Annotated in this window: 55 protein-coding genes, 1 tRNA gene and 1 riboswitch (1 of these 57 only partly in view); of the genes, 31 read left to right on the top strand and 25 right to left on the bottom strand. The window is 62.1% G+C overall.

The window, feature by feature from the left end:
- Nucleotides 1-11: 11 nt before the first annotated feature.
- From K3752_RS10845 to K3752_RS10825, 5 genes are all read right to left on the bottom strand, one after another.
- Complete coding sequence (locus K3752_RS10845) at nt 12-680, bottom strand: Crp/Fnr family transcriptional regulator (RefSeq protein ID WP_093962520.1); 669 nt, start codon at nt 678-680, stop codon at nt 12-14.
- Nucleotides 681-811: 131 nt separating this feature from the next.
- Nucleotides 812-1,417 (bottom strand): inner membrane-spanning protein YciB, encoded by a 606-nt coding sequence (locus K3752_RS10840; RefSeq protein WP_170358553.1) that lies wholly within the window; start codon nt 1,415-1,417, stop codon nt 812-814.
- Nucleotides 1,418-1,434: 17 nt separating this feature from the next.
- Nucleotides 1,435-2,337, bottom strand: a complete 903-nt coding sequence (locus tag K3752_RS10835) for an EamA family transporter (RefSeq protein ID WP_093963009.1) — start codon at nt 2,335-2,337, stop codon at nt 1,435-1,437.
- 79 nt (nt 2,338-2,416) lie between these two features.
- Nucleotides 2,417-3,568 (bottom strand): signal recognition particle-docking protein FtsY, encoded by a 1,152-nt coding sequence (gene ftsY / locus K3752_RS10830; protein WP_260063230.1) that lies wholly within the window; start codon nt 3,566-3,568, stop codon nt 2,417-2,419.
- 57 nt (nt 3,569-3,625) lie between these two features.
- On the bottom strand, nt 3,626-4,261 hold the full coding sequence (locus tag K3752_RS10825; RefSeq protein ID WP_260063229.1) for a lysoplasmalogenase: 636 nt from the start codon (nt 4,259-4,261) through the stop codon (nt 3,626-3,628).
- 127 nt (nt 4,262-4,388) lie between these two features.
- Here K3752_RS10825 and K3752_RS10820 point away from each other — a divergent pair, with 127 nt between their 5' ends.
- The gene (locus tag K3752_RS10820) at nt 4,389-4,781 is read left to right on the top strand and encodes a hypothetical protein (protein WP_170370735.1); all 393 of its coding nucleotides are present in this window, start codon (nt 4,389-4,391) and stop codon (nt 4,779-4,781) included.
- A gap of 13 nt (nt 4,782-4,794) precedes the next feature.
- On the opposite strand, the gene xseA is transcribed toward K3752_RS10820, so the two are convergent.
- Entirely contained in the window at nt 4,795-6,288 is a 1,494-nt protein-coding gene (gene xseA / locus K3752_RS10815; protein WP_260063228.1) for an exodeoxyribonuclease VII large subunit, read from the bottom strand.
- Between the two features lie 74 nt (nt 6,289-6,362).
- On the opposite strand from xseA, the gene purD reads away from it, so the two are divergent.
- Nucleotides 6,363-7,625 carry a phosphoribosylamine--glycine ligase gene (gene purD, locus K3752_RS10810; RefSeq protein WP_260063227.1) on the top strand — a complete coding sequence of 421 codons (1,263 nt, stop codon included), beginning with the start codon at nt 6,363-6,365 and terminating at the stop codon, nt 7,623-7,625.
- A 78-nt stretch (nt 7,626-7,703) separates the two neighbouring features.
- On the opposite strand, the gene K3752_RS10805 is transcribed toward purD, so the two are convergent.
- Together K3752_RS10805 and K3752_RS10800 are read right to left on the bottom strand one after the other, a co-directional pair.
- A complete protein-coding gene (locus K3752_RS10805; protein ID WP_409233618.1) occupies nt 7,704-8,450 on the bottom strand; it encodes an FG-GAP repeat domain-containing protein in 747 nt (248 codons plus the stop codon).
- Nucleotides 8,451-8,482: 32 nt separating this feature from the next.
- Nucleotides 8,483-8,806: a 2Fe-2S iron-sulfur cluster-binding protein gene (locus K3752_RS10800; RefSeq protein ID WP_093962514.1), complete on the bottom strand. Its 324-nt coding sequence runs from the start codon at nt 8,804-8,806 to the stop codon at nt 8,483-8,485.
- Between the two features lie 262 nt (nt 8,807-9,068).
- Here K3752_RS10800 and K3752_RS10795 point away from each other — a divergent pair, with 262 nt between their 5' ends.
- From K3752_RS10795 to K3752_RS10785, 3 genes are all read left to right on the top strand, one after another.
- Nucleotides 9,069-9,383, top strand: a complete 315-nt coding sequence (locus tag K3752_RS10795; RefSeq protein WP_093962513.1) for a hypothetical protein — start codon at nt 9,069-9,071, stop codon at nt 9,381-9,383.
- Nucleotides 9,384-9,485: 102 nt separating this feature from the next.
- Nucleotides 9,486-9,923 (top strand): OB-fold nucleic acid binding domain-containing protein, encoded by a 438-nt coding sequence (locus K3752_RS10790; RefSeq protein WP_170338358.1) that lies wholly within the window; start codon nt 9,486-9,488, stop codon nt 9,921-9,923.
- Between the two features lie 35 nt (nt 9,924-9,958).
- The gene (locus tag K3752_RS10785; protein WP_260063226.1) at nt 9,959-10,771 is read left to right on the top strand and encodes a class I SAM-dependent methyltransferase; all 813 of its coding nucleotides are present in this window, start codon (nt 9,959-9,961) and stop codon (nt 10,769-10,771) included.
- Nucleotides 10,772-10,981: 210 nt separating this feature from the next.
- On the opposite strand, the gene K3752_RS10780 is transcribed toward K3752_RS10785, so the two are convergent.
- A complete protein-coding gene (locus tag K3752_RS10780) occupies nt 10,982-11,887 on the bottom strand; it encodes a Hint domain-containing protein (RefSeq protein WP_260063225.1) in 906 nt (301 codons plus the stop codon).
- A 129-nt stretch (nt 11,888-12,016) separates the two neighbouring features.
- On the bottom strand, nt 12,017-12,715 hold the full coding sequence (locus K3752_RS10775) for a glutathione S-transferase N-terminal domain-containing protein (protein WP_170390486.1): 699 nt from the start codon (nt 12,713-12,715) through the stop codon (nt 12,017-12,019).
- A 105-nt stretch (nt 12,716-12,820) separates the two neighbouring features.
- Nucleotides 12,821-12,898, top strand: a riboswitch (SAM riboswitch).
- A gap of 67 nt (nt 12,899-12,965) precedes the next feature.
- Here K3752_RS10775 and metZ point away from each other — a divergent pair.
- From metZ to K3752_RS10750, 5 genes are all read left to right on the top strand, one after another.
- Nucleotides 12,966-14,156 (top strand): O-succinylhomoserine sulfhydrylase, encoded by a 1,191-nt coding sequence (metZ, locus tag K3752_RS10770; RefSeq protein WP_260063224.1) that lies wholly within the window; start codon nt 12,966-12,968, stop codon nt 14,154-14,156.
- Nucleotides 14,157-14,348: 192 nt separating this feature from the next.
- Nucleotides 14,349-15,452 carry a GTP cyclohydrolase FolE2 gene (gene folE2 / locus K3752_RS10765; protein ID WP_170358571.1) on the top strand — a complete coding sequence of 368 codons (1,104 nt, stop codon included), beginning with the start codon at nt 14,349-14,351 and terminating at the stop codon, nt 15,450-15,452.
- A gap of 277 nt (nt 15,453-15,729) precedes the next feature.
- Nucleotides 15,730-16,338, top strand: a complete 609-nt coding sequence (locus tag K3752_RS10760; RefSeq protein WP_170366456.1) for a hypothetical protein — start codon at nt 15,730-15,732, stop codon at nt 16,336-16,338.
- A gap of 52 nt (nt 16,339-16,390) precedes the next feature.
- Nucleotides 16,391-17,839, top strand: a complete 1,449-nt coding sequence (locus tag K3752_RS10755; protein ID WP_170443191.1) for a TrkH family potassium uptake protein — start codon at nt 16,391-16,393, stop codon at nt 17,837-17,839.
- Nucleotides 17,839-19,419 carry a thiamine pyrophosphate-binding protein gene (locus tag K3752_RS10750; RefSeq protein ID WP_260063223.1) on the top strand — a complete coding sequence of 527 codons (1,581 nt, stop codon included), beginning with the start codon at nt 17,839-17,841 and terminating at the stop codon, nt 19,417-19,419. The genes K3752_RS10755 and K3752_RS10750 overlap by 1 nt, the downstream gene beginning before the upstream one ends.
- Before the next feature lie 54 nt (nt 19,420-19,473).
- Here K3752_RS10750 and K3752_RS10745 read toward each other — a convergent pair whose 3' ends face one another.
- Entirely contained in the window at nt 19,474-21,219 is a 1,746-nt protein-coding gene (locus K3752_RS10745) for a serine protease (protein ID WP_311201676.1), read from the bottom strand.
- 206 nt (nt 21,220-21,425) lie between these two features.
- On the opposite strand from K3752_RS10745, the gene K3752_RS10740 reads away from it, so the two are divergent.
- The 10 genes from K3752_RS10740 (at nt 21,426) to glmM (ending at nt 34,688) form a co-directional block, all read left to right on the top strand.
- Nucleotides 21,426-22,355 (top strand): glycine--tRNA ligase subunit alpha, encoded by a 930-nt coding sequence (locus K3752_RS10740; RefSeq protein ID WP_093962505.1) that lies wholly within the window; start codon nt 21,426-21,428, stop codon nt 22,353-22,355.
- A 31-nt stretch (nt 22,356-22,386) separates the two neighbouring features.
- Nucleotides 22,387-22,911, top strand: coding sequence for a DUF6446 family protein (locus K3752_RS10735; RefSeq protein ID WP_170446621.1), 525 nt, complete (start codon nt 22,387-22,389; stop codon nt 22,909-22,911).
- A gap of 9 nt (nt 22,912-22,920) precedes the next feature.
- Complete coding sequence (gene gltS, locus K3752_RS10730; protein WP_170370724.1) at nt 22,921-24,132, top strand: sodium/glutamate symporter; 1,212 nt, start codon at nt 22,921-22,923, stop codon at nt 24,130-24,132.
- Nucleotides 24,133-24,141: 9 nt separating this feature from the next.
- A complete protein-coding gene (gene glyS / locus K3752_RS10725) occupies nt 24,142-26,376 on the top strand; it encodes a glycine--tRNA ligase subunit beta (RefSeq protein WP_260063221.1) in 2,235 nt (744 codons plus the stop codon).
- 66 nt (nt 26,377-26,442) lie between these two features.
- A complete protein-coding gene (locus K3752_RS10720; RefSeq protein ID WP_260063220.1) occupies nt 26,443-29,004 on the top strand; it encodes a pyruvate, phosphate dikinase in 2,562 nt (853 codons plus the stop codon).
- 186 nt (nt 29,005-29,190) lie between these two features.
- A complete protein-coding gene (locus tag K3752_RS10715) occupies nt 29,191-29,832 on the top strand; it encodes a cell wall hydrolase (protein WP_260063219.1) in 642 nt (213 codons plus the stop codon).
- A 79-nt stretch (nt 29,833-29,911) separates the two neighbouring features.
- Nucleotides 29,912-31,288: a multicopper oxidase family protein gene (locus tag K3752_RS10710; protein WP_260063218.1), complete on the top strand. Its 1,377-nt coding sequence runs from the start codon at nt 29,912-29,914 to the stop codon at nt 31,286-31,288.
- Nucleotides 31,289-31,390: 102 nt separating this feature from the next.
- Complete coding sequence (locus tag K3752_RS10705) at nt 31,391-32,311, top strand: dihydroneopterin aldolase (protein ID WP_170402279.1); 921 nt, start codon at nt 31,391-31,393, stop codon at nt 32,309-32,311.
- Nucleotides 32,308-33,306 (top strand): dihydropteroate synthase, encoded by a 999-nt coding sequence (gene folP, locus K3752_RS10700; RefSeq protein WP_260063217.1) that lies wholly within the window; start codon nt 32,308-32,310, stop codon nt 33,304-33,306. Before K3752_RS10705 ends, folP begins: the two co-directional genes overlap by 4 nt.
- Nucleotides 33,307-33,341: 35 nt before the next feature.
- Nucleotides 33,342-34,688 (top strand): phosphoglucosamine mutase, encoded by a 1,347-nt coding sequence (gene glmM / locus K3752_RS10695; protein ID WP_170538780.1) that lies wholly within the window; start codon nt 33,342-33,344, stop codon nt 34,686-34,688.
- On the opposite strand, the gene K3752_RS10690 is transcribed toward glmM, so the two are convergent.
- Together K3752_RS10690 and ilvC are read right to left on the bottom strand one after the other, a co-directional pair.
- Entirely contained in the window at nt 34,682-35,584 is a 903-nt protein-coding gene (locus K3752_RS10690) for a DMT family transporter (RefSeq protein WP_260063216.1), read from the bottom strand. The genes glmM and K3752_RS10690 overlap by 7 nt on opposite strands.
- 72 nt (nt 35,585-35,656) lie before the next feature.
- Entirely contained in the window at nt 35,657-36,679 is a 1,023-nt protein-coding gene (gene ilvC, locus K3752_RS10685) for a ketol-acid reductoisomerase (protein WP_170390472.1), read from the bottom strand.
- Between the two features lie 131 nt (nt 36,680-36,810).
- On the opposite strand from ilvC, the gene K3752_RS10680 reads away from it, so the two are divergent.
- Both K3752_RS10680 and K3752_RS10675 read left to right on the top strand, forming a co-directional pair.
- Complete coding sequence (locus K3752_RS10680; protein ID WP_170366436.1) at nt 36,811-37,266, top strand: Lrp/AsnC family transcriptional regulator; 456 nt, start codon at nt 36,811-36,813, stop codon at nt 37,264-37,266.
- Nucleotides 37,263-37,721 carry an Lrp/AsnC family transcriptional regulator gene (locus K3752_RS10675; RefSeq protein ID WP_170363151.1) on the top strand — a complete coding sequence of 153 codons (459 nt, stop codon included), beginning with the start codon at nt 37,263-37,265 and terminating at the stop codon, nt 37,719-37,721. The genes K3752_RS10680 and K3752_RS10675 overlap by 4 nt, the downstream gene beginning before the upstream one ends.
- A gap of 3 nt (nt 37,722-37,724) precedes the next feature.
- Here the strand turns inward: K3752_RS10675 and K3752_RS10670 are convergent, their stop codons facing one another.
- Nucleotides 37,725-38,426 (bottom strand): GntR family transcriptional regulator, encoded by a 702-nt coding sequence (locus K3752_RS10670; RefSeq protein WP_170363152.1) that lies wholly within the window; start codon nt 38,424-38,426, stop codon nt 37,725-37,727.
- 231 nt (nt 38,427-38,657) lie between these two features.
- On the opposite strand from K3752_RS10670, the gene K3752_RS10665 reads away from it, so the two are divergent.
- Nucleotides 38,658-39,785, top strand: coding sequence for an aminotransferase class V-fold PLP-dependent enzyme (locus K3752_RS10665; protein WP_260063215.1), 1,128 nt, complete (start codon nt 38,658-38,660; stop codon nt 39,783-39,785).
- 13 nt (nt 39,786-39,798) lie between these two features.
- Here the strand turns inward: K3752_RS10665 and K3752_RS10660 are convergent, their stop codons facing one another.
- From K3752_RS10660 to K3752_RS10650, 3 genes are all read right to left on the bottom strand, one after another.
- Nucleotides 39,799-40,995 carry a UbiH/UbiF family hydroxylase gene (locus K3752_RS10660; RefSeq protein ID WP_260063214.1) on the bottom strand — a complete coding sequence of 399 codons (1,197 nt, stop codon included), beginning with the start codon at nt 40,993-40,995 and terminating at the stop codon, nt 39,799-39,801.
- A gap of 74 nt (nt 40,996-41,069) precedes the next feature.
- Nucleotides 41,070-41,318, bottom strand: a complete 249-nt coding sequence (locus tag K3752_RS10655) for a hypothetical protein (protein WP_093962490.1) — start codon at nt 41,316-41,318, stop codon at nt 41,070-41,072.
- 122 nt (nt 41,319-41,440) lie between these two features.
- Nucleotides 41,441-42,085, bottom strand: a complete 645-nt coding sequence (locus K3752_RS10650) for a pyrimidine 5'-nucleotidase (RefSeq protein ID WP_260063213.1) — start codon at nt 42,083-42,085, stop codon at nt 41,441-41,443.
- A 101-nt stretch (nt 42,086-42,186) separates the two neighbouring features.
- Here K3752_RS10650 and K3752_RS10645 point away from each other — a divergent pair, with 101 nt between their 5' ends.
- Nucleotides 42,187-42,834, top strand: coding sequence for a GntR family transcriptional regulator (locus tag K3752_RS10645; protein ID WP_093962488.1), 648 nt, complete (start codon nt 42,187-42,189; stop codon nt 42,832-42,834).
- On the opposite strand, the gene K3752_RS10640 is transcribed toward K3752_RS10645, so the two are convergent.
- Together K3752_RS10640 and carA are read right to left on the bottom strand one after the other, a co-directional pair.
- On the bottom strand, nt 42,791-44,710 hold the full coding sequence (locus K3752_RS10640) for a glycosyltransferase family 2 protein (RefSeq protein ID WP_260063212.1): 1,920 nt from the start codon (nt 44,708-44,710) through the stop codon (nt 42,791-42,793). The genes K3752_RS10645 and K3752_RS10640 overlap by 44 nt on opposite strands.
- A gap of 89 nt (nt 44,711-44,799) precedes the next feature.
- Complete coding sequence (gene carA / locus K3752_RS10635; RefSeq protein WP_260063211.1) at nt 44,800-45,966, bottom strand: glutamine-hydrolyzing carbamoyl-phosphate synthase small subunit; 1,167 nt, start codon at nt 45,964-45,966, stop codon at nt 44,800-44,802.
- A gap of 183 nt (nt 45,967-46,149) precedes the next feature.
- Here carA and K3752_RS10630 point away from each other — a divergent pair, with 183 nt between their 5' ends.
- Nucleotides 46,150-46,635 carry a GatB/YqeY domain-containing protein gene (locus tag K3752_RS10630; RefSeq protein ID WP_170338416.1) on the top strand — a complete coding sequence of 162 codons (486 nt, stop codon included), beginning with the start codon at nt 46,150-46,152 and terminating at the stop codon, nt 46,633-46,635.
- Between the two features lie 6 nt (nt 46,636-46,641).
- Here the strand turns inward: K3752_RS10630 and K3752_RS10625 are convergent, their stop codons facing one another.
- The 3 genes from K3752_RS10625 to ctaD form a co-directional block, all read right to left on the bottom strand.
- A complete protein-coding gene (locus K3752_RS10625; protein WP_222456880.1) occupies nt 46,642-47,133 on the bottom strand; it encodes a DUF2244 domain-containing protein in 492 nt (163 codons plus the stop codon).
- Nucleotides 47,134-47,176: 43 nt separating this feature from the next.
- Nucleotides 47,177-47,776 (bottom strand): 2-hydroxychromene-2-carboxylate isomerase, encoded by a 600-nt coding sequence (locus K3752_RS10620; RefSeq protein ID WP_170438771.1) that lies wholly within the window; start codon nt 47,774-47,776, stop codon nt 47,177-47,179.
- Nucleotides 47,777-47,931: 155 nt separating this feature from the next.
- Nucleotides 47,932-49,590 (bottom strand): cytochrome c oxidase subunit I, encoded by a 1,659-nt coding sequence (ctaD, locus tag K3752_RS10615; protein ID WP_170337942.1) that lies wholly within the window; start codon nt 49,588-49,590, stop codon nt 47,932-47,934.
- A 292-nt stretch (nt 49,591-49,882) separates the two neighbouring features.
- Between ctaD and K3752_RS10610 the strand changes: the two genes are divergently transcribed.
- Nucleotides 49,883-50,302, top strand: coding sequence for an HIT family protein (locus K3752_RS10610; RefSeq protein ID WP_260063210.1), 420 nt, complete (start codon nt 49,883-49,885; stop codon nt 50,300-50,302).
- On the opposite strand, the gene K3752_RS10605 is transcribed toward K3752_RS10610, so the two are convergent.
- Nucleotides 50,283-50,729 (bottom strand): helix-turn-helix domain-containing protein, encoded by a 447-nt coding sequence (locus K3752_RS10605; RefSeq protein WP_170358616.1) that lies wholly within the window; start codon nt 50,727-50,729, stop codon nt 50,283-50,285. The genes K3752_RS10610 and K3752_RS10605 overlap by 20 nt on opposite strands.
- 77 nt (nt 50,730-50,806) lie before the next feature.
- Here K3752_RS10605 and K3752_RS10600 point away from each other — a divergent pair, with 77 nt between their 5' ends.
- Nucleotides 50,807-51,760, top strand: coding sequence for a cation diffusion facilitator family transporter (locus K3752_RS10600; protein WP_260063209.1), 954 nt, complete (start codon nt 50,807-50,809; stop codon nt 51,758-51,760).
- Nucleotides 51,761-52,074: 314 nt separating this feature from the next.
- Here the strand turns inward: K3752_RS10600 and lipB are convergent, their stop codons facing one another.
- Both lipB and K3752_RS10590 read right to left on the bottom strand, forming a co-directional pair.
- Nucleotides 52,075-52,731 (bottom strand): lipoyl(octanoyl) transferase LipB, encoded by a 657-nt coding sequence (gene lipB / locus K3752_RS10595; RefSeq protein ID WP_093962478.1) that lies wholly within the window; start codon nt 52,729-52,731, stop codon nt 52,075-52,077.
- Between the two features lie 39 nt (nt 52,732-52,770).
- Nucleotides 52,771-53,430 (bottom strand): DsbA family oxidoreductase, encoded by a 660-nt coding sequence (locus K3752_RS10590; RefSeq protein ID WP_222457192.1) that lies wholly within the window; start codon nt 53,428-53,430, stop codon nt 52,771-52,773.
- Between the two features lie 142 nt (nt 53,431-53,572).
- On the opposite strand from K3752_RS10590, the gene K3752_RS10585 reads away from it, so the two are divergent.
- From K3752_RS10585 to arsJ, 4 genes are all read left to right on the top strand, one after another.
- Nucleotides 53,573-53,659 (top strand) — tRNA-Leu (locus K3752_RS10585).
- A 139-nt stretch (nt 53,660-53,798) separates the two neighbouring features.
- A complete protein-coding gene (locus K3752_RS10580) occupies nt 53,799-54,644 on the top strand; it encodes a helix-turn-helix domain-containing protein (RefSeq protein ID WP_260063208.1) in 846 nt (281 codons plus the stop codon).
- Nucleotides 54,641-55,639: an ArsJ-associated glyceraldehyde-3-phosphate dehydrogenase gene (locus K3752_RS10575; RefSeq protein WP_260063207.1), complete on the top strand. Its 999-nt coding sequence runs from the start codon at nt 54,641-54,643 to the stop codon at nt 55,637-55,639. The genes K3752_RS10580 and K3752_RS10575 overlap by 4 nt, the downstream gene beginning before the upstream one ends.
- Nucleotides 55,640-55,677: 38 nt before the next feature.
- On the top strand, nt 55,678-55,843 hold the 5' portion of the coding sequence (gene arsJ / locus K3752_RS10570; RefSeq protein ID WP_409233617.1) for an organoarsenical effux MFS transporter ArsJ. 1,070 nt of this gene lie beyond the right edge of the window; only the first 166 of its 1,236 coding nucleotides appear in the window; its start codon is at nt 55,678-55,680; the stop codon falls past the right edge of the window.

Raw genomic sequence — 55,843 nt, 5'->3', positions numbered from 1 at the left:
CGGGCAGCAGGTCAGATCAGATCGGATTCGGCGAGTTGGCGCAGGGCGTCAAAGTCGTGGATCTGCAGCCCACCGCGTGAAGCCTCGACCACGTTCGAGCGTTTCCACGTCGAGATCGTCTTGGATACCGCCTCGCGCGTCGCGCCGACGAATTCCGCTAGCTCGCTCTGCGACAGGGCGATGCGTTCGGACGGCGCGTCCTGCTGGTTGGCCAGAAGCAGAAGCTTTCGCGCAAGTCGCACAGGCATCGGCAGGAATACCTGCTCGTTCAACTGCGCCCCCATCCAGCGCATGCGCAGTCCGGCCAGCCGGATCATGTCCTCGGCCAGTTCGGGGTGCTTGCGGATTTGTTCCATCAGATCCTTGCGACGCACGCGCAGTACACGCGACGGCTCGGCTGCGGTGATCGTGGCGGTGCGCGGGCCGCTGTCGAAGAGGGCGATTTCGCCGAAAACCTCGCCCGGGCGCATCAGGCTGAGCGCCAACTTGCGCCCGCTCATGGCCAGGAAGGACACCTCCAAAGCGCCTTCCAGCAAGGCATAGAGGGCGTCACCCTCGTCGCCTTGTTCGAACAAGACCTCGCCGCGGTCCAGCGAGACAGAAGTGGCTAGCGCAGTGAGCATATCACGAAGCCGGTCTGAAGCTTCGGACAGGAACCCGCTGTTCGGAAAGGCGGTCATGGAAGACACGGTTCTCCGGATGAGTGGTGTGGGTGGTTTCCCAGCTTTCCACAGCTTTGGAGCTAAGCCAAGGATTTTATCCGGTTTTCCGAAGGTTTCCCCAAGGTTCGCCGGCCCGTGTCAGGGACGCATTACTGTTTGTCCGGATCGTCCATATAGCTTTGCAGGATGCTGAATTGCAGCATCAGGAACCCCATCAAAGCGATCGGAAAGCCAAAGGTTTCGATCTTGACCCACAGATCAGTGGACAGGGTGCGCCAGACCAGTTCATTGGCCACGGCCAGCACGGCGAAACAGGCGCACAGGCGGCGGGTCAGGATCATCCAGCCCTCGTGGCGCATGGGCAGCATCTCGTCCAGCACATAGGCGAGGTAGGATTTGCCTTGCAGCAGGCCGATGCCCAGCATCATCGAGAAGAACCCGTAGACCAGCGTGGTTTTCATCTTGAAGAACCGCTCGTCGTTGAACCAGGCGGTCAGGCCGCCGAAGAAGATGACCATGATGGCGGTGAAGATCTGCATCCGGCTGAGTTTGCCGGTCAGATACCACAGGACGCCCATCGCCCCCAGCATCAGCGGAACGAAAATGATGGTGGCCACGATGAAGCCGGAATATTCGGTGCCGCCGATCAGAAAGCTGTCGTCGCGCAGGCGCAGGTAGATGAAGAAGAAGGCCAGCGGTGGTCCCAGTTCCAGCACCTGTTTCAGAAACGGATTGATCTCTTTCTTGTCTGCCATGCCTGTCGTCCTGCTGTTCACCCGCCCATTTCAACTATTACCGCGCCCAATGCAATCAATGCCATCAGGATTATGCGCCGAGGCCCCACGGTCTCTTTCAGGGCCAGCCAGCCGATCAGGGCGGCAAAGACGGTCGAGGTTTCGCGCAGCACCGCGGCTTCGCCGACCTTGTCCAGCCGGGTGGCCAGCATGATCGCTCCGAAAGACATGGGGGCGATCAGCCCGCCTGCAAGCCCCCTCAGCATCAGCGGCCCGATTGCCGGGCGGTGAACCATCGCCCGCCAGCGTAGGAAGGCGTAGATCGGCATGGTCGCCCCGTCGATCATGAAGAACCAGGCCAGAAAGGTGAACGGATCGGCCGTGGCGCGGATGCCGTAGGCGTCATAGGTTGTGTAGAGCGCCACGAAGAGGCCGGTTGCGACCGCAAGGGCCAATGCGATGCCCAAAGTCTCGCGGTTGGTTTCCAGGAAACGGAAATTGTAGGCGGCCAACCCGAAGATACCCGTCAGCAGAACGGCGACGCCCAGCCATTGGGTCGGTGAGAAGGTTTCATTGAACAGAAGATAGGCGCCGATGACGGTGAACAGCGGGCCGGTGCCGCGCACCACCGGGTAGACCACGGTGTAGGACCCTTTGGTATAGGCCATCGCCTGCAGCGTCTTGTAGGCGACATGGATCAGCCAGACCACGGCGAATATCGGCCACATGAAAGGTTCGGGCCAGGGCACGACGAAGAACGCAAAGGGTGCGGCCATCAGGCAATAGCAGGCGTCGATCGCGCCGCGCGACAGCCAGGGGTCGTGCCGACCCTTCTGCAGCGCGCCGAACACCGCATGCAGAAAGGCCGCCATCAGGGCGAGGCCAAGGGCCAGCCTGTGCCCGGCCTCGGTGCCTTCGAGGGAGATCAGCCAGTCGCTCACGCTGCGGGTCTTTCGCTGGTGGAGAAGCTGGGGGTTTTCCACCCCCAGACCCCTGAGGATATTTGGGGCCCGATGAAGGTCAGTTGCTGTCGAGCCCGGTCAGGGCGGCGGCGAATTCCTCGGGGTCGAAGGGGGCCAGATCGTCGATCTGTTCGCCGACGCCGATGGCGTGGATCGGCAGGCCGAACTTGTCGGCCAGCGCCACAAGCACGCCGCCCTTGGCCGTGCCGTCGAGCTTGGTCATCACCAGGCCCGAGACATCGGCCAGCTTGCGGAAGGTTTCCACCTGGCTGAGCGCGTTCTGGCCGGTGGTGGCGTCGAGCACCAGCAGGGTGTTGTGCGGGGCGGTTTCGTCGATCTTGCGGATGACGCGGACGATCTTGGCCAGTTCCTCCATCAGATCGGCGCGGTTCTGCAGGCGGCCGGCTGTGTCGATCATCAGCAGGTCGGCGCCTTCAGCTTGCGCCTTGGTCAGGGCGTCGAAAGCCAGCGAGGCGGGGTCGGAGCCTTCGGGCGCGGTCAGGACCGGCACACCGGCGCGGTCGCCCCAGACCTGCAGCTGTTCCACGGCGGCGGCGCGGAAAGTGTCGCCCGCGGCGATGACCACCTTTTTGCCGGCGGCCTTGAACTGGCTGGCCAGCTTTCCGATCGTCGTGGTCTTGCCGGACCCGTTGACGCCCACCACCAGCACCACCTGCGGGCGCTTGGGGTAGATCGGCATCGGTTTGGCGACCGGCTCCATCACGCGGGCGATTTCCTGCGCCAGCAGCTGCTTGATTTCCTGCGTCGAGAGTTTCTTGCCATAGCGCCCCTCGGCCATGTTGGCGGTGACGCGCAGGGCGGTGTCGACACCCATGTCCGAGGCGATCAGCAGTTCCTCGAGCTGTTCGAGCATGTCGTCGTCCAGCGTGCGACGCACCACCGGCCCGGCATCGCCGCGACCGAACAGACGCCCGATCAGGCCTTTGGATTGCGCCTGTTCCGGCAGTTCCGGCGGAGGCGGTGCGGGCGTTGGATCGGCCGGCTCGGGCGACGGTGTCTCGACCGGTTGCGGTGTGGGCGCGGGTTCGGGGATTTCCGGGACAGGTTGCGGCTCGGGCTCGGGCTGGGGGGCCACCGGGTCAGGGGCGGTGGTTTCTTCGCCGCCGTCCTCGACGATTGCCTCAAGCCCCTTTTCGAGGCGGGACGAGGATTTGAACAGCCGGTCCTTGAGCTTGGTAAAAAACGCCATCTTGGTCTCCGCAGGTGTTTCCTTCACCTAATGCGGAATGGCGGCAGTTGCAAAGGGTCAGGTGAAGGCGAGGAAAAAGCCGAACTGCGCACCCCAGTAGAGCGGCCAGACCAGATAGGGCGTCAGTCGCAGGGCCGGGTGTCCGGGCGGCAGCAGGAACCTTTCGGTTGCCAGGATCAGGTCCGAGGCGATGAAGGCCATCGCGGCCGGTAAAGCCCATCGCAGCGCTCCGGCCTCGGGCAGGGCCAAAACGGTGATGCCCATACCCAAAATGATCGGGATATAGGCCAGGACCGGTCCGCGCAGATCACCGGCCCGAGGGGCCAGGAGCGTGGCCATCACGATGCCCAGAATGACCAGCGTCCAGGCGTATCCGGGTTTGCCCAGGATCAGGGCGGTGTCGCTTGACGGATGGGTCAGGAACAGTGCGATGTAAACCAGATGTCCGGCGGCGAACGCCCCGATGCCGGCCATGAAGGTGCCTTCGGTCTCACGCGACAGAAGGGCGTCGCCCAAGGCGCAGAGAGACAACGCGAGGATCAGAAGCAATGGGCCGGACTGCACCGCCGCCTCGACCGCCAGCAGGGCGACGCTTGCGGTTTTCAGCGCCGTGCGTAGCAGGCTGGCCGGACGGGCCGTCAGGGCCAGGTAGGCCAGGGCACAGGCCAGCGCTGCGAGTACGAGTATCGTCATGTCCTGCCTTCCGATGGCTCCGATGCGATTCAGTGTCGCCGCGAACTGAGTTTACGCTCAACCCATAACGTTGGGGCAGGGCGTTCCAAGATTGGCGCGCGGCCGTGGCATCTGCCAGAATGAAACGATGTGGATACGTTCGTTGATTCTCGGATCTTTGCTGGCCCAGCCGGTCGTCGCGCAGACTTTGTCAGGGGCAGAATTCGATGCCTATACACGCGGCAAAACCCTGTTCTACGGCTTCGGTGGAACGACCTATGGCGTCGAACGGTATTTGCCCAACCGGCGCGTAGTCTGGTCGTTTTTGGATGGCGACTGCAAGGAGGGCATCTGGTACGAACAGAACGGCCAGATTTGCTTTGTTTACGAAGACCGCCCTGACCCGCAATGCTGGGTCTTTACCCGCTCGTCCCAGGGACTAATCGCGCAGTTCGAGGGCAACCCCGAAGCCACCGAACTGTACGAAGCAGCCGACGTCGACGAAGATATGATCTGTTACGGGCCCGAGGTCGGCGTCTGAACATTGGCCTTCGTCAGAACAGCGACCCTTGATCCGGGGCTGGTGGCTTGGACGGTTTCTTGGCGGTCGGGGTCGTCCCGGACAGCGGTGCGGTCTTCAATTCTCCATCGGCAAACTCGATGGTCAGTGCAGCGTGCTTGCTGGCTTGCGCCTTTGTGGTGACCACGCCGCTTTCGGAATGCACCACGGCGTAGCCGCGTTGAAGCGTGGCTTTGTAGCTGAGCGTCTCGCGCAACCGGTCAGTCGCATCCAATTGCTGGCGGAGCCGGTCCACCCGCAGGGTCTGCGCGGCTGTCATGCGCTGGGCCAACTGGTTGACCCGTTCGCGCTGCTGCTGGATGTCGCGTTGGATCGGGCGGATCGACAGGCGCGAGGACAGGTTGCGCAGCGTGTCGCGCCGCGCGGCCACGAGGTTGCGCAACGTTGACGGGCGCAGGTGCCCGCACAGTTCCACCACCTGCAGGCGGCGGTTCTGCACACCGCGTTGCAACGCAGGAGCCAGACGATCGGCAATCAGGTCCAGTCGCTGGCGCGGACCGTCCAGCAGAGTCTCGGGCCGCGGCAGGGCGCGCGACAGATCGCGCAGGCGTTGCGCCCGGCGTTGTACTGCGTCGGTGGCCGCGCGGGACAGACGCGCGCCCTGTTCGCCGGTCCAGGCCAGCAGCTCCATCCGTACCGGCACCGCCAGTTCGGCGGCGGCTGTGGGGGTCGGCGCGCGGCGGTCCGAGACATAGTCGATCAACGTGGTATCGGTTTCGTGCCCCACGGCCGAGATCAACGGAATCTCGGACTCGGCGGTGGCGCGGGCGACGATTTCCTCGTTGAAACCCCACAGATCCTCGATCGAGCCGCCACCGCGGGCGACGATGATCAGATCGGGGCGGGGCAGCGCGCCGCCGGGTGTCAGGCGGTTGAAGCCCTGAATGGCGTTGGCGACCTCGGACGCGCAATTGGCGCCCTGCACGGCCACGGGCCAGATCAGCACCTTGCGCGGGAAACGGTCGCGCAGGCGGTGCAGGATGTCGCGGATCACCGCGCCCGAGGGCGAGGTGACGACGCCGATGAACTGCGGCAGGAAGGGCAGGGGCTGCTTGCGCTCGGGCGCGAAGAGCCCTTCGGATTCGAGCTGTTTCTTGCGTTTTTCCAGCAGCGCCATCAGCGCGCCTTGCCCGGCTACGGCCACCTCGTCGACGTTCAGGTTGTATTTCGACTGCGCGCCAAAAGCTGTGAGGCGGCCCGTGACGACGACTTCGAGCCCCTCTTCCGGCACCACCGACAGGCCCGCTATCTGGCCCTTCCAGGTGGTGCAGGCCAGCACGTTCCGGTCGTCCTTGATGTCATAGTACAAATGCCCCGAGCGCGCCTTGAACACACGCCCGACCTCGCCCCGTACGCGGATTCGGCCAAATGTGCCTTCCAGCGTACGTTTCACCTCGCCCGAGATCTCGGACACGGTGTATTCGGGTGTATTCTGGCCGGGAATCGGATCGTCAATCAGGTCGGACATTTCAGCGCCTTGTTTCGATAGCTCGCGCAGCTTAGAACGCCGCGCAGGCAAGGCCAAGCAGATCGGAGACTTTCATGAACATCCTCATTCTCGGCAGCGGCGGGCGCGAACACAGCCTGGCCTGGGCGGTGATGCAGAACCCCAAATGCGACCGCCTGATCGTGGCGCCGGGCAATGCCGGGATCGCGCAGATCGCCGATTGCGCGGCGCTGGATATAGAGAATGGCGGCGCGGTGGTCAGCTTTGCCGAGGAAAACGCGATTGATTTCGTGATCATCGGCCCCGAGGCGCCCTTGGCCGCCGGGGTTGCCGACCGGCTACGCGAGGCGGGCATTCTGGTGTTCGGCCCCTCGGCCGAGGCGGCGCGGCTGGAGGCCTCTAAAAGCTTTACCAAGGAAATCTGCGATGCGGCCGGTGCGCCCACCGCTGCCTACGCCCGGTTCACCGAGGCCGAGCCGGCCAAGGCCTATATCCGCCAGCAGGGTGCGCCGATCGTGGTCAAGGCCGACGGTCTGGCCGCGGGCAAGGGCGTGATCGTGGCGATGGACGAGGCGACCGCGCTGGAGGCCGTGGACGACATGTTCGGCGGCGCCTTCGGCGGGGCCGGGGCCGAGGTGGTGATCGAGGAGTTCATGGACGGCGAAGAAGCCTCGCTATTCGTGCTGTGTGACGGCGAGAACATCCTGTCGGTCGGCACCGCGCAGGACCACAAGCGCGTGGGCGAGGGCGATACCGGCCTGAACACCGGCGGCATGGGGGCCTATTCTCCGGCACCGGTTCTGAGCCCCGAGGTCGAAGAACGTGCGATGGAACAGATCGTGCGCCCGACGATGGCCGAGATGGCCCGGCGCGGCACGCCGTTTCAGGGGGTGCTGTATGCCGGGCTGATGATCAAGGACGGGCAGCCGAGGCTGGTGGAATACAACGTGCGCTTTGGCGACCCGGAATGTCAGGTGCTGATGATGCGTCTGGGGGCGCAGGCGCTGGACCTGATGCATGCGGCAGCCGAGGGACGGCTGGACGAGGCGCGGGTCAACTGGGCCGACGATCACGCCTTGACCGTGGTGATGGCCGCGCAGGGCTACCCTGGGGCATATGAAAAAGGCAGCGTGATCAACGGGCTGGATGACTTGCCCGAGGACAGCAGCCATATGGTCTTTCATGCCGGCACCAAGGCGCAGGACGGGCAGATAGTGGCCTCAGGGGGCCGGGTTCTGAACGTGACGGCGCGCGGAGCAACACTGCAAGAGGCGCGTGACAACGCTTATGCGATGGTCGAGGCCATCGATTGGCCGGGCGGCTTCTATCGTCGCGATATCGGGTGGCGGGCGCTTTGACGGTTTGAGGGTCCGCAGGTAAAGGGGGCTCGGCCGACGGCCTCACCTCGGGATTTCTTGACCAGATGAATCCCCGGATCAGCAGTTCAGCGCGCTCATAAGGGCTTGTCGGTTTTTCAACGGGCCAAGATCCTGGGTTTGCCAGCCGCCATCGTAGCGGACGGCAATGATCCGGCGCCAATCGGCGCTGGCGACGATCAACTCAGGCTGGCCGTCGCAGGAGCGAAGCCCGCCTGAAATGAAATCCTCTCCGATCCGGTGATTGGTCAGGCCGGGGAGCGCGGCGATTTCCGTCAGTCGGCCGTCTGAGAAGCGCCAGATGCGCAGGGTCTTGGCCAGGTGAGGGCGGTCGACATAGGCAATTTCAATATGCCCGTCGCCATTCAGGTCTGCCGCTCCGACCGGAGCCAGCCAGCGGAAACGGGTGCCGATATGCGGTGTCGCCGCCATGCGGCCGTGCGGGTCGTAGATGGCAAGACGCGCGCCGTGCTGCGCGTCACTCTCCACCGCGATGACTTCTGGAAGCCCGTCGCCCGTGACGTCGATCACGCGGGGCGCTAGGTCTTCGAAGACCAGATGATCGGGCAGCGTGAAGCTGCGGTGTTTACCATCTGAAAGCGTGAGTTCAATCGAACCCCATTCGATCTGGTCACCCAGAACGCCGTGGGGATAGCGGGTGGTCGGATCCGTGTAGCGGGCGGTCACTATGGTTTCGGCGGCCAAGGCTGGACCCGCCAGCCACAGGCACACAGCCATCAGCGCGCCGCGTACGTGGCACGGCCAAAAGCGCACCGCCGGACGCGGCGCTTTGAAGCCGCAGCGCATGCCGCCGGACGAGCGGGACATGCGCCGTCGCATCAGATCTGCTTTTCCGGCATCTGGACGACCAGCCCGTCCAGTTCGTCAGTCACCTTGATCTGGCAGGTCAGACGCGAACGGGCCGGGTCGGGCTCGTAGGCGAAGTCCAGCATGTCTTCTTCCATGTCGTCCTTGGCAGGCAGTTTCTCGACCCAATCGGGATGGATGTAGACGTGACAGGTCGAGCAAGCGCAGGCGCCGCCGCAATCGGCCTCGATGCCGGGAATGTTGTTGTCACGGGCGCCTTCCATGACGGTCAGGCCGTTGGCGACCTCGACTGTGTGTTCGGTGCCGCCATGCTCGACATAGGTGATCTTTGCCATTGCTCGCGTCTTCCTTCTGCGGTGTTCAGGTTCCTCATTAGTCAAGGGATTTAGGTCTTTCCAGTGCCATTTGCGACCAATCGGGGCGTGATCGGGCAAACGGTCCGTCATTGTCGCCCAAATTCCACGCGTTCGCGCCGCAACCGAGTGGTTTGACCGGTTTATTCCATCAAAGGTTGAGGCTCGGATAGCGGTTTCGATTGTTGCGTGCATGGATTTGTGTTCTGGTCGTGTGACCGTGATTTGATAAGGGAGTGAGCAGATGCCGTTGACGGTTCAGGACGCAAAGATTGTGGTTGGGATGAACGAGCGGGGCGATGCCGAGCATGACATTGCCGCGTGGTTTGGCGAAAGCCAGGCGAAAATCGTGGAGGTGATCGACGGGATCAGCCATGGTGCATTGGCAGCAGCGAATGACGATGAGCTTCATCCGGTCGGAGCACCGGGCCCCAAGGCTCTGCGGTTGCGCAGTGACGTTTTGCGGGCGCTGGATGCGTTGGACGGGGATGACCTGGCCAAGGCCAAGGCGGTTCTGCGGGAAGGTTTGGCCACGTTCAACGCGCATGACGCCAAGTGACCCTTGTCTGCGCTGCGGTCGCGCGTAGCGCATGACCTTTCTGGCTATGGTTTCGGTCCCCTGCATCTGGACATTCAGGGCATTTGTTCTATTTTTGTTCTTATGCGTATCGCATCGACACCACAGCCCAGTTCGGGCCGCCCATGGCCGAGACCACCGGCTTGCCTTCCAGCCGACCGACTGGACGACCCGCCCGAGGGTGCGCGGGTTGCTGTGGCGGGATTGGTGATCCTGCGGCAGCGGCCTGGTACGGCCAAAGGGGTGATCTTCATCACGCTCGAAGACGAGACCGGCATCGTGAACGTGATTGTCTGGCGCAAGATCTATGAGCGGTTCCGCCGAGCGGTGATCTCGGGGCGGTTGCTGCGGGTGACCGGGCGGATGCAGCGGGCCCATGCGGTGACCCATGTGATCGCGGAAGAGATCGAGGACATATCGGGCATGCTGGACCTGCTGGTGCGGGGTGACGGGGCGGATGCCTACCGGCCCCAGCCGACTGCAGAGCAGAATGAGTTCGCCAAAACGCGCAATTTCGGCTAGTCTTTTGCATCATGCGGTTGCCGGGGGGCGCGCAGATGTCGACGAATTCGGCTGGTTTCGTGGGCAATATTCCAAGTCATTACGACGCGGGGTTGGGCCCGAATATCTTCACTGACTACGCGGACAGACTTGCCGCCCGTTGCGCCGAAGAGCCGGTGGCCAAGGCCATTGAACTGGCCGCGGGTACGGGGATCCTGAGCCGCAAGCTGTGCGATGTGCTGCCGAGCGAGGCCCAAGTTCTGATCTCGGACCTGAACGCGCCCATGCTGGAGGTTGCAAAGGCCAAATTCTCGGCGGCGGACAACGTCGAGTTCGCGGTCGTCAACGCGATGAATCTACCGTTCGAAGACGGCGCGTTCGACCTGATTACCTGCCAGTTCGGGGTCATGTTCTTTCCCGACAAACCCGCTTCGTTCCATGAGGCGGCGCGGGTGCTCAGACCGCGTGGGCGCTATGTTTTCAACGTGTGGAGCCCGATGTCCGAAAACCCGTTCTCGCAGGTCGCGCACGATGTGGGGGCGCATTTCTTTCCGCAGGATCCGCCGGGATTCTACAAGGTACCGTTTCACTATGGTGACCCCGAGGCTGTCCGGGCTGATCTGAGGGCCGCAGGCTGGACGGATATCGAACACGAAACGATCCGGTTGACGAAGACCATCGTCAACCCGGAAGCCTTTGCCCACGCTCTGGTTTTTGGAAACCCGTTGGTCGATGAAATACGAGAGCGCGGCGGCGTGGATCCCACGGACGTGGCGGCGCGGATGTTCTCTGAATTGAAGCGCGTCTTTGGTCCGCAGGGCATGACGATGCCACTGTCAGCGACCACGTTCGTCTGCCGAAAGACCTGACGGTAGCTCGCGCACAATCCGACCCGGGTCAGAAAAAACCCAATGACGATCAGGCCAACAGCGCCTGACCGTTCTTGAGGTGACGCGAAATCAGACCGCGCTGCTTGTGACCTTTTGGAATCAGGGCAGCTGGCCGCGGTTCAAAGCCGGGGTCCTCAAGCTCGGGGAACAGGGCCAATATCTCGGCGCGAGCCGCCTCGGGGATGGATTTCAGCGCTTGGGGACCGGCGAAGAGGCTTTCGCTTGGGTGTCGTTGGCAAAGATGACCTGATGCGTGTCGAAAAGAAGGTGGAAATAGCAAACGGACTCCGTGGCACAGACCCGGTCAATGCCGTCCAGCGGCAGCAGCGACTTGGCCGAAACCAGCACCTCGTTGGTGTTGAACATGCGCTGCGCGATCTTTGACCGCACCAGAATGCGGTGCTGGGGTGAAACGGTCAGGTCCTGTGTTGGCAGCCCTGCGCAGAGCGCGCCGGCGGAAATCCGGATGGGAACCAGTTTCGGATTGGCGGAGAAGTCGACGCTGTCCAGCTCACGGCGCCCGATCCAGCGGATCGGTTCATAGCTGCCGGCGTAGGTCAGAACCAGATCTCCGACCGACAGGTCTTCGATCTTTTTTGTCCCGTTCTTGGTTGTGATCAGTGTGCCGGCGGTAAAGCATGGGACATTCGAAATCGGCGATGCCTGACCATCACTGCTGCCGGCAACCTCATAGGTCGTACCGGGCGTTGGCAGGACGGGGCCGCTGATGCCGACATTCACGCCATCGATGCGAATGACCCAGAACGTGTCGCCGGAGGTTGTCGTAAAACCGAACTCAAGCTCGACCTGATCGCCGGGCTGAAAGGTCTGTCCGTTGATCGTCACCGCCTGGCTCAATACCTGGTCGTTGTTGGCCGTACTGGGCGACAACCCGTCTCCGGGCGTGTCGATGTAACCGTCCGAAAACAGCTGGCTGGCCGTGCCGTCGTCATCCTCGACGTTGATCACGGTCAGTGCGGCACCGGCATTCAAGGAAAAGGTCGTTCCGACAGGATAGCCGACAGTGTTGTTCGTCGATGCGCCGGTCCATTGGTCGAACCCGTAAATCGGAACCGTGAAATTGAATGTCGCCAAACCTTAACTCCTTGTTACCGCTTGTAGTTACAGAACGGCCAACGCGCAATTCAACTGTCGTCAGGGTCTTGATGCAGAAAGAGGTGCGATTCGCTCCTAGTTGCCTGAAATTTCAGCATTTGGTGAACACTACCGTTTGAACAGAACGTTCTGCGCGTCTTTGCTGCGATGGTCTCCGCGCAGCTCGGAATGCAGGGCACGTCCCGCCTGAACTCCGGGGCGGGCTCCCACGGTCTCCAGCCACCGGGCAAAGTGGGGTTTGTCCTCCAACGTCTGCTGCTGACCCTCCCACAGGCTGGCCCAACCCCAAATTGACATGTCGGCAATCGAATAGAAGTCGCCGGCAACATACTCGTTGTCGGCAAGGCGCCGGTCCAGAACGCCGTACAGGCGCGCAACCTCGGTGCGATAGCGGTCCTTGGCATAGGGCAGGTCCTGCGGCGGGTCCAACTGGGGCGCATATTTCAGAAAGTGGTGTGCCTGACCGGCCATCGGTCCGACGCCACCCATCTGCCACATCAGCCATTCCTCGACCGCGATCCGGTCACGCTCGGTCGACCCGTAGAACTGGCCGGTCTTGCGGGCAAGGTACATCAGGATCGCGCCGCTTTCGAAAACCGAGATCGGTGCGCCATCCGGGCCGTCTGGGTCGACGATCGCAGGCATCCGGTTGTTGGGTGAGATTTTCAGAAACTCGGGCGCGAACTGATCGCCTTTGCCGATGTTTATGAGGTGGGTCTGGTAGGGCAGCCCCATCTCTTCAAGGGCAATGGATACTTTCCAGCCATTTGGCGTGGGCCAGAAATACAGGTCGATCGGGTGTGTCATGAGGCCTCCGTGTTGCGGGACGATCATGAGCCATTCGCCGCAAAGGGCAAGTGCGCGGTGGATGTCGCGGCTTGACGCCCGCGCGCCCGAGGCGTATGCGCAATCCAGAAACCACGTGGCGATTTGTTACCGGATTGCGGGCCACGCTAAACAACACCGCTAAAAGGTCAGGATGAAAGACCCCTTTCGCTTGACCGCGTCTGGGGTTTTTTTGATTTGCCCTCGGGTTTCGGGGCCGAAAGGTAAAGACATGAGCGAAAGCTGGAACAAACGCACCCAAGCCGTCCATGGCGGTATCCGTCGCAGCCAGTACAACGAAGTCAGCGAGGCGATTTTCCTGACCCAGGGGTTCGTCTACGACACCGCCGAGCAGGCGGAAGCTCGGTTCATCGAGACCGGCCCGGACGAGTTCATCTATGCCCGTTATGGCAACCCGACGGTTGCGATGTTCGAACAGCGCATCGCTGCGCTTGAGGGGGCCGAGGATGGTTTTGCGACGGCGTCCGGAATGGCGGCCGTGAACGGGGCGCTGACCTCGATGTTGAAGGCGGGCGATCACGTGGTTTCGGCCAAGGCCCTGTTCGGGTCGTGCCTGTACATTCTGGAGAATATTCTGACCCGCTATGGTGTCGAGGTGACCTTTGTCGACGGTACCGACCTGGATCAATGGAAGGCCGCGATCCGGCCCGACACCAAGGCCGTGTTCTTCGAATCCATGTCGAACCCCACGCTCGAAGTGATCGACATTCGCGCCGTGGCCGAACTGGCCCATGCGGTGGGGGCCACAGTGATCGTCGACAACGTGTTCTCGACCCCGGTGTTTTCGCAAGCGATCGCGCAGGGCGCGGATCTGGTGGTTTACTCGGCCACCAAGCATATCGACGGGCAGGGCCGCGCGCTGGGTGGCGTGATCCTGGGCACCAAGGAGTTCATTCGCGGAACGGTCGAGCCGTACCTCAAACACACGGGCGGCGCACTCAGCCCGTTCAACGCCTGGATCATGCTCAAGGGGCTGGAAACGTTGGCCCTGCGAGTCAATGCCCAGGCCGAGACGGCGCAGAAACTGGCCGACGCGCTGGAAGGCCATGAGACGCTGGAGCGGATCATGTATCCGGGCCTGAAATCTCATGCTCAGAACGCTCTGGTGCAGAGCCAACTGGGGGGCAAGGGCGGTACGGTCCTGTCGCTGGACATCAAGGGGGGCAAGGACGCGGCCTTCCGGTTCCTTAACGCGCTGACGATCCCGGTGATTTCGAACAATCTGGGCGATGCCAAGTCCATCGCAACCCATCCGGCAACGACCACGCACCAGCGGTTGAGCGATGCGCAGAAAGACGAATTGGGGATCACGCCCGGTTTGATCCGCTTTTCTGTCGGGCTCGAGGATGCTGACGATCTGCTGGAGGATATCCGGCAAGCATTGTCGGCTGCTGCGGTGTGACGGCGGACACGCGCCGTTGAACACATCGGCAACCGCGCAATGTCGCCCGGGTAAAAGGGCGCAATCCGTTCGGAAATGGCGGTTTTGCGATGGTTTTTTCGATCCGGGCTGCTATCTCAAACGTATTGGGTTACACTGCGGTTTCCGCCGCAGTCAGAGATGGCCTGACGACACACCGAGGATACGCAGCCAATGAACATTCATTCGCGCGACATTGACGAAAAACCTGATCGGGACGAGGCCGCTGCGGCTCTCAAGGTCCTGCGGAAATGGGCAAAGGGCGCCAGCGAGGCCGAGATCAGCCAGCTTGATCCAGCCGTGGCGCGCTTGGTGCCCGGGTTGATGCCGGACAACTACCCTTCGATGTCACGTGAATACCCCGAAGACTTCAAAGTCGACGAAGCCTACAAATCTGCTTTGCCCGATCTCCAGAACGGCCCGTCCAGCCTGATCCGCGGTGCGAAACAGCAGATCCAGCATGTGGGCATCTCGAATTTCCGTCTGCCGATCCGGTTTCACAGCAAGAACGGTCCGGACCTGACGCTGGAAACCTCGGTTACGGGCACCGTCAGCCTCGAAGCCGAGAAAAAGGGCATCAACATGTCCCGGATCATGCGGTCCTTCTACAAGCATGCCGAGCGTACGTTCAGTTTCGAGGTGATGGAATCTGCGCTGAGCGATTATCTGACCGACCTCGACAGTTTCGATGCAAGGCTTCAGATGCGCTTCTCCTATCCCGATCGGGTCAAAAGCCTGCGTTCGGGTCTTGAGGGATATCAGTATTACGACATCGCGCTTGAACTGGTCGAACAGGGCGGCGTGCGTCAGAAGATCATGCATCTCGACTATGTCTATTCTTCGACCTGCCCATGCTCGCTGGAACTCAGCGAACACGCCCGGTCGGTGCGCGGACAGCTTGCGACGCCGCATTCGCAGCGTTCCGTGGCGCGCATTTCGGTCGTGGTCGATTGTGACGCCGATTGCCTGTGGTTCGAGGATCTGATCGCCCTGTGCCGCCGTGCCGTCCCCACCGAAACCCAGGTGATGGTCAAGCGCGAGGACGAACAGGCCTTTGCTGAGCTGAACGCCGCCAACCCCATCTTTGTCGAAGACGCCGCGCGTCTGTTCTGTGCCGAGCTGCTGGCCGATCATCACGTGGGTGACTTCCGCGTCATCGCCAGCCATCAGGAAAGTCTGCACAGCCACGATGCGGTATCGATTCTGACCGAGGGGCCGACTTTTGCATCCACCAGCCTGGACCCGCGCCTGTTCACGACGCTGTTCCACGTCGGCTGACCCGAAAAGCGCCGCGAAAACCGGCGTATATTGGGCGGTAGGCGCCTTTTTGCCGCAATGCAGCAGAAAATGCTGCATGCGCGCGATTATTTGCATACATTGAAGGTGAATGCAGCTGTGGCGCGCCATGTCAGTTGTGGCGCACCACCCCGAAAGGAAGCCGGGACGTGTTACGCCTTGGACTGCAATACACCTTCGTCCGTCCGCGCGATCGGAACGGCAAGGGCTTTTCTACCTCGGAAATCGGGCTGCTTCATTGCTACAGGAGAGACTTGGAATGAATCCCATTGCCCAACAGCTTGAGCTGCAGGCCGCCGCCGTGCGTCTGGCCGGCTATGCCGTGACCAGCCAGATGAAAATGATGCAGGCATTTGCTCAAACCGTGTTCCCCATGCCGGTTGCGTCGGTCACCGAACCAACGAAGCCGGCCGTGAAGTCGGCCAAGAAACCGGTGGCGCGAACCACGGCCAAACCCGCCGCGAAGAAGGCGAAACCTGTGGTCCGGGCCAAGGCCAAGACGGTCGCAAAGCCGGCTCCGAAGCCGAAGGCACCCGCAAAAGCCGCACCGAAACCGGTCACGAAGGCCACAGCCAAGCCCAAAACGCCGCCTGCAACGGCTCAAAAACCGCCGCAGCCCGTCGCAACGGCCACTCCTGCACAGCGCGTCACTCCGGTCGCATCGGAGAAACCCGCAACGGCCGTGACGCCCAAGGCCAAGCCCACCGAGGCAAAACCTGCGGCTTCAACCGAAGAAGCCAAGGCCAAAAAGCCCGTAGCGGCTGCAACAACCAAACCCGCCGAGGCACCGAAACCGGCCACGCGCCGCACGCGTGCGCCGTCCAAGCCACCGGCCATGCCGCCCGTGGCTGAAAAAATGGACGACTGATCACAGATCATCTGCTTGACACTTTCGGGCCGGCGCGCCAACGCTGCCCATCATGATGGATCTTCGCCCGGTCGGATATGTGATTGGCTTGCTGGTCGCCATACTTGGGGCGACCATGCTGTTGCCGATGCTTGCGGACATCATTGAGGGTCGGGGCGAGTGGAACGTTTTCTTTGAAAGCGGTGTCATCACGATCCTGACCGGCGTGGTTCTGGCCATGAGCTGCTCAAACGGTGTGGGCGAGGGGCTGACCATCCGTCAGACCTTTTTGCTGACCACCGGCGTCTGGGTCGCGCTGCCGCTGTTCGGGGCAATCCCCTTCGTGTTCGGTGAGACCGAGCTGCGATTTGTCGATGCCTATTTCGAAGCCATGTCCGGGTTGACCACCACCGGTTCGACCGTAATTTCCGGGTTGGATGATCTGCCGCGTGGCCTGCTTTTGTGGCGCGGTTTGCTGCAGTGGCTGGGCGGGATCGGTATCATTGTCGTGGCCATGGTCTTCCTGCCCGAGCTCAAGGTCGGCGGTATGCAGATCTTCCGCTCGGAAGGGTTTGAAACCATGGGAAAAATCCTTCCTCGCGCGCAAGAGATCGCGGGCCAGATTTCGCTGATCTATGTTTTCCTGACCGTAGCCTGCGCACTGGTTTATGCCGGTTTGGGAATGAACTTTTTCGACGCGGTCGTTCATGCGTTCACAACCATGTCCACCGGCGGGTTCTCGAACTATGACGCCTCGTTCGGTACGTTCTCGGGGCCCGCGGAATACGCCGCGTCCATATTCATGATTCTGGCTGCGCTGCCGTTCGTGCGGTATGTGCAATTTGTCAACGGCCGGACAGGCTCGATCCTGGAAGACAGCCAGATCAGGGCCTTTCTGGCCACGATCGCCGTTCTGGTGGTGATCATGGCTGTCTTTCTTACATCGGTCTTTCCGCACCACTGGGAACAGGCGGTGCGCGAGTCGTTGTTCAACATCACCTCGATCATTTCCGGCACCGGCTACGCCAGTGTCGACTACATGACCTGGGGCAGTTTTCCGATCATGATGTTCTTCATGATCGGCCTGATCGGCGGTTGCGCCGGTTCGACGGCCTGCTCCATCAAGATCTTCCGCTATCAATTGCTGATTGCTTCCATCAAGGCTCAGATCAGTCGGATCCGGTCGCCGCACGGAGTGTTCGTGCCCAAATATGATGGCCGCGCCATCAGCCGCGATGTCCTGACATCGGTCATGAGCTTTTTCATGTTCTTCGCGCTGTCGCTGGGGGCGTTGTCCTGGGCGCTGGCGCTGACTGGTCTGGATTTCATCACAGCGGTATCCGGTGCAGCGACGGCGCTTGCAAATGTCGGCCCCGGTTTGGGTGATCAGATCGGCCCCGCAGGGAATTTTGCCGGGCTGAACGACACGGCCAAGTGGTTGTTGACCTTCGGAATGCTGACCGGCCGGCTGGAGCTGATGGCCGTGTATGTCCTGTTCACCATTCGGTTCTGGAGAGGCTGATGAAAAGACCATTGGGCGCCCAAATCTCGCACATGCTCAAGGATCGGGGGGTCGAAGTCATTTTCGGCATTCCCGGTGTGCACAATCAGGAAATGTACCGTGGAATCGAAGAAGCGGGCATTACTCATGTGCTGGCGCGGCATGAGCAGGGCGCGGGCTTCATGGCTGACGGTTATGCACGGGCGACGGGCAAGCCCGGCGTGGCCTACGTGATCACCGGTCCTGGCCTGTGCAACGTCATGACGCCGATGGGGCAGGGCTATACCGACTCGGTTCCGATGCTGGTTCTGTCCTCCTGTCTGAGCGAAACGCAGGCACAGCGCGGCCAGTTGCACCAGATGAAAGACCAGCGCGCGGCCGCTGAATGCGTGACCGACTGGTCCTGCCAGGCAAACGACGCGCAATCAGCCTATGGCCTGATCGAACGCGCCTTTGAGGAGTTCGCGCTGAAACGTCCGCGCCCCAAGCATATCCAGGTCCCGATCGCGAAGTTGGAGGCCGAGGCCGACCCCGCTCCTTTTCCGAACCAGGACGCGGTTCGGGTCAAGGCTCTGGCGCCGGACATTGCGCCGGTTCTGTCGCTGCTGAACATCGCACGGCGGCCGCTGTTCATATTGGGTGGTGGGTCGAGGTCTAACCTGTGGCGCCAGATTCTGTCTCAGCTCGGTGCGGCCTGTTTCACCACTTATGCGGGGCGTGGGTTGGTCGGCACCGGCTATACCCTGGATTTCGGCGCGACCTTGCCGCGACCCGGCAGTGCCGAGGTGATTGGGTCGGCCGATCTGGTCATCGCGGTCGGTGCCGAATTGGGTGAGGTCGACCTTTGGCGCGACCGGTTGGGCCACAAGGCGACCTTGGTGCGGGTTGACCTCGACCCCGAGGTGCTGGCCGACCGGCACCGGGCGGCGGTCAAGCTGCAGGCCGACGGCGAAAGTTTTGCCCATTCACTGTGGTCCGCGACCCAAGACTGCAAACCGGCCACCGGCTGGTCGCCGGAAGAGGTGGCCGAAGCCCGAGCGCGCTGGCGCGCCGAGGTCGACGCGGAAAGACCGGGTATCGTGCCGGTTGCCGACGCCTTGCGTGCAGCGATGCCCGCCGACACCATGATCTATTCCGACATGACCCAGTTCGCCTATGTCGCGAAAGAAGTCTGGGACATGGCGCGCCCATACCACTGGCACCACCCGACCGGGTTCGGCACTCTGGGCTATGCACTGCCGGCCGGGATCGGCGGCGCGGTTGCGCGGCGCGGAAAGCCAACTGCCGTGATCGCGGGTGACTACGGGTTCCACTATACGATGCAGGAACTGGGTGCGGCGGTCGAGCTGGGGTTGTCGCTGCCCATGATCCTTTGGGACAACGGAAAGCTGAAAGAGATCGAGGACAGCATGGTCGGCAGCCAGATTGCTCCGAATGCGGTTGTCGCGCGCAACCCTGATTTCTGCAAGCTGGCCGAGGCTTTCGGTGCGCGGTCGGCCGCTCCAAACTCGCTACCTGAAATGCAGGCTGCCGTTCGCGCGGCCTTTGACGCGCCCGTGCCGACCCTTGTGCACGTCACGCCCGATATCTTGAAGGGATGAAAAAAGGCGCCGCAATGTCCTGCGGCGCCTTCAAATTCTGTTCGTGACTTTCGGTCAACCCCAGCAGTTCACCAGCACGGTCATGCCAGTCGCGCGGCGGTTCAACTCGTCGGGCGAAACCTGGCCGGTTTCCTGCGCTGTCTGAGCCGTTGCCCCGGCCTTTGACAGGATCTCGTGAAGGCGGTCGGCCGAGGCAGCCAGGCTGACATCGCGGGGCAGGGTGCGCCCCTCGGTCCGCGCAGGCAGCAGCATTCCGACCACGTTGCCGTGATCATCGAATACCGGGCCGCCGGCGTCTCCGGGTTGTGCGGTCAGGCTCAGGCGGGTCACACCGGCCTCTCCGTTCAGCCCGCGGATATCGGCGATCTTGCCGTAGGTCAGGGTCGGAGCCCCCAAAGCGCCCCCATATGAGTATCCCGCGACGGCCACTTCAGATTGCAGGCGAGGCTGGGCTTCGTTCAAGGCCGCAACGGCCATCGGTGCCAGCGTCTTGTTGGGGCGCAGGACCGCCACGCCCAGTTCGGGATCGCTCCACGCGGTTTGCAGTTCCTGACCGTCTTCAAGGGTGACGCGGGTGCAGTTCTGCACCGCCTCGGCCACGGTCAGGACCAGACCGTTGGGATCGGCGAAAAAGCCCGATCGCGACAACCTTGGTTTTCTGAGTTGCAGACCGGACATCAAGTCGATGCTTTGCTCGGCATTGGCGCCAGCCGCAGCATCAAGAACACCATCGGTGGTTTCAAAGCTGGCAGTCATTGCGGCCAGAACCCGGGCGCGGCGTGCGTCATCGCCTTCGGGCCAGACAAGGGTGAAGCCTTTGATCTTGCCGTCGCTCAGATTGGCCTGTGTATAGGATACGATCCCGTTGCCACGGCCTTCGATGGTAAACCTGTCGCCACGCAGCTCACGCGGGCCGTTCAGCGGCACGATCTCGAGCGATTGCATCGCCTCGAACAGCGCGCGCAAAGTGGTTTTGCTGCCCTCCTGGCTGATCAAAACGACCCGTGCGTCCAGATCACCGCTGGAATTGAAATGCGCGAACGGCGCCTCGTATCGGTCGAAGGCAACTACCCCAAGCGGCAGGTCGACGGAAATCCCAGCGCGATCATCGACGTGACGGGCCATGCCGACGCTGATCAGCGGGGCATTGTAGTCATCCATCAAAGCCTTGCGCTGTGCCGTCGTCAGGACACCGGTCGGTTCAAAGCCATTGAATCGCTGCCATTCCGCCATCGACCGACGTGTGCCCTGGCCGAATGCCCCGTCGATGGTCGAACTGTAGAACCCGGCAGCCTGCAATGCGGTTTGCAGGTCTTTTCGTTCCTGTCCGCTCAGCAGCCGCTCGGACTGCAGGGCCTGTGATCTCGTCTCGTCCGAAGGTTGCGGCGTCAGACCGGCCTGTGGCTGCTCTGGCTGCGGCTCGGGCTGAACGGGCGCTGTGATTGCCCCGCGGTTCAGGACGTTTGCGCCAATTGGCCAGAACTGCTGCCCAAGGGCGCCTGAAAAGGTGATGAAACTGTCTGAGGGGATCTGCCGTTCGGCCCGGTAGACGCGCAGCACCTGCTCGGCGTCGGCCCGCAGATAGGGGCCGATCACGATGGCGTACCAGCCGCTGTTCAGGCGGAACCCGTTCACGTCGGGCAGGGCATTGGCGTAGACTTGCGCCCGGTCCTGCGCCTCGCGCAGCGATGGTTGCGCTTCGACCTGAACCCAGACCCCTGCGTCAGCCCCCTGTTGAGCATACGCAGCGCGCATGCCGACTGTAATCAGTAAAAGAATTGCAACGAATATGCGTGTCATTTTCTGCCCGTTTTATGCGGTGTTTTGGCTTTGCCTCAACTTACGCGATTCAGGGGTGAAAACGCTATGCCCACGATACGGGGAATTTCTGGTGTGGCGGCACAGTGACAGCAGGCGGGCATTGGCCCGTTGACGCCCCTTGGCCCCTTGCATAGGAAGGGCAAAACCGACCGGAACCGGGCAAATCCGCGCCCAAAGGGAATGTCATGACCGAACCGTCCAGCGCACCACGTTCATTTCAGGAAATCATCCTGCGGCTTCAGAACTACTGGGCCTCGAAGGGCTGTGCCATCCTGCAGCCATACGACATGGAGGTCGGTGCCGGTACCTTCCACCCTGCAACCACCCTGCGGGCTTTGGGGTCCAAACCCTGGGCTGCGGCCTACGTTCAACCGTCGCGCCGTCCGACCGATGGGCGCTATGGCGAGAACCCCAACCGCTTGCAGCACTACTATCAGTACCAGGTGCTGATCAAACCCAGCCCTCCGGACCTGCAAGAGCTGTATCTGGGCAGCCTTCAGGCCATCGGCATCGACATGGACCTGCACGACATCCGTTTCGTCGAGGATGACTGGGAAAGCCCCACCCTGGGCGCATGGGGCCTGGGATGGGAGGTCTGGTGCGACGGCATGGAAGTCAGCCAGTTTACCTATTTCCAGCAGGTCGGCGGCCATGACTGCGCGCCGGTCTCGGGCGAGCTGACATATGGTCTGGAACGGCTGGCGATGTATGTCCTGGGCATCGACCACGTAATGGACATGCCCTTCAACGACCCGCAATCGCCCAGCCCGCTGACATATGGCGACATCTTCAAGCAAACCGAAGAGGAATACGCCCGTTGGAACTTTGATGTGGCCAACACCGAGGTTTTGCTGCGCCACTTCGAAGAGGCCGAGGAAGAATGCGCCGCGATCCTGAGCCAGGAAAACGTTGACCCCAAAACCGGCAAGCGCATCATCATGGCGCATCCTGCTTATGACCAGTGCATCAAGGCCAGCCATATCTTCAACCTCCTGGACGCGCGCGGCGTGATCTCGGTGACCGAGCGGCAGGCCTATATCGGGCGGGTGCGCGCGCTGGCCAAGCAATGCGCCGATGCCTTCGTGCAGACCGAGGCGGCAGGCTTTGAGGCCTGATGGCCCGTCGCACCCCACAGGAGGATCGCGCATGACCGGGAAAATGCTGGCAATTCTGTTGGTCGCTTGCGCCGTCATTGCTGGCGTCAGCATGTATTACCTGCAGGTCTACGGCTACTACTACGAGGTCGAACCCTCACCCGGTCAGGATGTTGTTCTGACCGAAACCGCGACCGGCCAACCGGTGCCAATTGCCTACAGCGCGTTTCAGGCGATCGACGCCGACAGCTCTCCGATCCGGTATCGGGCGTGTTTCCAGACAGATCTGAAACCGGAACAACTGGCCGTCCGCTACATGAGCGCCGAAAAGGCCGAGCCGCTGACGGCCCCGGGTTGGTTCGACTGCTATGATGCGGCTACTCTGGCCGAGGCGTTGGCGAACGGATCCGCCCGCGCGTTCATAGGGGTCAAGAACATCCACTACGGCGTTGATCGGATCGTCGCGGTGACGCAGGACGGCTCGGGCTTTGCCTGGCATGCCCTGAACAACTGCGGCGAAAAGGCCTATGACGGAACGGTTGTCGGCGAAGAGTGCCCGCCCCGACCGGAAAACTGAGTGGGCGGGATGGGGTTCATCGTTGAAATCCCCGGATTTCTGACGGCAACGCTGGGCTTTGCCGTCTACCTGATGGGCGCGGAGATCAACGCCCGCGCCGAGGTCCTGCGGCGGTTCAACATTCCCGAACCCGTGACCGGAGGTCTGTTGGCCTCGCTGGTGGTTCTGACGCTGTATCTGCTGTTCGGGATGGAACTGGAGTTCGACCTGACCGCGCGGGATTTCCTGCTGGTGCTGTTCTTTGCCGGGATCGGCCTGAACGCCCGGCTGTCCGATCTGATCGCGGGCGGAAAGCCTCTGGTGCTGCTGCTGATCCTGACGTTGCTGACGATCGTGGCGCAGAACCTGATCGGCGCGGCGGGGGCGGCGGCCTTCGGCTATCCGGCGCAGTCCGGCGTTCTGTTCGGCTCGGCTGCCCTGATCGGCGGCCACGGCACCGCCATCGCCTGGGCGCCCGAGGTCGCGCAGGTCACCGGGCTTGAGGGCGCGACCGAGCTGGGCGTTGCAGTTGCGACCTTGGGCTTGGTCCTGGCGGCGCTGGTCGGTGGCCCCATCGCGCGTCTGTTGATCGAAGGACGCGACCTGTCGCCAAACCGCCCGGACGAGGAACATACCATCGGCGTGCCCGACGAGCCGTCAGACGCGGCCGCGAAGATCGACCACCTGACGGTGATGCGGGTGCTGCTGTACCTGAACATGGCCATCATCGCGGGCTATGCTCTGTCCGAGGTGATCCTGGCCGCGGGTTTGAAACTGCCGCTGTTCGTGCCCTGCCTGATCATGGGTATCGTGATCGGCAACCTGCGCCCGCTGCTGGCCCCGCGCGCCGCGCCGGTGTCGCGCACGCCGTCGCTGGCGCTGATCTCGGAATTCGCGCTGGGCGCGTTTCTGGCCATGTCGCTGATGAGCCTGCAGCTGTGGACCATCGCCGATTTGGGCCTGTCCATCGTGGTGATCATGACGGCGCAGACGTTGTTTGCGGTGGCCTTCGTGATCTGGGTTCTGTTCCCGGTCATGGGCGCCAACTACCGCGCGGCCGTGCTGGCGGCGGGGTTCGGCGGCTTCGCGCTGGGCGCGACACCGACCGCAATTGCCAATATGACGGCCGTAACCAAGCGATACGGGCCTTCGCCTATTGCCTTTATCGTGCTCCCCCTTGTATCCGCATTCTTCGTGGATATCGCCAACGCCATCGTCATCCAGACGATCGTCAATTTCTAAGGATCGAAAATGCCCGACCTGCTGATCGAACTGTTTTCCGAGGAAATCCCCGCGCGCATGCAGACCCGCGCCGGCGAGGATCTGAAAAAACGGATCACCGACGGTCTGGTCGAGGCCGGTTTGACCTACGCCCATGCCCACGCCCTGACCACGCCGCGCCGCCTGACGCTGGCGGTCGAGGGGCTGCTGGCGGAAAGCCCCACCATCCGCGAGGAGCGCAAGGGCCCCAAGGTTGGCGCGCCTGAAAAGGCGATCGAAGGCTTCCTGCGGGGCGCGGGGATCAGCCGGAACCAGCTCGAGGAACGGGACACGCCCAAAGGTGCGGTCTATTTCGCCGCCATCGAGAAACCGGGCCGCCCGGCGGCCGAGATCGTGGCCGAGGTTCTGGCCGACACGATCCGCAACTTCCCCTGGCCGAAATCCATGCGCTGGGGCAGCGGGGCCCTGCGCTGGGTGCGCCCGCTTCATTCGATCCTGTGCGTCCTTGGCGATGAAGCCGGCGCGCAGGTCGTGCCGATGGAGGTCGACGGGATCACCGCCGGTGACACCACCGAGGGCCACCGCTTCATGGCGCCGGGCCGGTTTGCCGTGACCGGGTTCGAGGATTACGCCGCCAAGCTGAAACGCGCCTTTGTCGTGCTGCCGCCCGAGGAACGGGCCGAGCACATCTGGAACGACGCACAGAACCTGGCCTTTGCTGCCGGTCTGGAGCTGGTCGAGGACAAGGGCCTGCTGGCCGAGGTGGCCGGGCTGGTCGAATGGCCGGTTGTGCTGATGGGGCAGATCGACGATGAATTCCTCGACCTGCCGCCCGAGGTGCTGCAGACCTCGATGAAAGAGCACCAAAAATTCTTCTCGGTCCGCAACCCCAAGACGGGGCGGATCGAACGGTTCATCACCGTGGCCAACCGCGAGACCACCGACAATGGCGCGACCATCCTGGCCGGCAACCAGAAGGTGCTGTCGGCGCGTCTGGCCGATGCGAAATTCTTCTGGGAGAACGACCTACGCGTCGCCAAATCGGACATTACGCAATGGACCCGCGCGCTGGAGAACGTGACCTTCCACAACAAGCTGGGCACCCAGGCGCAGCGGATCGAGCGCATTGCCGCACTGGCCCGCGAACTGGCCCCGCTGACCGGCGGCGACCCGGACCAGGCCGAAAAGGCCGCGCGGCTGGCAAAGGCCGATCTGAGTTCGGAAATGGTCTATGAATTCCCCGAACTTCAGGGGCTTATGGGGCGGTATTACATTGAGGCGGCTGGAGAAGACGCCGCCGTGGCCGCCGTGGCGCAGGAGCATTACTCGCCCCTGGGCCCGTCGGATGACGTGCCCACCGCGCCGCTGTCGGTGACCGTGGCGCTGGCCGACAAGCTGGACACGCTGACCGGGTTCTGGGCGATTGATGAAAAACCCACCGGCTCGAAGGACCCGTTCGCGCTGCGTCGGGCGGCGTTAGGGGTGACCCGATTGATCCTGAACAATGATCTGCGGCTGAAGCTCGACCGTTTCTTCGACGCGCAACTGGTTCGGGCCGAAGCGGCTTCGAACGAAGCTTTGCACGACGAGCATGTCGCAGAGCTGTTGGATGAAATCGCCGATCACGGTGTTTTCGGAGCGGCGTTCCGCACGGTGAAGGAGAAGCTTGCGGGCGACGAGGCCGGGAAACACCAAGTGACGGACTTTATGCATCTTGAACGGAAGGTGCCCGATACGTCGGAGGATCTGCTGACCTTCTTCCACGACCGCCTCAAGGTCTTCCTACGTGACGAGGGCATTCGCCACGACGTGATCGACGCCTGCATCGCGATGGACGGCAATGACGACCTGAACCTGCTGGTCAAACGCGCCCGCGCGTTGAATACGGTGATCGCGACCGAAGATGGCGAAAATCTGGTGCAGGGGTTCAAGCGCGCCAACAACATCCTGACCCAGGCCGAGGAGAAGGACGGGGTCGAATACTCTTTCGGTGCCGATCTGAAATTCGCCGAGACCGACAGCGAAAAGGCCCTGTTCGCCGCGCTGGATCAGGCACAGGCCAAGATTGCACCGGCACTCAAGGCCGAGGATTTCCCGGCGGCGATGGCGGCCATGGCCGCGCTGCGCGGGCCGATCGACGCGTTCTTCGAGGACGTCCAGGTCAATTCCGACAATGCCGTGCTGCGCCGCAACCGCCTGAATCTGCTGAGCCAGATCCGCCAGATCTGCTCGAGCGTCGCGGACCTGACCAAGATCGAAGGCTGACCCAAAGGGCGCGCTCTGGCGCGCCCACAAGGCCCTTGCGCGGAAGGCTGGGGCGCTTATGCTGCGGTGAAACCAAAAGGTGCCGCAGTGCAGAATAATCCGCATACCACGCTCATCACTCCTGATGCTCCTGTCGCCGCCGACACCCATGGCGGCCGGGCGAAATGTCTGCAGCGCCTCGTGCGGTTGGACCTTCCCGTACCGCGTACGGTGGCCCTGTCCTTCGATCAGGTGCGGCGGATCGCTGACGGCGATATCCCGGCAATCGAAGCTATAATTGAACAGTTCGACGCATCGGCGTTGCTGTGCGTGCGCCCCAGTTCCGAGGACCCTGACTGGGGTGGCCCCGGCGCGGTTCTGAACATCGGGATGAACGATGCCCGTTTCGTGGAATTGTCCGACAAGATGGGCCCCGAGGCCGCCGCCGCATTGTATCTGCGGTTCGTCCAAAGCTATGCGATCCACGTTGCGCGTCTGGACGCGGATGTTTTCGACGACATCGAAGCCGATGGTCGCGAAGGCCTGCGCCAGACCCTGCGCGCGTATGAGGACGAAACCGACGAAGCGTTCCCCCAGGACCGGGGCGAGCAGTTGCTGGCGGTCCTGCGCTCGATGGCGCGGGCGTGGGATGGTACGTCCGCCCGCCTGTTGCGGCAGGCCAAGGGCGCTCCGGCGGATGCCGGGCTGGGCCTTGTCATCCAGGAGATGATCCCGGGCGTCGGCCAGGGCGAATGCGGATCGGGTGTGCTGCAGCTGGTGGATTCCTCGACCGGCATGCCGCAGATCACAGGCCGCTACCTGAGCCAAAGCCAGGGGCGTGATGCGCTGGGCGAGGGGGTTGCGGCCCTCTACCTTGAAAAAGACCCGCGCGGGCAAGCGCTCGAGGATGTTGCGCCTCAGGCCTTTGCCGACCTCAAGGCCCATGCGGCGTTGATGCGGTGCAAATTGCGCGAAGAGATGCAGGTCGAATTCGTGATCGAAAACGGCAAGGTGCATATTCTGGACGGGGTCCGCGTTCAGCGCAGCGCCCGCGCCGCCATGCGGATCGCCGTTCGATTGGCCGAGGATGGCATCATCACCCAGCAGGAAGCCGTCATGCGGATCGATCCGCATTCGCTGAATGAGTTGCTGCACCGTCAGGTGCATCCCGAGGCCAAGCGTGACGTGCTGACCACGGGCATCGGGGCCAGTCCCGGGGCGGCCACCGGCCGGATCGTGTTCACTTCGGCCGAGGCACAGGCCAGCGCCGCGCGCGGCGAGCCCTGCATTCTGGTGCGCCGTGAAACCTCGCCCGAGGATGTGCGCGGCATGCACGCCGCGGTCGCCGTACTGACCGAAAAGGGTGGCATGACCAGCCATGCGGCCGTGATCGGGCGCGGGCTGGGGCTGCCCTGTATCGTCGGCGCGTCCGAAATGCGGTTCCAGACCAAGAAAAAGCAGCTTACCGTTCCGGACGGCCGCGTTTTCACCACAGGCGACATTCTGACGATTGACGGAAGCTCGGGCCAGGTGTTGGCGGGCGAGCCGGCGATGCTCGAAGCCGCACTGGATGACTGTTTTCAGACTTTGATGAGCTGGGCCGACGCCGAGCGTGACATATCAATTCGTGCCAATGCCGACACTCCTGCCGACGCGCAGGCTGCGCGGAACTTCCAAGCGCAGGGGATTGGGTTGTGCCGAACCGAGCATATGTTTTTCGACCCCGGTCGTCTGATCGTGATGCGCGAGATGATTTTCGCTCAGACTTCATCGGGGCGCGCGGCGGTTTTGGAGCGGTTGCTTCCGATGCAACGCGATGATTTTGTGCAGCTTTTCCGGATCATGGAAGGGCAGCCCGTCTGCATACGGTTGTTTGATCCGCCTCTGCACGAGTTTCTGCCGACCACGCGCAGCGGGCAGCGCGAACTGGCCGAAGCGCTGGACCTTCCTGTTTCGGATGTCGAGCGTCGGGTGGACGAAATGAGCGAGTACAACCCCATGCTGGGGTTGCGGGGCGTACGCCTTGGAATAACGGTGCCCGAGATCTATGACATGCAAGCCCGCGCGATCTTCGAGGCGACGCTCGAAGCCAGCAAAAATGGCGCGCCGGTGGTGCCCGAGGTCATGATCCCGCTGGTTTCGGCCAAGCGCGAAGTTGAACTGATCAAGGCGCGGGTGGACACGGTTGCCGCAGCCGTTGCGGCCGAGCGTGGTCAGGAGTTTGAATACCGGTTGGGTGTGATGGTCGAAACGCCCCGGGCCTGTTTGCGCGCCGAGGAAATCGCTCCTCATGCCTCGTTCCTGAGTTTCGGCACCAATGACCTGACGCAGATGACCTATGGTCTGTCGCGCGACGACGCGGGACGCTTCATGTCAGCCTATGTTCGGCAGGGGGTGTTCACCGAGGATCCGTTCCATGTTCTGGACGCCGATGGGGTCGGCGAACTGCTCAAGCTGGGCTCGGAGCGGGGGCGTACAGCTCGGCCCGATGTCACGCTTTCGGTCTGTGGTGAACATGGCGGCAACCCCGAATCAATCGCCCTTTGTCGGGATTTGGGGTTCGATTATGTGTCCTGTTCACCCTTCCGAGTCCCGGTCGCTCGGCTGGCTGCCGCTCAGTTGGCGATTTCGTCAAAACTTGGGGGTTGACAGGCCGTCAAAGCCCTAGGAATAGTGGTTTCGGGATGGACCTGTGGCTGATTAATTTTGGCCCCGCGGGCAAGATTTTTCTTGCTTTTTCCTCAGAACTGGACCTTTCGCGCCTTCTGCGTTAAGACCCCGTCGCGCCCGCCGGGGGAGGGTATGGCGCGTGAAGTGCCTGTGCGAGGTTATCTGATGCTACGATATATACTGGCTGTTGCCATTGCGGCGGCAACCGTGATGCCGAGTGCGTCCGTTGCCGAGAGGGAAGCCACCGAGACTGCCAAGCGCGAACTGGTGTCGCGCAACGAGGTGCCGGGACAAAGCTTTCGCGACTATCTGAAGCTGTTCCAACCTAGGAAAGAGGTCCAACCGGTTGAGATTTCCTACACCAAGGCCTGGCTGGACCAACAGCCCAAAGCCAGCGGTGGCGAAGATCTGAAATGCTTGGCCGAGGCCCTGTATTTCGAAGCGCGCGGAGAGAGCGTGCGCGGCCAATTCGCGGTTGCCGAGGTGATTTTGAACCGGGTGGAAAGCACCCGTTTCCCGAACACCGTCTGCGGCGTGATCCGTCAGGGAACAGGCAAGAAATATCAGTGCCAGTTCACCTATACCTGTGACGGCCGCAAGGAAGTCATTCACGAGAAGAAAGCCTATGAGCGCGTGGCCAAAGTTGCCAAGGTGGCGATCGAGGGCGTCAGCGACCCGCTGACGTCGGGGGCCACGCATTACCACACCAAGGCGGTGCGCCCGTCGTGGTCGCGCGTTTACAAGGAAACTGCGCGCATCGGTGTGCATATCTTCTACCGCCACAACTACCGCACTGCGAGCAACTAGCGCGCATTGACGCACCCGCGCTGGAACGTTGATGGCGCGGGTGAAACCAAGGGCTATATTGCGGTCAAGGAGATCCGCAATGAATCTGAGCCGCCGAAGCCTTTTGAAATCTGCCGCCGCGCTTGCGGTGTTTCCAACGCTGGCGCGCTCCGCGCCGCTGACCCTGACTGCGCGCGAGGGCGCTCAGTTGATTGCCCCTCCGGGGTTTCCGGAAACCGATATCTGGGGCTTTGATGGGTCGGTGCCAGGCAGCCCAATCCATCTGCAGCAAGGCGAGCGGGTTCAGCGCCGCTTGGTGAACGAATTACCGCAAGCCACCTCGGTTCATTGGCATGGTATCCGCATCGACAACGCTATGGATGGCGTGCCGGGTCTTACTCAGGAAGCGGTTCCAAGCGGCGCGACCTTCGACTATGATTTCATCGTGCCGGACGCCGGAACCTATTGGTATCATGCGCATAACAAGTCAGTCGAACAGGTGGCCCGTGGCCTGTATGGCCCTTTGATCGTGCACGAGTCCGAAGCGCCGGATGTGGAGCAGGATCTGGTGCTGATGCTCGATGACTGGCGACTTGATCCGGAAACGGCCCAGATTACCCAAGACTTCGACAACGGTCATGACCTCAGCCATGCTGGTCGGCTGGGAAACCTCATTACCGTCAATGGAGCATTCGACCCATCCTTTCCTGTTCAACAAAACCAACGCATGCGTCTGAGGTTGGTCAACGCCGCAAATGCGCGTGTCTTCACCGTAGGCCTAGACGGAATGTCCGGATGGATCGTCGCGCTGGATGGAATGCCTTTGGCCGAGCCGATCCCGATTGAGGACACGTTCCCGCTGGCCCCGGCACAACGTGCGGATTTGTTGGTGGATGTGCTGGCTGCGGATGCGGAAACGGCCAGCCTGTTCAGTCAGGAACGTGACGGCGCCTTTGGTTTGGCCCGATTTTCAGTGGCAGGGCAGGCGGCTTCCAATCCCCGGTCGGGAGTCCGGCCATTGCCGCCGAACCCGCTTCCGGAATTGACGGACCTCAACAACGTACCGCGGCACGAGATGAGGCTGCAGGGCGGTGCTATGCGCTGGCTTGAAAGCGCGCGGATTGGCGAGACCGAGCTCTCGGGCCGGGAGCTGGCTCAGCTGGGGCGGTTCTGGGCGCTGAATGGCTACGCCGAGCGACCCGATGACCCGTTTCTTGATGCGTCCGTGGGAAGTGTTCACCGGATCGCCTTCGTGAACGAAACGGTATTCCCGCACGCGATGCACCTGCATGGTCACCACTTTCGGTTGATCTTGCCGGACGGGACCCTTGGCCCGTGGCGCGACACGGTTCTGGTCGAACGCGGCGAGACTCGCGAGATTGCTCTGGTTACGGACAACCCGGGCAACTGGCTGCTGCATTGCCATATGCTTGGACACGCCGCATCGGGTATGATGAGTTGGTACCGCGTCACCTGACGCCGCATTCGGCGGCTGGAATGGCGTTTGCTTGAATGCTATAGCCGCGCGGAACCAATAAATTGGGCAAACCTGTCCAAGCTGCCCGAAAAGGCCCGTGCCATGAGTACTGAAATCCGCCTTGCCTTTGCGCACCCGTCCGAACGGTCCGAGGCGACTGCGCCACGCGGGCCGCTGGATCGTATCTCGTTGCGCGACCACATTGTCGAGGTTGAGATCGGCGCCTTTCAGGCCGAACGGGGCACCACCCAGCGCATCTGTTTCAACATCGTGGTCGAAGTGCGGCCGCTGACCGAAAACATCGACGATGATGTCGATCGCATCCTGTCCTATGACCGGGTGACCGAGGCCATCGCCTATGAACTGGCGGCCGAGCGTCTGAACTTGCTCGAGACACTGGCGGATCGAATAGCCGAGCGGATCCTGCTTGAACCTCAGGCGGTAAGAGCTTTTGTCCGCATTGAAAAACTGGATCGCGGTCCGGGTGCTTTGGGTGTCGAGATCGTTCGTGGCAAGGATGCGGTCCATCACGATGTCATCGAGGAAGAGCGCCCACATCCCCGGCTGGTCTTTCTGTCGAACGCAGCGATTGAGTCCGAAAATTTGTCGGGCTGGATCGACCAGTTGGAAAACCGACAGCGACCGCTGATTCTGTGCGTAGGCGCCTCCGATCTGCCGGTGCCGCAGACCGGCCATGCCATGACCCAGCGCCGGATCGACCTGCTGGCGATCGAGCAGAACGCCTGGGTGCTGGCCGCGCGTGATCATCGCTGCGTCGTCGTCTCGACCCGGACCGAACTGGACTGGGCTATGAAGAACGGCCAGATCTGCGTCTGGGCGCCGTCCAAGATCGTGCTGGATGCGGTCGACGGGCCTTCGGCGGCGCCGTCCGATGCGGTGGCCTTGGCCGCCTGGTTCGCCGCCACCTTTGAGGCCAGCGAAATGCTTGTCATTGGCGGGGAACTGCCCGAGTCGCCTAAAACGCCGCTTCGGGCGGTTCCGGTGGAGCAGGCGAAACTGTGACCAGCTACTATCGCCCATTGGTGCAACACGGGCCTGTGCGCCCGGACGAGGCCTTGCTGCTGGCGGGGCAGGACCTGTGGTTCACCCATGCCGAATGTCTGCAGCGTGACGCGGCACCCCGGATCGTTGCGGCTGCCGATATCCCTGAAACGTGGCTCGACCGGCTGACGCAACCGCGCGCCGCGATTGCCGGGCTGGAGATGACGCAGCCGCAGATCATGGGCATCCTGAACGCCACGCCCGACAGTTTTTCCGACGGTGGCAAGCACAACACCCCCGACGCCGCGTGTGCAGCAGCCCGGGAAATGGTCGCGCACGGTGCGACCATTCTGGACATCGGCGGTGAATCCACGCGCCCCGGTGCGGATTTTGTGCCCGAGGAAGAAGAGATCGCCCGCACCCAGCCCTTGATCCGCGCGATCCGGGCCGAGACACCGGCGCTGATTTCGATCGACACGCGCAAATCCGCCGTGGCAAGGGCCGCTGTTGAGGCGGGGGCGGGGCTGATCAACGACGTTTCGGGCTTTACCTTCGATCCCGCGCTTGGCGCTTTCTGCGCCAAGATCAACGCGCCGGTCTGCGTGATGCACATGCAGGGCGACCCGGCCACGATGCAGGACAACCCGACTTATGATGACGTTCTGCTGGACGTTTTCGATTTCCTGTCGGGGCAAGTGGCCCGTCTGGAAGGCCTTGGGCTGAATCGGGGCCGGATCATCGTCGATCCGGGTATCGGGTTTGGAAAGACCGAGGAACACAACCTGACCCTGCTGCGCAATCTCAGCCTGTTTCACGGGTTGGGCTGCCCGATCCTGCTGGGCGTATCGCGCAAGGGCTTCATCGGCCGGATCGGCGCGGAACCGCGCAAGGATGCCCGCGCGCCGGGATCAATTGCCGTTGCGTTGGCCGGATTGTCGCAAGGTGTGCAGATCATCCGGGTGCATGACGTGGCAGAGACCGCTCAGGCCTTGCGCCTGTGGGCCGCTGTCCGGTAATCCGGTCGCAGGCAGGACTTTGTGGAGTAACAGGTATGCGCAAGCTGTTCGGAACCGACGGGGTGCGGGGCACCGCCAACACCTATCCGATGACGGCCGAGATGGCGTTGCGGATCGGCGCGGCGGTGGGGCGGTACTTCCGCCGGGATGGCTCAGGCGTTCACCGGGTGGTGATCGGCAAGGATACGCGCCTGTCGGGCTATATGCTGGAAAACGCGCTGACGGCGGGTCTGACGTCGACCGGCATGAACGTGCTGCTGCTGGGGCCGGTGCCGACACCGGCGGTCGGACTGATGACCCGGTCGATGCGGGCCGATCTGGGTGTGATGATCTCGGCCAGCCACAACCCGGCCGAGGACAACGGGATCAAGTTCTTTGGCCCCGATGGGTTCAAACTGTCCGACCAAGCCGAACTTGAAATCGAACAGCTGATCGAAGAGGGGGTCAAACCCGCGCAGGCGCAGAATATCGGGCGCGCCCGGCGTGTCGATGACGCGCGGTTCCGCTATGGCGAGCGGGTCAAGTCATCTCTGCCGCGCGAGCTGCGTTTGGATGGCCTCAAGGTGGTGATCGACTGCGCCAACGGCGCCGCGCACCGCACCGCGCCCGAAGTGCTGTGGGAACTGGGGGCCGAGGTGATCCCGGTGGGAACCGCGCCCAACGGCAAGAACATCAACCTGGGTTGCGGCTCGACCCAGCCGCGCGTGGCGGCCGAGGCCGTCGTGGCGCATGGGGCGGATGTGGGCATCTGCCTCGACGGTGATGCCGACCGGGTCGTGATCGTGGATGAAACCGGGCAGGTCGCCGATGGCGATCAACTCATGGCCCTTCTGGCTACCGCCTGGGCCTCTTCCGAACGGCTGAAAGGCGGCGCGCTTGTTGCGACCGTCATGTCGAACCTGGGGCTGGAACGGTTCCTGGGTGCGCGCGGGCTGCGGCTGGAACGGACGGCGGTCGGAGACCGCTATGTGGTCGAGCGTATGCGGGAAGGCGGGTTCAACCTTGGCGGCGAGCAATCCGGCCATATCGTCATGAGTGACTATGCCACCACGGGTGATGGCCTGATGGCGGGGCTGCATTTCCTGGCCGAGATGGTGAATTCGGGGCGCAAGGCCTCGGATCTGGCGCAACAGTTCGAGACGGTGCCGCAACTGTTGAAGAACGTGCGCTATGGCGAGGGGCAGGCTCCGCTGGAAGCGGAGACAGTCAAGGCCGCGATTGCCGATGCCGAGGCGCGGCTGAACGGGCAGGGGCGGTTGCTGATCCGCAAGTCGGGCACCGAGCCTTTGATCCGCGTGATGGCGGAATGCGAGGACGACGCCCTTTTGGCACAGGTCGTCGATGGGATCGTGGCTGAGGTCGAAGCTGCCGCGCGTCAGTAGCCCAACAGCAATTTGCGCAAACTGAACCATTGGCTAATCGCCATTCCGGTCAGGATCAGCGCCAGCGCGATGTAGAACCGCAGCGGCAGCGCCTCGGACAGGATCCACGCGCCGAAGATCATCGACCAGACCGGCACCTGATAGTTCACCAGCGTCATGAATACTGACCCGGCGCTGCGAATGATCGACACCCGAAGCAACGTCGCAAAGGCCGTTGGCACAAGCCCCAGCACGATCAAGGCAAGCGTGGGGCGCAGACCCTGTGGGGTGGGCACGCCCTCGGTCGCCATCATGATCGGCAGCAGGATCACCGCGCCCACCACCAATGTCAGCGCGGCCAGAACCACCGGGTCGATCGGCGGGCAGCGCCGGGTCAGGATCGACGCCACCGAATAGCAGAACGCCGCCCCGATGCAGGCCAGTTGGGCCAGCGGCTCGGCCCCGCTGCCCAGTTGCGCAAGCCCCGGGCCGATCAGCGTCAGCGCTCCGGTAAATCCCAACGATACCCCCACGAACCGGCGTGCGTTCAGGGGTTCATCCGAAAAGAAATGCGCCAGCGGCAGCACCATCAACGGAATTGCGGCCATGGACAGCCCGGCAAAGGCCGAGGGTACATATTGCTGCCCCCAGCTGAGCAGCACGAAAGGCAGCGCGGTGGACAGGATGCCGATCAGGATCACCGACCAGGCCAGACTTGGTGTCAGGCTGGGGATGCGCCGCCCGGACAGCCCCATCAAGGCCAGCAGCATCACCGCGCCCAGCGTCGTCCGCGCCGTGGCCACCGTGATCGGGCCATAGCCTTCCAACGCCATCGCGACGACCATGAAGGTGCCGCCCCAGATCAGGCCCAGGGCAATGACGCCGCTCCAGTCGCGTATGTTGGGTTGAGGCACCATCGCTGGCTGTTCATCCGTTCTGCAAGAAAAGGGCGGCCACCGGGGCCGCCCTTGGGTCCAAGCCGTTCGGGCTTAGTTCTTTTCCTGATCGACCAGCTTGCCGGCCGAAATCCAGGGCATCATGCCCCGCAGCTTTTTGCCGACTTCTTCGATCTGGTGTTCGTCATTGGCACGGCGCGAGGCCTTGATCGTGGGCTGACCGACCTGATTTTCCAGCATGAAGTCGCGCACGAACTTGCCCTGCTGGATGTCGTTCAGAACCTCTTTCATCGCCTTTTTGGTCTGCTCATAGGGCAGGATGCGCGGGCCGGTCACGTATTGACCGTATTCCGCGGTGTTCGAGATCGAGTAGTCCATGTTGGCGATGCCGCCTTCATAGATCAGGTCCACGATCAGCTTCACCTCGTGCAGACACTCGAAATAGGCCATCTCGGGCGCATAGCCGGCCTCGACCAGGGTTTCAAAGCCGCAGCGGATCAGTTCGACCAGACCGCCGCAAAGAACGGCCTGCTCGCCGAACAGGTCGGTTTCGCATTCCTCGCGGAAGTTGGTCTCGATGATGCCCGAACGGCCGCCGCCGATGGCCGAGCAGTAGGACAGGCCGATTTCCAGCGCCTTGCCGGTCGCGTCGGTGTGAACGGCCACCAGGCAGGGCACGCCGCCGCCTTTGACATATTCGCCGCGCACCGTGTGGCCGGGGCCTTTGGGGGCCATCATGATGACGTCCACGCCCTCTTTCGGCTCGATCAGGCCGAAATGCACGTTCAGGCCGTGGGCAAAGGCGATTGCCGCGCCGGGCTTGATGTTGTCATGCACGTATTTCTTGTAGGTCTCGGCCTGAAGCTCGTCGGGCATGGTGAACATGATGACGTCGCACCAGGCCGCGGCCTCGGCAATGCCCATCACCTGCAGGCCTTCGGCTTCGGCTTTCTTGGCCGAGCGCGAGCCTTCGCGCAGGGCGACGACCAGGTTCTTGGCGCCTGAGTCGCGCAGGTTCAGCGCGTGGGCGTGGCCTTGAGAGCCATAGCCCAGAATGGCCACTTTCTTGTCCTTGATCAGGTTGATGTCGCAATCGCGATCGTAATAGACGCGCATTTTGCCGGTCCTTTCTGTTTCGATTGCTGCGGTTCTATCTGCAGTGATTGCTATTGGCGAGAGCGATGACATTGGATATTGACGACAGAAGCGAAGAATAATTCGTAGAATCCGGAAAACTTGAAAAAGTCATGCTTGACGACATCGACCGCCGTATCCTGCGCCATTTTCAGGCCGACCCAAGCCTGAGCACCGCCGAACTGGCCGAGCGGTGCCGGATCAGTAATGGCGTGTGCTGGCGCCGGATCGAAAAGATGCAGGCCGCCGGGATCATTCAGGGGCAGGAGGCCGTGATCGACTGGTCCGCCATGGGCTATGCGGTCGAGGTTTCGCTGCGGGTGACGCTGGACAAAACCCAGCCGCGCGCATTCGACGAATTCACCGAAGCCGCCCGCAAAGTGCCCGAGGTGATCGAGATCCAGACCTTTCTGGGGCGGGTGGATGTCCGCCTGTCCGTCATCGCGCGGGACATGGCGCATTATCAGCAGGTCTATCGCGATCGTATCCTGACCCTGCCGCATATCGCCGATATCGAGGCCCTGATGCACATCGCGCGGGTCAAGCGGGACGAGGTGCTGCCGGTATGATCGAACTGGATGAACTGGACCGCAAACTGCTGCGCGCTTTGGCTCAGGACGCGACGCAGAGTGCAGGTGCGCTGGGGCGGCGTTTCGGTCTGTCGCAGCCTGCCACCTGGCGCCGGATCCGGCGGCTGGAGCAGGCGGGCATCATCAAGGGGCGCAGGCTGCGCTTGAACGCCGAGGCACTGGGGTTCGGTGTCACAGTATTTCTGGGCGTCAAGCTGGCGCGCAAAGGCCAGGTCAGCCTCGAGGATTTCGAACGCGCCGTTAGCGCCATTCCCGAAGTCCAAACCGTGGAACACGTACTGGGCCTGTATGACTACCGACTGCGGGTGGTGGCACGCGATCTGGCAGATTTCGAGCGTGTTCTGCGGCGTCGTATCATGACCCTGCCGGGGGCCGGGGATGTCGAAGCAAATGTACTGCTGAGCGAAGAACGCCTGCCCGGGCCGATTGGCTAGCGGTCAGTAACGGGTACGGATGCAATAGCCCGGATGGTGGGTCAGGCGGGCAAACGAAACCGGCTGTCCGTCTTTCCAGGTCGTGCGCTCAAGCTGAATCATCGCGGCCCCGGTCGTCGTTCCCATATAATCTGCCAAGTGGCTGTCGGCGGAAATGGCGTAGAGTGCAAGCTCGGCGTCAATGAAGGGGTTCGCATTCAACAGCCATTCATGCGGCCCGACTTCTTCCAGATTGGCATCTTCAACCTCGGGGACGGCCGAAATGTTGATCCAGCGTTCTTCGTGCTGAAACGGGCGGTTGTCGGCATAGTGCATGCACACCAGATGCAGGATCTGCGATTGCGGCGGCAGACCCAGTTGCGAGCTGAGCCAGCCCGGGCTCTTGTCGATGCTGCGCTCGACCAGGGCATAGCGGTAGGTCTGGTTCTGGTCTTCGACGATCTGACGGGCCAGCGACAGTTCCAGCTTGGCCTGTTTGCTGGGTGATTTCTTGACCCGCGTTCCGCTCTTGCGCTTGCGCTCGACGAACCCTTGCTCTGCCAGTTCGCGCAGCGCACGGTTGACGGTTGCGCGCGCGCAGTTGAACTCTTCGGCAAGCTGGGTTTCGGTCGGCAGCAAGGAACCTTGGGGCCAGACCCGTGTCTCGATCCGCCGCTTCACTTCGTCCCGAACGAATTGAAAACTGATCCGCTTTTGAACGTTCACGGTCTAAAATATCCTTTCAAGCTCAAGATGTGCGTATCTGTTCAGAAACACGTCAAGGTGTAAAGAGAGAGGTGACACTAATTGGCGTCAATTCGGCCTCTCAGGCTGTTGAAACGGGTGTCCAGCCGAGCTTCTGACCGTTGACCTAGGGGAAGCGCATGAGGGTCAATGAGCACTTTACCAACAGATGCAAAGCCTTCAGAAAGTGAGCAACCCAGAAAAGGAGACAACATGCCTGCATTGTTGAATACAGTCGATCCGGACGGGCTCGAAGAATTCTCGGTCGTGTTCACCGACCGCTCGCTCAACCACATGTCGCAGGCGTTCCATCAGGTGATGCGCGACATCTCAGGGATGTTGCGTGAGGTCTATAGTGCGGGCGGCGTGGCCGTGGTGCCGGGTGGCGGAACCTACGCGATGGAGGCCGTGGCCCGCCAGTTCGCCCGCGGTGCCGATGTGCTGGTGGTGCGCAACGGCTGGTTCTCGTATCGCTGGAGCCAGATCATCGAAACCGGGGGGCTGACGGCGTCAACCACCGTATTGAAGGCCCGTCAAACGGGGAATTCCAGCCCGTCGCCCTTTGCGCCTGCGCCGATCGACGAGGTGGTCGAAACCATTCGCAGCCAGCGACCCGGCGTGGTGTTCGCGCCGCATGTGGAAACCTCGGCCGGGGTCATTCTGCCGGACGACTATGTATCGGCGATGGCCGCCGCCGCGCACGAGGTCGGTGCGTTGATGGTGCTCGACTGCATCGCCTCGGGCTGTGCCTGGATCGACATGAAGGCCACCGGCGTGGACGTTCTGATTTCGGCCCCGCAGAAGGGCTGGAGCGCCTCGCCCTGTGCCGGTCTGGTCATGCTGTCCGACCGCGCCGAGGCGCGGCTGGCCGAGACCGCCTCGGACAGTTTCGCGCTGGACCTGAAGAAATGGCGCCAGATCATGCAGGCCTATGAGGGCGGCGGCCATGCCTATCATGCCACCATGCCCACCGATGCGCTGCGGGCGTTCCGGGACACGATGCTGGAGACCCGCGACCATGGGTTCGAAAAGCTGCGCGATGCGCAATGGCGGCTGGGCAATGCAGTACGGGCGATGCTGCGCGACAAGGGGGTCGTTTCGGTCGCGGCCGAAGGCTTTGGCGCGCCGGGGGTGGTGGTCAGCTATACCGACGACCCCGAGGTGCAGAACGGCAAGAAATTCGCCGCGCTGGGCATGCAGATCGCAGCCGGCGTGCCGCTGCAATGTGACGAGCCCGAAGGGTTCAGCACCTTCCGCCTGGGCCTGTTCGGGTTGGACAAGCTGTATGATGTCGATGGCACGGTGGCCCGGCTGAAGCGGGTTCTGGATCAGGTGCTGTAGGCCGGTATGGGCCTCAGCGCACGCCGAGGCCCATCTGCATCAGCGTCTTGCGCACCACCGGCATCGAATAAAGCGCGTTGAGCCCTGCGGCGCGCGCATCGCGCAACGGCCGTGCCTCGACCATCGAGGCGCGGTTCAGCAGGTCGATCCCCTTGATGCGCAGTTCGATCTCGGCATGGCGGGCCTTGTGATAGGCGTCGAGCATCTGGGCATCTCCCAGACCCTCGGGCCGGGCTTGGGCCAGGTCCAGCAGGCTGCGCAGATCCCCCAGAGACATGTTCAACCCCTGTGCGCCGATCGGGGGTACCACATGGGCGGCCTCGGCCATCAGGGCCACGCGCTGGGCCGACAGGCGCTCGGCCGATTGGCTGATGATCGGCCAGATCGTCCGACGCGAGGCCAGTTTCAGCGGTCCGAACAGGCCACAGGACCGCTCGGTCATCGCGGCCTCGAATTCGGTCTCGGGCAGGTTCAGCAGTTCGACCGCGCGCGGGCCGCGCTCCATCCACACGATCGCCGACGAGGGCTGGCCCTGCCAGTCGGGCAGGGGGACCAGAGTGAACGGCCCGCCGGACCGGTGGATCTCGGTCGAGACGTTTTCATGGGCGATCGGATGGGTCACTGCAAAGGCCAGTGCCTTTTGCCCGTATCGCGTGGTTTGGACCTTGATCCCCGCAGCCTCGCGCATGGGCGAGTTGCGGCCATCGGCGGCGATCACCAGCTTGGTGCGGATGCGCGTGCCGTCCGACAGGCCCACACGGGCCTCGGCGGTGCGGGTGAACAGGCTGACGGTGCCGGTGCCGGGGCGGAAATCGACATTCGGCAGTTCGTGCAGCCGGGCCACCATCTCGCGCCGCAGCAGCCAGTTGGGCAGGTTCCAGCCAAAGGGTTGATCCGAGATATCGGCGGCGTTGAAATCGCGCACAACGCGCGGCTCGGGGATGTCGCCGCCTGCGTCCACGATGCGCATGATCTGCAGGGGCGCGGCGTGGGGTTCCAGCCGGTCCCACAACCCGCAGTGCTGCAGCAGGCCGTGGGCCGGTTGCAGAAACGCGGTGGTGCGCAGGTCGGATCCGTCGGCGTCTCGGTCTGTGACGGGCGGGGTCGGGTCCACGCAGATCACGTCGAACCCTGCGGCGCCGAATACGGCCGCCGCGGTCAGCCCGGCGATTCCGCCGCCGGAAATCAGGATGTCACAACTGTCGGTCATCGCGTCACTCTCCGTTGCCTGCGGACCCTAGTGCGGTTCTGGGGCCTGCGCCAAGTGACATCCTGTCCCGTGGTCTAGCCGCGTGAAATCAGGACCAGAATCAGGAACATCACCGGCACCATCGCCAGGGCCGGCAGATACAGGCCCGGCAGGCCGAACAACAGGGCGGAACAGCCCCACATGCTGACCAGTGCCGCAACGGTATAACCCAGATCCTCGGGCTTGCCATTGGCCGCATCGCGGGCCAGCCAGCCAAACAGGGGAATTGCAAAAAGCAGGCGCTGCCAAAAGGGCAGGCGGCCGGGCATCTCGATCGCGGTCATCTGGGTCTCCAGTTCTGTTCGTCGCTGAGCCTGATGTAGGAACGACTTTGCAGCTGCAGAATGCGCGGATCGTCGCAGTTTCAGGCTGCGCGCAGGCGCATTTCGTCGCAGTCTCGGGTGGTTCAGATTAGGCGGGCGAGAAACGCGGTCAGGTCATCGGTGTGGTGGTGGATGTGATCCGCCTCATGAGGATCGGGGGCAACATGCACCGTACGCATGCCCATGTCATGCGGGGCCTTCAGATTGCGCGGCTCGTCCTCGAACATCGCGGCGCGGTCGGGGTGGATGCCGTCGCGGGAAAAGACCGTTTCAAACGCGGCCTTGTCCGGTTTGGGCCGATATCCCGCATGTTCGACCCCATAGATCGCGTCGAACAGCCCATCCAACCCGCGCGAGGCCAGAACCCGCTCGGCATAGGGCGCGCTGCCGTTGGTGTAGACGATGCGCCGCCCCGGCAAAGCCCGGATATGCGCGGCCAGCGTAGGGTCGGGCTCCATGTGGCTCAGGTCGACCTGATGAACCGCGTGCAAGTAGGGCTCGGGGTCCAGGTCATGTTCGGCCATCAGCCCGGCCAGCGTGGTGCCGTGTTCGCGCCAATAGTGCTGGCGCAGCCGGTCAGCCTCGGCCCGGTCAACGCGAAGGGCTTCGACCACGTATTCGGTCATCAGCACCTCGATCTGGTCGAACAGGCGCATCTGTGGCGGATACAGGGTATTGTCCAGATCGAACACCCATTGGGTGACATGTGAAAATGCAGGCTTGACCATATGCTTGGGTTTAGGCCGAGGCCACCGGGTTTTCAATGGCGCACTTGATTGCAGACCCATGGCCCGGATAGACAGGTCCGAACGAGGAGAGACCCGACCAAATGAACCAGTCCCGACAGCCCCAGACCGATGCCTACAGCCTGATCCTCGAAGCGATTGACGTGGGGGTGTACAAACCCGGCGACCGGCTGGTGGAAAGCGAACTGGCCGAGCGGTTCGGCGTGTCGCGCACCCCGATCCGCGAGGCGCTGCAGCGGCTCGAGACGCAGTCGCTGCTGGAACGTGACGGGCGGTCGCTGATCGTGGCCTCGCTTGACCACAACCAGATGGCCGAGCTGTATGTCGTGCGGCGCGAATTGGAAGGGCTGGCGGCCCGACTGGCCGCGCGCCACGCCACGGATGAAGAAATCAAAGTCCTGCAGGATATGGTCGAAGCCGATGACGCGCTTGTGGATGATCCAGTGGCGCTGTCCCGGGCCAACCGGCGGTTCCACGAGCAGATCCACCTTGCGTCGCACAACCGCTACCTTGTGCAGCAATTGGACCTTGTCCATCGCACCATGGCTCTGATGGCAACGACTTCATTGGCCGCGCAGGGCCGCGGTGAGATCGCTCAGAGTGAGCACAAGGGGATCGTCGAGGCGATCGCGGCTCATGACGAAGAAGCCGCCGACCGAGCCCTGAAGGAACATATCTCGGTCGCGTTCATGACCCGGCTGAAGCAGGATGCAATCCGGCGCGAGAAATAGCTTCCTCATCTGGCTGCACTTCTTCGCTGGCCTGTCCGTGCTGGGTCTTGTCCCAGAAGAACGGTCTGACCGCCAGTTCCCAAAGCGCCTTGTATGCTGCTGCCACACCCAAGGGGTAGTAGAGTGCCATGGTCGGGACCCACGGCAGCAAGAAAAATCGCCCTCCGGCCGCCGCGCCCAAGCCTCCAACAAGGATGTTTGCGGTCTCGGTGGTCAGGACCAGGTAAACACAGACGCGGAAAACGTGCGTGGATACAACGGCTTCAAATGGGTTCGTCAGCCCCAAAAAGGTCAGCCAGAAGACCCACAGCACCGGGGCGAGCAGGAATTGTCCGACCGTCCCCAGGAAAAAGGCTTGGACACCCAGAAAGCGCCACATCCCCAGATCGCGCATCAATGCCAGGGGCGAGCGCATGTGGACAAGGTACGTGACCATAAACCCTTTGAGCCAGCGTGAGCGTTGCTTCACCCAAGGCCAGGCGCGGAAATTGGCCTCTTCATACGTGGCGGTGTTCGCGATTTCGGTGCGATAGCCCGCGCGACTGAGCCGAACCCCCAAATCCGCGTCCTCGGTCACATTGTGAGCGTCCCAGCCCCCCAATTCCAACAGCTTGTCCCTGCGGAAGAAGAACGTCGTTCCACCCAGCGGCACCACAAGACCCAACCGCGCGATTCCGGGCAGGATCACGCGGAACCAACCGCTGTATTCGATGGTGAAGCAACGCGAGCGCCAGTTGGTGCGCGGGTTGTAGTAGTCCAGAACACCCTGCAGGCAGACCACATCATCGGGCGCGCGGGCGAATTGCTCCACCACGGTCTCGATTTGGTCTGGCAGAGGCGCATCCTCAGCATCCCAGACGCCCAAAATCTCTCCTCGGCAGAAATCCAGCGCATAGTTCATCGCCCGTGGTTTGGTGGTCAGGTTGCCAAGATCGGGCACCTCCAGCGTTCGGATCCAGCTGGGCAAGGTGGTCTGCGCAAGCGCTGACCGGGTGACGTCATCATGCTCTTCCAAGACCAGGATCACGTCCAACAGCGCCTTTGGATAGGTCAGGCGTGTCAGCCGTTGGATCAGCGCACCGGCGATTTCCCGTTCCTTGTGCAGCGGCACCAGAATGGACACGCAGGGCAGGCGGTGTTGCGCAAGCAGACCGTCTGGTTTCTCGGCCTTTTTGGGGAAGAGATACGATATCAACCCGGCCAGCCGAAGAATCAGGAACAGGATCAGCGTTGAAACTGCTGCCCAGAACAGCACGGATAGCCCGGCATTCGGTTGCAGACCCAGGCCCAGAAGCGCAGCCAGCGCCAAAAGTGTCGGCAGGAGACGTGAACTCGCAGTCCATGAGCGGCAGCTTTGCGATAGCGGCGCCCGCGTTTCCGCCGCCTCAGCCAAAGGTTTTGCGTAATGTCGGGCGATGGCTTGGTCGATGTCATCGGGTGCGGCCAGCACAGGCAGGACTGTCTGGGCGCAATCTGTCAACCCGTACCGTATTTCATCAAAGCGGTCTGGGTATGCCGTCGCGACCAAAAGCACGGGCCCGACTCGCAGCCACGGAATGGCGTTGTGCGTCAGCCAGAACCGCATCGGGCGCAGCGCGCAAAGGTCAGCGGGTGGCGGCGTGTTTTCCAGATCGGCGATCTGCAGCCCATGTTGTTGGCCCAGCGCCAACAACACATCGCCGCGCGAGGCCATATGCTCGCCAACCAGAATTTCGCCCAGAGGAGCGTTCTGCCGCTCCTGCAGTTTCAGGGCGTGATCCAGTTGAGCGGGGGTGATCACCCCCAAGTCGATCAGGCAAGTGCCCAAAGGTTTGCGCGGGCCAATGCCGGAAACCGGGGTCGCAGGCCCGTGACCCAGAAAATTCAATTCAACCATCATAGCACCCTGCCCGAAGTGTCGGGTCAGAGTTGCTCAATCAAGGTTAATTCCGGGTTAACGTTGACGCGGCCCGCAAACCTGCGGGATTAAGCGCGCACTTTTCGGTCGGCCATGGCCGCGGCAAACCGTTCAAACAGGTAAAAGCTGTCTTGCGGGCCGGGCGAGGCTTCGGGGTGATACTGAACCGAACACACCGGGCGATCGGACATGCGGATGCCGCAGTTCGAGCCATCGAACAGCGACCGGTGGGTTTCAACCACCCCCGCAGGCAACGATTGGGCGTCGACCGCGAATCCGTGGTTCATCGAGGTGATCTCGACCTTGCCGGTTTCCAGGTCCTTGACCGGGTGGTTCGCGCCGTGGTGTCCGTGGTTCATCTTGATGGTCTTGCCGCCCAACGCCAGTGCCAGCATCTGGTGACCAAGGCAGATCCCGAAAATCGGCAGATCCGTGGTTTCAAGTATTTCCTTGATCATCGGCACAGCATAGGTGCCGGTGGCAGCCGGGTCTCCCGGGCCGTTGGACAGGAACACGCCGTCGGGGTCGTGCGCCAGTACCTCAGCCGCGGTTGCGGTTGCGGGCAGGACCGTCACGTCGCAACCGGCCGAGGCCAGGCAGCGCAGGATGTTCCGTTTTGCGCCGTAGTCCAGCGCGACGACCTTGTGCACGGGCGCTTCCTGACGCTGGTAGCCGTCCGGCCAGGCCCAACGCATCTCGTCCCAGCGGTAGCTTTGGGCACAGGTCACGTCCTTGGCCAGATCCATGCCCTCCAGCCCGGCGAAACCACGCGCCGCTGCAACCAGGGCTTCAATGTCGAAGTTGCCCTGCGGGTCATGGGCCAGCGCGACATGCGGAGCGCCTTGCTGGCGGATCGCGCGGGTCAGCCGGCGGGTATCGACTCCACCGATGGCAATCCGGCCACGGCGTGCCAGCCAGTCGGTCAGCCGCTCGGCCGAGCGCCAGTTCGACGGCTCGGTCGGGTCCCACTTGACCACCATGCCCGCGGCCACCGGATCGGCGGTTTCGTCATCGTCGGGATTGACGCCGACATTGCCGATATGCGGGAAGGTGAAAGTCACGATCTGCCCGGCATAGGACGGGTCGGTCATGATTTCCTGATACCCGGTCATCGCGGTGTTGAAACACAGCTCGGCCACGGTTTGTCCCGTGGCGCCGAACCCGGTTCCGAAGAAGAGTGTTCCGTCGGCCAGAGCCAGACATGCGGTGGGCTTGGACGTGGCTTGATGGGCCATGGCGCGACTCTCCTATCGGGTAAATCGGCGCATAACTAAGGGGGTTGGTGCCTCGGGTCAACCCTGTTCAAATTTTGGGCTATTGTTGTTTTTCAATGATTTAGCCTTATCTGTCTGCTGTTGTGCCTCGGATTTTGTTTAGATATGTTCGGGGTTCCGTTGCCATGGGGATGGACAGAACAGATGGATATGCGAACTCGGGTGACCACTGCCCTGAAGCAAGCAATGAAGGACAAGGATGCCGAGCGTCTGTCGACGCTGCGGCTGGTCAATGCCGCGATCAAGGATCGGGACATCGCGCTGCGCGCGGCCGGAAACGAAGAGGCCAAGGGCTGCGATGACGCGGATGTTCTTGAGATTCTTGGGAAAATGAGCAAGCAGCGCAAGGAAAGCGCGCGGGCCTATGAGGAAGGCGGTCGTTTGGACCTGGCCGAGCGCGAACTGCGCGAGGTGAAGATCATCGAGGAATTCCTGCCCAAGCAGTTGGATGATGATGAGGTCGCAAAGGCCATCCAGACGGCGATCACGGCGACCGGTGCCGGGTCGATCCGGGACATGGGCAAGGTCATGGGCGAGCTCAAGGCCAACTACACAGGCCAGATGGACTTTGGAAAGGTGGGGCCGCTGGTCAAAGACCACCTGTGCGCAGCGTCGAACGGCGACTGCTGACGCGCTTTATTCAAGCGCCGGTTCGCGCAGCCGTTTTACCAGATCATCATACAAGGCAATGCGTTCCTCCTCTGAGAGGAACGCGCCAATCTCGACCACCCGTCCTTCACCCGACAGGGTCACATAGTTCGGGACGGGTCCGCCGGCCTTGTGCATTTCCGGACGGGCCCAGTATCGATTGCAAGTCCATTCCTGCTGGCCGGTCCGGGCGCTGTGATGGATCAGGCGTGCTTGGGTTCCGGTAAGCGTCAGGACCTCAAACACGTTTCGGGACCGATAGTTTGCCTGGATCGCAAGCCATAGGCCTGCCACCGTCAACAGAAGGAACGGCAATAGCCCCCACAGCAGAACCGATCCCAGAACAGCAAGCAGGGGGATCAGTCCAAACAGGAAAACCGATAGCACTACGGCCATCGCGCCGCGCGGTGGCAGGGAATTGTGCGGCCAAAGGCGCAATTCCTGTTCCGAGTTCGAGCTGTCGTTCCAATGGTAGGGCATATTGCAAGAATAGCGCCTGCTGATCCGGTGTCGATTGCCAATTTCAAACGACGTGTCCGACCCTCGCCCAGGACAGCGCATCCTCAAGCCGATCGTCGCCCCAGAACACTTCGCCCCGCGTGACAAAGCTGGGCGCGCCGAATACGCCCAGGCCCACCGCCGTTTCGGTTTCAGCTTTCAACGCGGTTTCGATTTCGGGGCTGCGCGCGCGGGCTAAGACTGGCAGCGGGTCCAGCTGGCAGCGGAACAGAGCTTCGGACATGGCGTTTTCACTGCCGGCTTCGATACCGTCCTCAAACCAGATCCTGTAAAGGTTTTGGGTAAAGCTCTTGCCCCATCCTTCACGGATGCCCAGCAGCGCGACCTGGTTGGCCAATTCAAGGTTCGAGATCGGATAGGGGGCGGGCAGCTTGGCGTGGATATGGTACTTGGCTGCGCGGCGTTCGATGTCGCGCCACATGTAGGCCGACTTGACGGGTTTGCCCGCAAACGGAATGTTCTTCTGTTCAGACATGACCGCGCGCACGTCGAAAGGGCGCCAGTTAACCTGCGCCTGGTGTTCTGCGCACCAATCGTCCAGACGCATGATGGTCAGGAAACTGTAAGTGCTGCCGATGGAGTACCAGAAATCAATATCGGGCATGGTGACCTCGGAGATTGGCCGGACATGCGGCGCCCCAAGGATACCCGATTTTCAACGATATTGCGACCGCCCGCGGAATGCGATGGCCGATAGAGCGCGAACAGTAAAAGAAAAACCCCGCCGTGAAGGCGGGGTTTCCTGTTTTCGGGAAGGGATCAGTGCGCGTGGCCTTTGTCCCAGTCTTCCTGCTTGGGCAGCTGCTCGAACGTGTGCTCGGGCGGCGGCGAGGGCAGGGTCCATTCCAGCGTATCCGCGTATTCGTTCCACGGGTTCGGACGTGTTTCCTTGGCGCCACGGAACAGGGCGTAGAACACGATCCCGAAGAACAGCAGGAACGAAGCGAACGAGACGAACGCTCCGATCGACGACACGAAGTTCCACTGAGCGAAGGCTTCGGGATAGTCGATATACCGGCGCGGCATGCCCTGACGGCCCAGAAAGTGCTGCGGGAAGAAGGTCAGGTTTGCACCGATGAAGAACATCCAGAAGTGTACCTTGCCCCAGAACTCCGAGTACTGACGGCCCGTCATCTTGGAGAAGTAGAAGTACACGCCTGCAAAGATTGCGAAGACTGCGCCCAGGCTCATCACGTAGTGGAAGTGCGCGACGACATAGTAGGTGTCGTGGTAGGCGCGGTCGATACCGGCCTGCGACAGAACCACACCGGTCACACCGCCGACGGTGAACAGGAACAGAAAGCCGAAGGCGAACAGCATCGGCGTCTTGAACTCGATCGAGCCGCCCCACATGGTGGCGATCCACGAGAACACCTTGACCCCCGTCGGAACCGCGATGACCATCGTGGCCAGCATGAAGTAGGCCTGCTGACGCAGCGACATGCCGACGGTGTACATGTGGTGTGCCCACACGACGAAGCCCAGCGCGCCGATTGCGATGATCGCCCACACCATCGGCAGATAGCCGAAGATCGGCTTGCGCGAGAAGGTGGCGATGACGTGGCTGATGATGCCAAAACCGGGCAGGATCACGATGTACACTTCGGGGTGGCCGAAGAACCAAAGGATGTGCTGGTACAGGATCGGGTCACCGCCACCGGCCGGGTCAAAGAAGGTGAAGCCGAAGTTGCGGTCCATCAGCAGCATGGTGATCGCGCCCGCCAGAACCGGCAGCGACAGCAGAATCAGCCACGAAGTGACGAAGATCGACCAGCTGAACAGCGGAACCTTGAACAGGGTCATGCCCGGGGCACGCATGTTCAGGAAGGTGGTGATCATGTTGATCGCGCCGAGGATCGAGGAGGCGCCCGATACGTGCACGGCAAAGATCGCCAGGTCCATGGACATGCCGCCTTCGGTCGTCGACAGCGGCGGGTAAAGAACCCAGCCCACACCCGAGCCGGCCTGATCGTTGCCGCCAGGGGCCAGCAGCGACGCGATGCCCAGCGAGGTGCCGGCGACATACAGCCAGAAGGACAGGTTGTTCATCCGCGGGAACGCCATGTCCGGCGCACCGATCTGCAACGGCATGAAATAGTTGCCAAAACCGCCGAACAGGGCGGGGATGACCACGAAGAACATCATCAGAACACCGTGATAGGTGATCATAACGTTCCACAGGTGTCCGTTGGGCGTACAGGGATCGGCCATGAAGCCTTCCAGGCACATGTACTGAACGCCCGGATGCATCAGTTCAAGCCGCATGTAGATGGTCATCGCGACCGAGATGAACCCGGCAAAGGCCGAGAAGATCAGGTAAAGGATCCCGATATCCTTGTGGTTGGTCGACATGAACCACCGGGTAAAGAACCCGCGCTGGTCTTCATGATCGTGACCATGAATGGCTGCGTCTGCCATTTAGGTGCCTCCTGTTGCAAATAGACCGCGCAGCCGGACCTCTCCGGCGCGCGGGATTCCTGCTGGTTTTAGAATGCAAGGGGGCGGCCTTCAATGGCCGAGTTTGATCTGGATCAAGAATAATTGTCGCGGGGCAGGAGGACACCCGCGCGATATCGGCCTTGGATGACCGGTATCTGGGGATGATCGGGCGAATTGCAAGGACAGGGGCTGTCCAAGGGCGGAATCACGCCTTGACCCGCTGCGGGCTTGGCCGCAGAACAACACGCAGCCCCTTTGTCGGAGACCCACCATGACCGCTTATGATCCCGAAAACATCTTTGCCAAGATCCTGCGGGGCGAGATCCCCTCGACCCGCGTCTACGAGGATGAGGACACGCTGGCTTTCATGGATATCATGCCGCGTGCGGACGGGCACCTTCTGGTGATCCCGAAAACGCCTTGCCGCAACGTGCTGGATGCCACACCCGAGCAATTGGCCGCAGTCATGACCACGGTTCAGAAACTGGCGCTTGCGGTCATGCGCGCCTTTGACGCCGAAGGGGTGACCATCCAACAGTTCAACGAGGCGGCCGGAGGGCAGGAGGTGTTTCACCTGCATTTCCATGTCCTTCCCCGGCACGAGGGCGTCTCTCTGCGCCCGCCCGGCAAGATGGGCGATTTCGACGAGATCGCCAAACACGCCGAGCGCATCAGGGCTGCGCTGGCGTGACGGGTGGGGGCGCCTGATGCGTCCCTGAACAGGCATCGTGATCCCCAAACGCCTGCAAGACTGAGCAAACGTGGTCGTGCTGCCCGTCGCAGGCGGCTGCGATCCGGGCAAGTTCGGTCTCGAGCCGGCGCAGTTTTGCAATACGATCTTGTAGGTCCGCCAGTTGCCGCTCGGCGATTTCGTGTGCCCGGTTCAGATCGGCGCCTTGGGCGCCTTCCAATGACAGCAGGGCCTCGACATCGGCCAGTGGCAGTCCAAGATCGCGCGTGTGTTTGACAAAGTGCAGCCGCTCGAGCGCGGCGCGGTCATAGCGCCTTTGGTTGCCAGCGCTCCGTTCCGGCGGTGGCAGCAGGCCCCTTTCTTCGTAAAACCGGATCGTGGCGACTTTGACGCCTGTGCGCCGTGACAAATCCCCGATCGAGAACATTTTCCGCAATCCTCCTTGAACCTCTAGTCACTAGAGGAATTAGGTATGGACCATGACCCAGACAAGGACACGACATCATGGCGCATGATCATTCCCACGCCGGACACAAAAACCACGCCCAAATCGACGCCGATGCCGGAGACGCGCGGGTGGCATGGGCCATCGCGGTCAACATGTTTCTGACGCTGGCACAGGTGGTCGGCGGAATCTTTTCGGGGTCGCTGGCGCTCATCGCTGACGCGCTGCACAATTTTTCCGACGCGATTGCACTGATCATCGCGTTCTTTGCCCGCAAGATTGCCCGGCGCCCAGCCGACCCGCGCATGAGCTTCGGATACGGTCGGGCCGAAGTGGTCGCGGCGCTGGTCAACTATACCACACTGATCGTCATCGCTGTGTACCTGATGTACGAAGGGGTGACCCGGTTCTTTCAGCCCGAGCCGATTGACGGCTGGCTTGTGGTCTGGATAGCCATGCTGGCGTTGGTGGTGGATCTGATCACCGCGCTTCTGACTTATAGCATGGCCAAAACCAGCATGAATATCCGCGCGGCTTTTCTGCACAATGTTGCTGACGCGCTGGGATCGGTTGCAGTGATCGTGGCCGGGGTGGCTGTGATCCTGTTCAACTGGACCTGGGTCGATCCGGCCGTCACCATTCTGATCTCGATGTACATCCTCTGGCATGTCCAAAGCGAGATCGGAGAAACGATCCGTGTTCTCATGCTTGGCGCGCCGCCCGATCTGGACCCCGAGGAGGTCGCCTCGGCCATTGAGGCAATGGACGGCGTGCGCGAGGTTCACCATGTCCACTTGTGGAGCATGCAGGAAAACCAGCCCGCTCTTACCGCGCATCTGGTGGTCGAAGACTCCGCCTGGTCGCAGGCTGAAGAGGTGCGCGGTCTGGTGAAACAAACTATGCGCGACAGTTTTGGGATCGGCCACCTGACGCTTGAGGTGGAAATGGCCGCTCGGTCCTGCCCAAAGACCATGCGGTTCGGCCATGCCGCGGACCAATCAGGCGAAAACTGAGGCCCCAAAAACGAGAATTGCCGTTCCGATATGGGGTCGGAACGGCAGACTCGTAACCAAACACTTGATCGATTTTCGCGGGCTGGCCGCGATCACCGGTTAACATACCACTCACTCTTGAACGGTATATTCATGATACCTCAAACTGCGGCTGTTGTGTGGAAGGAAGAAGGAGATTCCCTAAATTTTAAGGCAATTCGCGGCAATCTTCGGAAATTTGCGACCATATTGAGAAACAGAAGAACCCTGCATCGAGGATTGTCGTTCCGCGGGGTCAGATTCTGCGATTCGAGACCATGGTCGATGCGAGGGGGTCAGGCCGCCTCGGGGCCGAAAGCCTCAGTAAAGGTTTTGCGCAGAGCCACATCGACATCGGCCATTGTCACCGGCAATCCCAGATCCACCAACGAAGTCACGCCGAACTCCCGGATGCCGCAGGGAACGATGCCCGAAAAATGCTCCAGGTCCGGTTCCACGTTTATCGAGATACCGTGGAAGCTGATCCATTTCCGCAAGCGGATGCCGATCGCAGCGATTTTGTCCTCGGCTGGTTCGCCGCTGACGGTCAGCGGCTTGTCCTTGCGCGGCACCCACACACCGACACGGCCTTCGCGGATTTCTCCGTGGACGTTGAACTCGGCCAGTGCCGAGATCACCCAGGTTTCCAGCTGTTTGACAAAGCGGCGGACATCATGGCCGCGCTTTCCGACATCCAGCATGACATAGACGACCCGCTGGCCAGGTCCGTGATAGGTGTATTCGCCCCCGCGCTTGCTGGCATAGACCGGGAATCGATCCGGGTCGGTCAGGTCTTGGGGTTTGGCTGATGTTCCGGCCGTATAGAGCGGCGGATGCTCCAAGAACCAGATGCACTCGTCCGCGGTTCCGGCCGCAATCTCGGCCACCCGCGCCTCCATGAAGGCGACGGCGGTGTCATAGTCGGTCAGTCCGTCGGTGATCTTCCATTCCATGCGCGCCTCATAGCCGTCCTGCTGTCCAAGCGAAAGAGGTTAGGCGGCCTCGGCCCGGCATCGCTGCAGGACCTGAGCGTAGGTCTCGTTGCCCTGCGCACCCGTCAGCAGGTACTTGCCGCCAAAAACCATTGCCGGAACTCCGGTGATGCCTCGGCTGGTCCAGAATTGTTGCTTTTGCCGTACCGGGCCTGCATGCGCGCCCGATTCCAACGCCGCGCGGGCGGCGTCTGGGTCGAGCCCGGCGGTCTGAGCGGCATCCAGCAATACCTCAATTTTCGAAACATCCCGCTGATCTGTGAAATAGGCCTTGAACAACGCCAGCTTCAGCGGGTGTTGCCTGCCATGCGTTTCGGCCCAGTCCAGAAGTTGATGCGCAGCAAAGGTGTTCACGATCCGGCTGTCATCATTGAAATTGAACGTGAAACCCAAATCTGCACCCAACGCGGTCAACCGGTCTCGGGCCTGCTGGCTCTGCTCGGCGGTCGAGCCGTACTTTTCCATGATGTGCTCTCGCAGGTTCTGGCCATCTGGCCCCATTGCGGGGTTCAACTCGAACGGGTGCCACCGGAGCTGCGCCAGCACGTTCTCCTGCTCCAGCGCCAGATCAAGCTGGCGAAACCCGACGATGCACCACGGGCATACGACATCGGATACGATGTCGACTTGGATGACGGGGCGGGGATCGGGTGTGGTCATCGGATGCTCCTGCTGCGATGTGGCATCGGGTTTCATGACCCCACAGATATGGTTGCGGGCCGGGAATTCCAATGCGGTTGCTTTTGCCTCTTCACATCCTTTTGCCAAGCGTCTATACGCCGCCTACCAAGTCACAGGCAGTGCGGCCGTGGCGGAATTGGTAGACGCGCAGCGTTGAGGTCGCTGTGGGGTAACACCCGTGGAAGTTCGAGTCTTCTCGGCCGCACCATTTTCTTCAATATCAATTCACCCGTCGTTCCGTTTTGGGCGAGGGGCATCTTTGTGGCCAATCGTAAAATCTTGCCTGCGGTTTAAACGCGCCAAAAACGGGCACTTGATTTCGTCTGTAATTCGAATATCCATGAATTATGGAAAAAGTGATTCCCGACCGCCTGTCCACCTTGGGTCATCCGGCTCGGTTGGCCGTTTTCCGGCTGTTGATGCGCCGGTATCCCGATCGCATACCCGCGACCGAGATTGCCATGGCGTTGGACCTCAAGCCGAATACGCTGTCCAACTACGTAAACGCGCTGATGCAGGCCGACCTTGTGACGCAGGAAAGGGTCGGGACGTCCTTGCGCTACTCGGTGGATATGGACGCCGTGCGGCAGACGTTCGATTACCTTCTGCTGGATTGCTGCCGTGGGCGTCCGGAACTCTGCGCGCCCAGTCCACTCAACGGCGTTGACGCGCATGCGGCCAAGGCCCCGCGTACCTACAACGTATTGTTCATATGCACCGGGAATTCCGCGCGTTCGATTTTCGCCGAGGCCCTGTTGAAGCAGCTTGGCGGCGACCGGTTCAACGTGTTTTCCGCCGGTACACGTCCGCAGTCCCAGTTGAACCCAGCGGCGCTTGAGGTGCTGCGGCAGAATGGGCACGACATCTCGGACCTGCGCGCCAAGAATGTAGGCGAGTTCCAGGCCCCGGGCGCGCCGAAGTTCGATTTCGTGTTCACCGTATGCAATCAGGCTGCGAACGAAGATTGCCCCGCTTGGCCCGGGCAGCCGGTCAGCGCGCATTGGGGTATGCCCGATCCGGTGAAGGCCGAGGGGACAGAGGCCCAAAAAAGCCTTGCCTTCCAGCAGGCCTATGGCGCGCTGCGCAACCGGATCCTGACCTTTTCGTCGCTGCCGTTCGAAACCCTTGACCGTATGTCCCTTCAGAAGGCCGTTGATGACATCGGCCAGATCCATACCGGAGAAACCGCATGACCGTTTATGCTCTCAACGGCCTTGGCCGCATCGGCAAGCTGGCCTTGAAACCCCTGCTTGAGAAAGGGGCGCAGATCGCCTGGATCAATGATGCGGTGGGGGACCCCGCGATGCACGCGCATCTTCTGGAGTTCGACACCGTGCATGGCCGCTGGGCCGCCGACTTCAGTCATGACGAAAACTCGGTCACCATCGACGGCGTTCGGTTGCCCTTTGTCGGAACCCGCAACCTGTCGGATCTGCCGCTTGAGGGCGTCGACGTCGTCATCGACTGCACCGGGGTCTTCAAGACCGAGGCAAAGCTGGCCCCTTACTTTGACGCCGGTGTGAAGAAGGTGGTGGTCTCGGCTCCGGTAAAGGATGGTGATGCGGCCAATATCGTCTTTGGCGTGAACGAAGGCACTTATGACCCGGCGCGCCACCGCATCGTGACCGCGGCCAGCTGCACCACGAACTGCCTGGCCCCGGTGGTCAAGGTCATCCACGAGAGCCTGGGCATCCGGCACGGCTCGATCACCACGATTCATGACGTGACCAATACGCAGACGATCGTGGACCGTCCGGCCAAGGACCTGCGCCGTGCCCGGTCGGCGCTGAATTCGCTGATCCCCACGACCACTGGCAGTGCCACGGCGATCACCATGATCTATCCCGAACTGACGGGGCGGTTGAACGGGCATGCGGTGCGGGTGCCGCTGCTGAATGCCTCGCTGACCGATTGCGTGTTCGAGGTGGAACGCGAAACCACCGCCGAAGAGGTGAACGCCCTGTTCAAGGACGCGGCCGAGGGGCCTCTGGCCGGCATTTTGGGTTATGAGGAGCGTCCTCTGGTCTCGACCGACTATACCAATGACACCCGGTCCAGCATCGTGGATGCACCGTCGACCATGGTGGTGAATGCAACCCAGGTAAAGGTCTATGCCTGGTACGACAACGAGATGGGCTATGCGCACCGTCTGGTGGATGTCGCGATGATGGTCGGGGCATCGCTTTGACCCGCGCTTCCCAACGTCCCGACGGGCTGTCGGCCTATATGGCCGTCACGGCTGCCTATTGGGCCTTCATGCTGACCGACGGCGCCCTGCGGCTGCTGGTGCTGCTGCATTTTCACACGCTGGGCTTTTCGCCGGTTCAGCTGGCCTATCTGTTCGTGCTGTACGAGATCGCCGGGATGGCCACCAACTTGGCCGCCGGGTGGA

This window comes from Ruegeria sp. B32, from assembly GCF_025141855.1.
GTDB lineage: Bacteria > Pseudomonadota > Alphaproteobacteria > Rhodobacterales > Rhodobacteraceae > Ruegeria > Ruegeria arenilitoris.
The sequence above is the reverse complement of the archived record's forward strand: the minus strand, read 5'-3'. Positions and strand labels throughout refer to the sequence as shown.

Excerpts from the sequence above, each read along its gene's own strand:
- K3752_RS10845 (WP_093962520.1), bottom strand. The coding sequence starts at position 680 with ATGACCGCCTTTCCGAACAGCGGGTTCCTGTCCGAAGCTTCAGACCGG.
- K3752_RS10840 (WP_170358553.1), bottom strand. The coding sequence starts at position 1,417 with ATGGCAGACAAGAAAGAGATCAATCCGTTTCTGAAACAGGTGCTGGAA.
- ftsY (WP_260063230.1), bottom strand. The coding sequence starts at position 3,568 with ATGGCGTTTTTTACCAAGCTCAAGGACCGGCTGTTCAAATCCTCGTCC.
- K3752_RS10825 (WP_260063229.1), bottom strand. The coding sequence starts at position 4,261 with ATGACGATACTCGTACTCGCAGCGCTGGCCTGTGCCCTGGCCTACCTG.
- K3752_RS10820 (WP_170370735.1), top strand. The coding sequence starts at position 4,389 with ATGTGGATACGTTCGTTGATTCTCGGATCTTTGCTGGCCCAGCCGGTC.
- xseA (WP_260063228.1), bottom strand. The coding sequence starts at position 6,288 with ATGTCCGACCTGATTGACGATCCGATTCCCGGCCAGAATACACCCGAA.
- purD (WP_260063227.1), top strand. The coding sequence starts at position 6,363 with ATGAACATCCTCATTCTCGGCAGCGGCGGGCGCGAACACAGCCTGGCC.
- K3752_RS10805 (WP_409233618.1), bottom strand. The coding sequence starts at position 8,450 with ATGCGCTGCGGCTTCAAAGCGCCGCGTCCGGCGGTGCGCTTTTGGCCG.
- K3752_RS10800 (WP_093962514.1), bottom strand. The coding sequence starts at position 8,806 with ATGGCAAAGATCACCTATGTCGAGCATGGCGGCACCGAACACACAGTC.
- K3752_RS10795 (WP_093962513.1), top strand. The coding sequence starts at position 9,069 with ATGCCGTTGACGGTTCAGGACGCAAAGATTGTGGTTGGGATGAACGAG.
- K3752_RS10790 (WP_170338358.1), top strand. The coding sequence starts at position 9,486 with ATGCGTATCGCATCGACACCACAGCCCAGTTCGGGCCGCCCATGGCCG.
- K3752_RS10785 (WP_260063226.1), top strand. The coding sequence starts at position 9,959 with ATGTCGACGAATTCGGCTGGTTTCGTGGGCAATATTCCAAGTCATTAC.
- K3752_RS10775 (WP_170390486.1), bottom strand. The coding sequence starts at position 12,715 with ATGACACACCCGATCGACCTGTATTTCTGGCCCACGCCAAATGGCTGG.
- metZ (WP_260063224.1), top strand. The coding sequence starts at position 12,966 with ATGAGCGAAAGCTGGAACAAACGCACCCAAGCCGTCCATGGCGGTATC.
- folE2 (WP_170358571.1), top strand. The coding sequence starts at position 14,349 with ATGAACATTCATTCGCGCGACATTGACGAAAAACCTGATCGGGACGAG.
- K3752_RS10760 (WP_170366456.1), top strand. The coding sequence starts at position 15,730 with ATGAATCCCATTGCCCAACAGCTTGAGCTGCAGGCCGCCGCCGTGCGT.
- K3752_RS10755 (WP_170443191.1), top strand. The coding sequence starts at position 16,391 with ATGATGGATCTTCGCCCGGTCGGATATGTGATTGGCTTGCTGGTCGCC.
- K3752_RS10750 (WP_260063223.1), top strand. The coding sequence starts at position 17,839 with ATGAAAAGACCATTGGGCGCCCAAATCTCGCACATGCTCAAGGATCGG.
- K3752_RS10745 (WP_311201676.1), bottom strand. The coding sequence starts at position 21,219 with ATGACACGCATATTCGTTGCAATTCTTTTACTGATTACAGTCGGCATG.
- K3752_RS10740 (WP_093962505.1), top strand. The coding sequence starts at position 21,426 with ATGACCGAACCGTCCAGCGCACCACGTTCATTTCAGGAAATCATCCTG.
- K3752_RS10735 (WP_170446621.1), top strand. The coding sequence starts at position 22,387 with ATGACCGGGAAAATGCTGGCAATTCTGTTGGTCGCTTGCGCCGTCATT.
- gltS (WP_170370724.1), top strand. The coding sequence starts at position 22,921 with ATGGGGTTCATCGTTGAAATCCCCGGATTTCTGACGGCAACGCTGGGC.
- glyS (WP_260063221.1), top strand. The coding sequence starts at position 24,142 with ATGCCCGACCTGCTGATCGAACTGTTTTCCGAGGAAATCCCCGCGCGC.
- K3752_RS10715 (WP_260063219.1), top strand. The coding sequence starts at position 29,191 with ATGCTACGATATATACTGGCTGTTGCCATTGCGGCGGCAACCGTGATG.
- K3752_RS10710 (WP_260063218.1), top strand. The coding sequence starts at position 29,912 with ATGAATCTGAGCCGCCGAAGCCTTTTGAAATCTGCCGCCGCGCTTGCG.
- K3752_RS10705 (WP_170402279.1), top strand. The coding sequence starts at position 31,391 with ATGAGTACTGAAATCCGCCTTGCCTTTGCGCACCCGTCCGAACGGTCC.
- glmM (WP_170538780.1), top strand. The coding sequence starts at position 33,342 with ATGCGCAAGCTGTTCGGAACCGACGGGGTGCGGGGCACCGCCAACACC.
- K3752_RS10690 (WP_260063216.1), bottom strand. The coding sequence starts at position 35,584 with ATGGTGCCTCAACCCAACATACGCGACTGGAGCGGCGTCATTGCCCTG.
- ilvC (WP_170390472.1), bottom strand. The coding sequence starts at position 36,679 with ATGCGCGTCTATTACGATCGCGATTGCGACATCAACCTGATCAAGGAC.
- K3752_RS10680 (WP_170366436.1), top strand. The coding sequence starts at position 36,811 with ATGCTTGACGACATCGACCGCCGTATCCTGCGCCATTTTCAGGCCGAC.
- K3752_RS10675 (WP_170363151.1), top strand. The coding sequence starts at position 37,263 with ATGATCGAACTGGATGAACTGGACCGCAAACTGCTGCGCGCTTTGGCT.
- K3752_RS10665 (WP_260063215.1), top strand. The coding sequence starts at position 38,658 with ATGCCTGCATTGTTGAATACAGTCGATCCGGACGGGCTCGAAGAATTC.
- K3752_RS10660 (WP_260063214.1), bottom strand. The coding sequence starts at position 40,995 with ATGACCGACAGTTGTGACATCCTGATTTCCGGCGGCGGAATCGCCGGG.
- K3752_RS10655 (WP_093962490.1), bottom strand. The coding sequence starts at position 41,318 with ATGACCGCGATCGAGATGCCCGGCCGCCTGCCCTTTTGGCAGCGCCTG.
- K3752_RS10650 (WP_260063213.1), bottom strand. The coding sequence starts at position 42,085 with ATGGTCAAGCCTGCATTTTCACATGTCACCCAATGGGTGTTCGATCTG.
- K3752_RS10645 (WP_093962488.1), top strand. The coding sequence starts at position 42,187 with ATGAACCAGTCCCGACAGCCCCAGACCGATGCCTACAGCCTGATCCTC.
- K3752_RS10640 (WP_260063212.1), bottom strand. The coding sequence starts at position 44,710 with ATGGTTGAATTGAATTTTCTGGGTCACGGGCCTGCGACCCCGGTTTCC.
- carA (WP_260063211.1), bottom strand. The coding sequence starts at position 45,966 with ATGGCCCATCAAGCCACGTCCAAGCCCACCGCATGTCTGGCTCTGGCC.
- K3752_RS10630 (WP_170338416.1), top strand. The coding sequence starts at position 46,150 with ATGGATATGCGAACTCGGGTGACCACTGCCCTGAAGCAAGCAATGAAG.
- K3752_RS10625 (WP_222456880.1), bottom strand. The coding sequence starts at position 47,133 with ATGCCCTACCATTGGAACGACAGCTCGAACTCGGAACAGGAATTGCGC.
- K3752_RS10620 (WP_170438771.1), bottom strand. The coding sequence starts at position 47,776 with ATGCCCGATATTGATTTCTGGTACTCCATCGGCAGCACTTACAGTTTC.
- ctaD (WP_170337942.1), bottom strand. The coding sequence starts at position 49,590 with ATGGCAGACGCAGCCATTCATGGTCACGATCATGAAGACCAGCGCGGG.
- K3752_RS10610 (WP_260063210.1), top strand. The coding sequence starts at position 49,883 with ATGACCGCTTATGATCCCGAAAACATCTTTGCCAAGATCCTGCGGGGC.
- K3752_RS10605 (WP_170358616.1), bottom strand. The coding sequence starts at position 50,729 with ATGTTCTCGATCGGGGATTTGTCACGGCGCACAGGCGTCAAAGTCGCC.
- K3752_RS10600 (WP_260063209.1), top strand. The coding sequence starts at position 50,807 with ATGGCGCATGATCATTCCCACGCCGGACACAAAAACCACGCCCAAATC.
- lipB (WP_093962478.1), bottom strand. The coding sequence starts at position 52,731 with ATGGAATGGAAGATCACCGACGGACTGACCGACTATGACACCGCCGTC.
- K3752_RS10590 (WP_222457192.1), bottom strand. The coding sequence starts at position 53,430 with ATGACCACACCCGATCCCCGCCCCGTCATCCAAGTCGACATCGTATCC.
- K3752_RS10580 (WP_260063208.1), top strand. The coding sequence starts at position 53,799 with ATGGAAAAAGTGATTCCCGACCGCCTGTCCACCTTGGGTCATCCGGCT.
- K3752_RS10575 (WP_260063207.1), top strand. The coding sequence starts at position 54,641 with ATGACCGTTTATGCTCTCAACGGCCTTGGCCGCATCGGCAAGCTGGCC.